The following is a 57,671-nucleotide window of genomic DNA, read 5'->3' on the forward strand; positions in this document are numbered from 1 at the left end:
CCGAACCGATAAGGCCTTCCTTCCCGGTCAGGCCGGATCAGCAAGCGGGGCTCCGGTGCTGCGGCACCTCCCGCACCCGAAGGCTCTGGGGCCCTCTCCCACCCCCAAGGCTGTAAGGCGGTGCTGGGGCGCGCATGCCCCGGCGAGCCCTCGGCCTCCGGCCTGCCGTCCGCGCGGGCTCGGGAAGGAGCACTGCCCGGCGATATGCCGCACGCGCCCCATACCGGAGACGGCCGGAGCGGCGCGGGAGCTGAGGACCGTCCGCGTCGCCTCGGCGCACGAGGCTGCGCGCGTACGCAGGGTGGCTGCCCTACCGGAGTCGTTACGGAAGGTGGTCAGTCCCGCCGTCATGCGCGGAGGCGGCGGTCCCGCGGACTTGTTCGCCGGCATCGCCGTCGAGCCGCTCGGCGAAGAGCATCGCCACGTCGTCGGCCAGGCAGCCATCGGTGTGCCGCATCAGCCCCTGATGCAGTTGTTCCAGGAACTCCTGCGGGGTGCGGGCCTGCGCCGCTTCCAACGCCTCGGGCAGGGCGAAGAAGTCGTTGTCACTGTTGCGGGCCTCGATCACACCGTCGGTGTGCAGCAGCAGGCGGTCACCGGGCACGAACGGGTAGCTCTCCACCTTGCCGGGCGGCCCGATGATGAAGTCCTCCAGGCCGAGGGGCGGCAGCGGGCAGGCGGGCATCAGGGCCGCGGCCCTGCCCTGGCGCAGCACCAGCGGGGGCGGGTGGCCGCGGTTGACCACCTCGACCACGGGCCGGTCCGGCACCTGGACCACGACCGCCGTGACGAACCCCTCCAGCAGAGCCTCGGGAGCGACCGCGCCCGGCACGGCGGTCTCCCTTCGTAGCGCAGCCCCGCAGTGGTTCATCACATCCACCAGGTCGTCCTCGTAGTGCACGGACTCCCGGAAGGCGCCCAGGACAGCCGCGGCGGCCCGCACGGCGGGCAACCCCTTCCCGCGCACGTCCCCCACGATCATCCGGATCCCGTACCGGGTCTGCACGGCTTCGTAGAGATCACCGCCGATCTGCGCACCCGCCTCGGCCGCGAGATACATGCTCGCCGCCCGAACGGGGCCCAGCCGGGCAGACACGGGCCGCAGCAGGACCTCCTGTGCCGCTACGGCGATCCGCCGGACCTGGTTGAGCTCGCTCTCCGTGCGCCTGCGCACTGCGCTGCTCGTCATCACACTGGCCACCGACACCAGGAGAAGAGCCAGGAGGTTGCTGTAGACCTGCTGGCTGCCCCACGCCTGGTTGTACGTGGCGGTGGTCACGCTGACGGCCAGAGCGACAAGCGCTGCGGCGAGGGTGCCCTTGGGGCCCATCGTCACCGCGGCCAGCGCCGGGGTCGCCATCAGGATGGGCCCGGTGTACACCACGTGCGCGGGCGTGAGCTCGATGACCACCACCAGCAGTGCGAGCACGAACGGCACACACTGCGCGAGTGTGAAGAGCACCCTGCTGTGGCCATTCGGAGCAGACGAGCGGAAGAGCGGCCGCATGGGTACAGGCTCCCTCCTTCACGCGCGGCGTTCCACCCGTCGCTCCCCGCCGCCGGGGCACGGGGTGACCGAACGGGACCCGGCGGACCGGTGCGCACCCTGACGCCACCCCGGCGGCGTCCTGATTGCGCGCTGATGGCATCGCGATGGTGGGCACGTAAAAAATCTTCGGCCCGCAGCGACGGACGGACCCGCCCTCCCCGTAGAGCAGATGTCGGACCGCTCCACGGCTGAAGGGTGAACCGTATGGGTGTCGAGATCTGCGTGGAAGGACTCACCAAGTCCTTCGGCCACCAGGTCATCTGGCAGGACGTCTCCCTGACGCTGCCCGCCGGCGAGGTCTCGGTGATGCTCGGACCTTCGGGCACGGGCAAGTCGGTGTTCCTCAAGACGCTCGTCGGGCTGCTGCGGCCCGACCGCGGGTCGATCCGGATCTCGGGCACCGACATCACGGCCCTGCGCGAGCACGATCTGTACGAGGTGCGGAAGCTGTTCGGTGTGCTGTTCCAGGACGGCGCGCTGTTCGGGTCGATGAATCTCTACGACAACATCGCCTTCCCGCTGCGCGAGCACACGCGCAAGTCCGAGAGCGAGATCCGCCGGATCGTGCTCGAGAAGATGGACATGGTCGGCCTGATCGGCGCCGAGGACAAACTGCCCGGTGAGATATCCGGCGGGATGCGCAAACGGGCCGGCCTCGCCCGGGCCCTGGTACTGGATCCGGAGATCATTCTCTTCGACGAGCCCGACTCGGGGCTCGACCCGGTCCGGGTGGCCTATCTCAACCAGCTGATCGTCGACCTCAACGCGCAGATCGACGCCACCTTCCTGATCGTCACCCACGACATCGCCTCCGCCCGCCAGGTCCCGGACAACATCGGGCTGTTGTTCCGGCGCGAACTGGTGATGTTCGGCCCCCGGGAGCAGTTGCTGACCAGCGATGAGCCGGTGGTGCGGCAGTTCCTGAACGGCCGGATGCAGGGCCCGATCGGGATGGCGGAGGAGAAGGACGCGGCCCAGGTCGAGCAGGAGCTGGCCGAGCTCGGCGAGGGCGCGCACTCCACACCGTCCGACGCACCCGAGCTGACACCGCGCCTGCTGCCCAGTGCGGGGATCACCCGTCCGCCGCGCTGGGAGGCGATCGCCGACCGGGAGTCGCTGCGGGCGGTGCGGGCCGCGATCCGCGGAAAGTCGGTGGGCGCATGAGCCTGTCCCCCACCGCGGCACTACGGCATACCGGCAGCCTGTTCGCCATGGGCCTGGACGTGCTGCGGACGATGCCCAAACGCCCCTTCCAGGCACGTGAGTTCATCCAGCAGGCCTGGTTCGTCGCCAGTGTCACGATCCTGCCGACCGCGCTGGTCTCCATCCCCTTCGGCGCAGTGATCGCCCTGCAGATCGGCAGTCTCACCCGGCAGCTCGGCGCCCAGTCGTTCTCCGGAGCGGCCTCGGTGCTCGCCGTACTGCGCGAGGCCTCGCCGATCGTCACCGCGCTGCTGATCGCGGGGGCGGGCGGCACCGCCATCTGCGCGGACCTCGGGGCGCGCAAGATCCGCGAGGAGATCGACGCGATGCAGGTGCTGGGCATCGACCCGATCCACCGGCTCGTCGTACCGCGGGTGCTGGCGACGATGCTGGTGGCGGTGCTGCTCAACGGTCTGGTGTCGGTGGTCGGCGTGGCCGGCGGCTACTTCTTCAACGTGGTGCTGCAGAACGGCACACCCGGCGCCTATCTCGCCTCCTTCACCACCCTCGCCCAGCTGTCCGACCTGTGGGCGGCCGAGGTGAAGGCCCTGGTGTTCGGTGCGATCGCCGCGATCGTCGCCTCCTACAAGGGGCTGACCGCCAAGGGAGGTCCCAAGGGCGTCGGCGACGCGGTGAACCAGTCCGTGGTGATCACCTTCATGTTGCTGTTCGTGACGAACTTCGTGATGACGGCCGTCTACTTCCAAGTCGTTCCGCAGAGGGGTTGACGGATGCCGCTCATGAATCGCCTGGTGCTGGACCGGCTCGAGGAGCTGGGCACCCAACTGTCCTTCTACGGGCGCTCGCTGGCATGGACCGGACGTACCCTGCGCCGCTACAAGAAAGAGGTCCTGCGGCTGCTGGCCGAGGTGAGCTTCGGGCGCGGGGCCCTGGCCGTCGTCGGCGGCACGGTCGGAGTCATCGCCTTCCTTTCCTTCTTCACCGGCACCGAAGTCGGCCTCCAGGGCTACGCGGCGCTGAACCAGCTGGGCACCTCGAACTTCGTGGCGTTCCTCTCGGCGTACTTCAACACCCGTGAGATCGCACCGCTGGTGGCCGGCCTCGCCCTCTCCGCGACCGTCGGCGCCGGATTCACCGCCCAGCTCGGCGCGATGCGGATCAGCGAGGAGACCGACGCGCTGGAAGTGATGGGCGTGCCCTCGCTGCCGTTCCTGGTGACCACCCGGATGATCGCCGGCTTTGTCGCGGTGATCCCGCTGTACGTGGTCGGGCTGCTCTCCTCGTACTTCGCGGCCCGCACGATCACCACCGGCTACTACGGACAGTCGACCGGCACCTACGACCACTACTTCCAGCAGTACCTGCCGCCGGTCGACGTGCTGTGGTCGTTCGGCAAGGTGATCGTCTTCGCCGTCGTGATCATCCTGGTGCACTGCTACTACGGCTACTACGCGAGCGGTGGCCCGGCCGGCGTCGGTGTCGCGGTCGGCCGCGCGGTGCGCACCTCGATCGTGGCGATCAACATCCTCGACTTCTTCCTCAGCCTGGCGATCTGGGGCGCCAACACGACCGTACGGATTGCGGGGTAGCGCCGATGCGTGTTCCAGGACCGTCCTCGGCGAGCGCCGCCCGGCTACGGCTGTACGGCATCGCCTTCCTCGTGGTGATGGCGCTGCTGCTGTCGCTGTCCGTGGCCGTGTACCAGCAGGTCTTCACCCCGGTCGTACGGATCACGCTGGAGGCCGACACTCTCGGCAACCAGCTCGATCCGCGTGCCGATGTCAAACTGCGCGGCCTGCTGGTCGGCGAGGTGCGGGAGGTGCGGGCCGACGGTGAGAAGGCGACGGTCGACCTCGCGCTCGATCCGCGGCATGTCTCGCGGATCCCGGCCGATGTGCACGCCCGGCTGCTGCCCAAGACGCTGTTCGGCGAGAAGTTCGTCGATCTGGTGCCGCCGCACGGGTCGTCCGGCCGCCCTGTCCGGGCCGGTGATGTGATCACCCAGGACCGCACCACGGTCGGCATCGAGCTGCAGCAGCTGCTGAACGACCTGCTGCCGCTGCTGCGCAGCGTGCGGCCCGCGGAGCTCAACGCCACCCTGTCCGCCTTCGCCACCGCGCTGGAAGGGCGCGGCGACCGTATCGGCGCCAACCTGACCCGTGTAGAGGGCTATCTGCGGCGGCTCAACCCCCATATGCCGTCGCTGAAGGAGGACATCGCGCGCTTCGCGGATGTGGCGGAGGTGTACGGGGACGCGGCGCCGGATCTGATGCGGATCCTGCGCAACTCGGTCACCACCAGCCGCACGCTCGTCGAGCAGCAGGACCGGCTGGCCGAGGCCCTGAGGTCGACCACGGCGGTCGCGGGCACGGCCGAGCGGTTCTTCGACGAGAACGGCGACCGCCTGATCACGCTCGGCCGGGTCTCCCGGCCCACGCTCGCTCTGTTCGCACGCTACGCGCCCGAGTACCCCTGCCTCCTCGACGGCCTGGTCAAGCAGGAGGCCGCGTCCGAGGAGGCGTTCAGAGGCGGCCGGATGCGCATCACTCTCGAATTCGTCCGCCCCAGGCCCGCGTACCGACCCGGTGAGGAACCGCGCTATGCAGAGCGCTCAGGACCCGACTGCAGAGGTCTGCCCGACCCGCATGTGCCGGCCCCGGACGTCCGTCTCGACGACGGTACGTCGAGGACGGCGGCGAGCGGTCCGCCCGGCGGGGCCGGGGTGTCGGCCACCGCTGCCGAACAGCGGGCCGTCGGCTCGCTGGTGGCCCCGGTTCTCGGCGTGCCGGCCGAGCGGGTGCCGGCGGTCGCGACGCTGCTGTTCGGCCCGATGGCCCGCGGAACGGCGGTGAGCGTCGCATGAGGACGACACGCGCCAACGACACGGCGGCACCGCTGGTCAAGTTCGGTCTGTTCACGGTGGTGACGGTGCTGGCCACCGCGCTCCTCGCGGCGACCATCGTCAATGTCTCGTTCACCCCCGAGGACACGTACCGGGCGGTGTTCAGCGATGTCACCAGCCTGGAGAAGGGTGACGACATCCGGGTGGCCGGGGTGCGGGTCGGCGAGGTGCAGAAGATCGCGATCAAGGACCGGACGCTGGCCGAGGTGACGTTCACCGTCCGCCGTGACCGGCCGCTGCTGACCAGCACGGGTGCGGTCATCCGCTACCGCAGCCTGGTGGGTTCGCGCTATGTCGCGCTGACCGAGGGCGCGGGTGACGGCACACGGCTGAGGCCGGACGGGGTGATCCCGCTGTCGCGTACCGAACCGGCACTGGATCTCAACGCGCTGCTGGGCGGGTTCAAGCCGCTGTTCGCCGCGCTCAGCCCCAAGGACGTCAACCAGCTCGCCACCGAGATCATCAGGACGCTTCAGGGCGAGGGCGGCACGGTGGGCAGCCTGCTCGCCCACACCGCGTCGCTCACCACCACACTCGCCGACCGTGACGAGCTGATCGGTTCGGTGATCGACAACCTCAACACGGTGCTGGGGACCCTGGACAAGCGGGACGCCCGCTTCTCGGGGCTGCTGAAGCAGCTCCAGCGGCTGATCTCCGGGCTGTCCGCCGACCGGAAGCCCATCGGCGCCTCGCTGGCCGGCATCGGCGGACTGACCGCGGCCACCTCCGGTCTGCTCGAGGACGCCCGGCCGGCGCTCCGCGGCGACATCGCAGAGCTGACCGAGCTCACCGGAACGCTCAACGACAACGAGAAGACCGTGGAGGGCGTGCTGAAACGGCTGCCGAACAAGCTCGACAAGCTGACGGGGACCGCGTCGTACGGCTCCTGGTTCAACTTCTACCTCTGCGACTTCGACGGCCGCATCGTGCTCCCGAAGACCGAAGAGGTCATCACCCCCGAGCTTCATGTCGCCCGGGCGAGGTGCTCATGATTCCGTTCCGCGACCGCAGTCCCGTGGCGATCGGAGCCGTCGGCGTCACCACGCTCGCGCTGCTCGCCGTGGCCGCGTTCAACGCCGACAGCCTGCCCCTGATCGGCGACGGCGAGACCTACAGCGCCGCGTTCTCCGAGGCGGGCGGGCTCAAGCCGGGCGACGAGGTACGGATCGCCGGCGTCAAGGTCGGCAAGGTCGACGAGGTCGATCTGGACGGCGATCATGTGAAGGTGACCTTCCGGGTCAAGGGGCAGCCGGAGTTCGGCGCCCGCACCGGAGCGGCCATCAGGGTCAAGACGATCCTGGGCGCGAAGTACCTGGCCCTGCAGCCGAAGGGGCCGGGGCAGCTGGCGCCCGGCAGTGAGATCCCGCTGAACCGCACGGTCGCGGCATACGACGTGGTGGCGGCGTTCAGCGATCTGACGACCACCACGGAGAAGGTCGACACGGCCCGGCTGGCAAAGGCCCTGGACACCATCTCCACCACGTTCGAGGACTCGCCCGAGGACGTGAAGGCGTCCATCAAGGGACTGTCGAAGATCTCCCGGACGGTGGCCTCCCGTGACGAGGCACTGCGCGAGCTCCTCGACCATGCCAACGGGGTGACCGCGGTCCTCTCCGAGCGCTCGGGCGAATTCGCCACGCTCGTCCGGGACGGAGACAAGCTGTTCAAGGAGATCACCAGGCGCCGGGCCGCGATTCACGCGCTGCTCAAGAGCTCGGCCGCGCTCGGCGTCCAGCTGTCCGGCCTGGTGCAGGACAACAAGAAGGAGATCGGCCCGGCGCTCACGGGCCTCGGCCAAGTGGTCGCCATGCTCGAGCGCAACCAGGCGAGTCTGGACCGCAGCGTGCAGCTGCTCGCGCCCTACGTGCGGGTCTTCACCAACACCCTGGGCAACGGCCGGTGGTTCGACAGCTACATCCAGAACATGGTCGCCGCCCCGGTGGTCCCACGGACAGGAGACTCCCGATGAGCCGCTTGCGGTCAAGGAGATTCAGCATGCCGAAGAGGCGCGCGCGCCTGGCGCTGGTCGTCGCGCTCGCGCTGGTCGCCGGCGCGACGGCGGTCGTCCTGTGGCCGCGTGCGAACCCGGTCCGGGTCACCGCGTACTTCCCGCGCACGGTCGGCATCCACCCCGGTTCGGACGTGCGCGTCCTCGGGGTCCGCGTCGGCGAGGTCAAGGAGATCACCCCGGAGGGCCGACGGGTGCGGGTGGAGCTGGAGTACGAATCCGGGCGGAAGGTCCCTGCGGACGCCCAGGCCGCGATCATCAACTCCTCGGTCGTCAGCGACCGTTACGTCCAGCTCCTGCCCGTCTACCGGGGCGGGCCCACGATGGCGGACGGGGCGGTCATCCCCGAGAGCCGTACCGCCGTGCCGGTCGAGCTCGACCGGGTCTTCGACTCGCTGCACACGACGGCCGAGGCGTTCGGGCCGCGCGGGGCCAACGGGGACGGATCGCTCTCCCGGCTGCTGGGGGTGAGCGCGGACAACCTCGAAGGACAGGGCGACCAGCTCCACCGGACGGTCGAGGACCTGTCGCTCGCGGTCACCACCCTGTCGGACGGCCGGAAGGACCTGTTCGGCACCGTGCGGAATCTGCAGGTGTTCACCGCGGCGCTCGCCGCCGACGACAGAGGCGTCCGGTCGTTCAACGACAGCCTCGCCAAGGTGGCCGACCAGCTCGCCGGGGAACGCAAGGACCTCGCGGCGGCGCTGCGGCATCTGGGCAAGGCGCTCGGCGACGTGTCCGCGTTCGTACGCGACAACAAGAAGTCTCTGACCGCCGACGTGAAGGGGCTCAGCAAGGTCACCAAGGTGCTGGTCACCCAGCGCGCGGCGCTTGCGGAGCTGTTGGAGGTGGCCCCGGCCGGGCTGTCCAATCTGCAGAACGCGTACAACCCGTCCTCCGGCACCCTCGACACCCGCAACAACCTCGAGGGGGCACAGGACCCGGCGGCGCTGCTGTGCTCGCTGCTGCGCACGACCGGGGACGCCGGGGGCCCGAACCCGGACTGCAGGGAGCTGGAGAAGCTCTTCGACACACTGCCCCGACTGCCGCACTCCGCACCGGTGTCGGGCACGGGTCCGGTCGACCGGACGCTCGGCGGAATCCTGGAGGCCGGGGCATGAGGGTCACACGTGTCAGCAGTGCGCTGCGCAGGGGCAGGGCGGCCGCCGTGTGGACGGCGATGGGCTCGGTGGTGCTCACCGGCTGCGAGTTCAACGGGCTCTACGACGTGGGGCTGCCGGGCGGCGCCGCCACCGGCGGCGACGCCTACCGGGTCACGGTCGAGTTCCGTGACGTACTGGATCTGGTGCCGCAGTCGGCCGTCAAGGTCAACAACGTCACGGTCGGGTCGGTCGAGAAGGTGGACCTGGCCGGCTGGCACGCCCGGGTGCGGCTGCGGGTCGACGGCTCGGTGAAGCTGCCGGGCAACGCGATCGCCGAACTGCGCCAGACCAGCATGCTCGGCGAGAAGTACGTGGCACTGTCCGCCCCGGTGGACGCCGCCCCGTCGGGCCGGCTCGCCGACGGCGACCGTATCCCGCTGTCCCGCAGCGGACGCAACCCCGAGATCGAGGAGGTGCTCTCGGCGCTGTCGGCCCTGCTCAACGGCGGTGGCGTCGCCCAGCTCAAGACGATCACCGTGGAGCTGAACAAGGCCCTCGAGGGCCGCGAGAACCGGGTGAAGTCGCTGCTCACCGAGCTCGACACGTTCCTGGCCGGACTCGACGGGCAGCGCAAGGAGATCGTCCGGGCGCTGGAGGGCATCGACCGGCTGTCGAAGCGGCTCGCCAAGGAGAAGAAGACCATCGCGACGGCGGTCGACACCCTGCCCGGCGCCCTGAAGGTGCTGGCCGACCAGCGCCGTGACCTGACCGCGATGCTCACCTCGCTGTCGGAGCTCGGCACGGCGGGCACCAAGGTGGTCAATGCCTCGCGGGCCGATGTGGTGGCCAATCTGCGCAGTCTGCGGCCGATCCTGGAGCAGTTGAACAAGGCGGGCAGTGATCTGCCCGACGCGCTCGAGCTCATGACCACGTATCCGTTCCCGCGCAATGCGACGGACGCCGTCAGGGGCGACTACGTGAATCTGTCGATCACCGCCGATCTCGACCTGGCGAGCGTCTACGGCAATCTCGCCGACGAACCGCCCAGGAAGCCGGGCAGGCCGGGTACGCCCGGGCCACCGGAGCTGCCGGACGTCCCGGAGCTGCCGGAGCTGCCCGAGGTCCCCGGTGTCCCCGTGCCCACCGCGTTGCCGCAGGCACCGGGCGCTCCCTCCGCCCCGTCGGGCGGTGAGGGCCCGCTGTGCCCGCCGGTGTGCACCAGCAGTTACGCCGCCCGTCACGCCGCCCATGGCCGCGCGGACGCCGACGGCTTCCCGCCGGGGGTCGATCCCGCTCTCGCCGAGCTGATGCTGAAGGGGATGCAACCGTGATCACTCGTACGGTCCGGGCCCAGTTGCTGGCATTCGCCGCGGTCACCGCGGTCGGTGTGTCGTACGTTGGCGCCCGCTACACGGGCCTGGCGGACCTGATCCTCGACCGCGGCTACACCGTGCGCGCCGAGTTCGCCGAGTCCGGGGGCGTCTTCCCGGGCGCCGAGGTCACCTATCGCGGGGTGCCCGTGGGCCGGGTCGGTGCCCTGCGGCTGGCCGACGCCGAGGGGGTGTCGGTGGCGCTCGACATCGAGGACGGGGCTCGGATTCCTGCCGACACCCTGGCGGTGGTGGCGAACCGTTCGGCGGTCGGCGAGCAGTACGTCGATCTTCAGCCGCGCGGCACCGGCGGCCCGTTCCTGCGCGAGGGCAGTGTGATCGGCCGCGGTGACACGCGGGTGCCGCTGCCCACCACGGATCTGGTGCTCAGCCTGGACCGGCTGGTCAACTCCGTCGGCAAGGAGGATCTGCGGACAACGGTCGACGAGCTCGGCAAGGCATTTGCCGGTACCGGCCCGCATCTGAGCCGGCTGGTGGACTCCGGCAACAGCCTCGTGGAGTCGGCGTCCGCCTCGCTGCCCGAGACGACATCGCTGATCGAGGACTCGCGCACGGTCCTTGCGACACAGGCGGACAAAGGGTCGGCGATCAAGTCGTTCTCGCGCGATCTGGCCACCCTGACCGCCGAGTTGAAGTCCAGTGACGGCGACCTGCGCAGGCTCATCGGCTCGGCCGCCCCGGCCGCGCAGGAGGTCAACTCGCTGCTGAAGGCGAACGAGACCCATCTGCCCGTCCTGCTCGGCAATCTGATCAGCGGCGGCCAGATCACGGTGGCGCGGCTGCCCGGCGTGGAACAGGCCCTGGTCACCTTCCCGGTGGTCGTCGCGGGCAGCTTCACCGTCATCCCCGGTGACGGCACCACCCACTTCGGCTTGGTCACCGGCGCCGGCGATCCGCCGCCGTGCCGCCAGGGATACGGGACCCAGCGGCGCGATCCCGCGGACACCTCCGAGCGCCCCGCGAACACGGACGCGCGCTGCACGGCACCGCGCGGAAGTGCCACCTCGGTCCGCGGCGCGCAGAACGCGCCCGGCGCCTCCACGGGCGCGGGGGCGGCCCGTGCCTCGTATGTCACCCCCTACGACCCGGAGACCGGCATCGCGACCGGCCCGGACGGAACGTTCGTCGAGATCGGCTCGACGGGCGGCGAACAGAGCCTGCTCGGAAAGGACTCGTGGCAATGGCTGCTCGTCGGACCCATGGCATGAACGGGAGCATTTTCACGCGCCTGACCCGGTCGCTGCGCCTGCTCGGCGCCAGGCAGGCGGCCGCTGCGCGGGGCGGCAGGACGGTGTCCGCGGCGCTCGCGGTGGCAACCGTCGTGACGACGGCGCTGAGCGGCTGGCTCTGCGTCCAGGTGTACGAGCAGCGTGTGGAGGCGCAGCGCCACCAGGACATCCTGGCCGCGGCCCGGCAGTCCGCGCTGAACTTCACCTCGCTCGACCACCGGCACTACGACCGGGACAGCGCAAATGTGCTGAAGGGCGCCACAGGTGACTTCAGGGCCCAGTTCGCCGCGCAGGCGGCCGAGTTGACCAAGCTGGTGGCGGCGAACAAGTCCGTGTCGCAGGGGCAGGTGCTGGAGGCCGGGATCACCCGCTCCGACGAGCGCACCGCCCGGGTGCTGGTGGTCGCCGACAGCAAGGTGACCAACACGGCCGCCCCCGGCGGGCAGGCCCGCACCTACCGGCTGCAGCTCGATCTCGTGCTCGAACGCGGCCGCTGGCTCACTTCCGATGTCGAGTTCGTCGGCTGACCGCGCGCCCGAGCGCACACGTGTACCCGAAGCAGTGAGGAGCAGGACCGTGGCGAACCCGACTGGACGAGGCTCCGGCATCGCATCCCCAGCCCGCCGATCGATGGCCGCGGCCGCCCGCGCGGCGGCCAAGCGCACGGACCGGGTCGGGCCCGGGACGGAGGTGCCCGTCAGGGTGGCGGAGCAAGGCACCGGGCCGGTCCCCGCCCCGGGTCAGGCGGCTCGGGACGGAGCGGACCCGGTGGAGCCGGACGGGATCCGGCTGGAGGCGCCGGACGACGCGGATCAGGGGCGGCGCGCGGACGATCAGTGCGCGGGTCCGGTCCTGCACGCGGACGAAGCGGCGGCCGAGGCGGCGCGGGGCCGGCGGCGGGGCCGGCTGAGTGCCGTACTGGCGGTGCTGGTGGCGGTGACACTGACGGCGGCCGGTGTGCTCGGCGCGCAGTACGCGGACGGCCGGCTCACGGACAGTGCGCGCGTCGAGGCGCCGGCCGCGGCGCGGAAGGTGGCGCCCGTGGTGCTGTCGTACGACTACCGACGGCTCGACCGGGACTTCGCAGCGGCGCGCGGGCATCTGACCGGGAAGTTCCGTGACGAGTACGGCAGGACCACCTCGAAGGTGGTCGCACCGACCGCGACCAAGTACCACGGGGTGGTCAAGGCCTCGGTGGTACGGCCGCCGGACGGCGGCGCACCGGCCGTCTCGGTGGTGTCGGCCTCGCCGGACCGGGCCGTGGTGCTGCTCTTCGTCAATCAGGTGACCACGAGTACGCAGGTCACAGGCCCACGTGTGGATCTGAACCGGGTGCGCATGACGATGGCCCGTACCTCCGACGGCTGGAAGGTGAGTGCGGTGGACGCGCTGTAGCCGCAGCGCGCGTATCCGCGCGGCGCCTCCGGTGCCGGGACGGCAGAAGCCTGTTGAGCAGGCCCTGCGTCCCGGCGCCGGAGGCGCCTTTTTGTCTGCCCTTTTGCCTGCTTCTTTCCCTGCCTTCTTGCCTCCCGGTTCGTCTGCCGCTCTTGACAGCTCGACCCAGCCCGAGGCAATCTTCCGTTAAGCAGAAACTAACTTCCGCAATACGGAAGGAGCGCAGAGCCCTCATGGCCCGCTTCCCAGAAGACGCAGTCACGGACCGGCGCTTCGATGTGAACCTCTCGATCCTCTTCACGGAACTCCCGCTCCTGGAGCGCCCCGCCGCAGCCGCGGCCGCGGGCTTCACGGCGGTCGAGCTGTGGTGGCCCTGGATCGGGACCCCCACCCCGCCGCGAAACGAGCTCGACGCCCTCAGGAAGGCACTCGAGGACGCCGGCACCCAGCTGGTGGGCCTGAACTTCTACGCGGGGCAGCTGCCGGGCCCCGACCGCGGCGCGCTCTCCGTACCCGGCGAGGAGTCCGACCGGTTCCGGGCCAACATCGAGGTGGCCGCCGACTTCGCGGCGTCGGTGGGCTGCAAGGCGCTGAACGCGCTGTACGGCAACCGCATCGACGGCGTCGACCCGCAGATCCAGGACGCCCTCGCGCTGGAGAATCTGGTGCTCGCGGCCCGTGCGGCCGACCGCATCGGGGCGATCCTGCTGGTCGAGACGCTCAACAAGCCTGAATCGCCGCTCTACCCGCTGGTCAGCGCCCCGGCCGCGATCGATGTCGTGGACAAGGTCAACGCCGCGACGGGGCTCGGCAACGCGAAGTTCCTGCTGGACATCTATCACCTGTCGATGAACGGCGAGGACGTCTCCCAGGTCATCGCCGCCTACGCCGACAGGACCGGCCACGTCCAGATCGCCGACAACCCGGGACGCGGCGCGCCGGGCACCGGCTCGCTCCCGCTGGAGCGGTTCATCGACGAGCTGGACAAGGCCGGTTACGACGGGTGGATCGGCCTGGAGTACAAGGCCGGCGACCGCCCGAGCGCCGAGTCGTTCGACTGGCTCCCGGCCGAGGCGCGCGCGGCCCGCTGAACTCGCTGACGTACCAGAGCTTTTAGGAAGGCACCCTCATGAGCACCCTCACAGACTCCTCCCGCCCGGCGATCGCTTGGATCGGACTCGGCATCATGGGCTCCCCCATGTCCGAGAACCTGCTGAAGGCGGGCTACTCCGTCACGGGCTTCACCCTGGAGCAGGACAAGCTGGACCGACTCGCCGCGGCAGGCGGCACCGTCGCGGGCTCGATCGCCGAGGCCGTCAAGGACGCCGACGTCGTCATCACGATGGTGCCCGCTTCCCCCCAGGTCGAGGCCGTCTCGTACGGCCCCGACGGCATCCTGGAGAACGCGAAGCAGGGCGCGCTGCTGATCGACATGTCGTCGATCACCCCGCAGACCTCCGTCGACCTCGCGAAGAACGCGGCGGAGAGGGGAATCCGCGTCCTGGACGCCCCGGTCTCCGGCGGCGAGGCCGGTGCCATCGAGGCCGTGCTCTCCATCATGGTCGGCGGCGAGCAGGCCGACTTCCAGCGTGCGCTGCCGATCCTCGAGGCACTGGGCAGGACCATCGTGCTGTGCGGCCCGCACGGCTCGGGCCAGACGGTGAAGGCCGCGAACCAGCTGATCGTGGCGGTCAACATCCAGGCGTGCGCCGAGGCCGTGGTGTTCCTGGAGAAGTCCGGCGTGAACCTTCAGGCCGCACTGGACGTCCTGGGCGGCGGTCTGGCCGGCTCGACCGTACTGGCCCGTAAGAAGGACAACTTCCTGAACCGGGACTTCAAGCCCGGCTTCCGGATCGACCTGCACCACAAGGACATGGGCATCGTCACCGACGCCGCCCGCAACGTGGGCGCCGCACTGCCGGTAGGCGCGGTCGTCGCCCAGCTCGTCGCCTCACTGCGCGCGCAGGGCGACGGCGGCCTGGACCACTCGGCCCTCCTGCGCTCCGTCGAACGCCTCTCCGGCTCCCCGGCCTGAGCCCTGGGGCCCCAACCCCCGCCCCGGCCCACCACGGCCCCGTGGCCGACCCCGTGCCTGCCCACCGGGAGCCACCACGACCGGGCTGCCCGGCCCCGTGGCCGGCCCCCTGCTTGCTCCCACCGGGAGCAACCACCAACGGCCCCCGCCCTGGCTCACCACGACCGGGCCGCACAAGGCCCCTGCCCTGGCCCACCACGACCGGGCTGCCCGCCGCAAGCTCCGGTCGGCGCCGGCGCTGACACCTGTCCTGTCGCGCCCAGGCGCCGGCGCCGGCCGGAACCCCCCTCCTCGATTTCAACAAACTGTTGACGTTTCCTTCGTCGCGTACCTACGCTCCTCGGACCGTCACCAGTGCAGCTCCCCGTACGGAAGGTCACGATGTCGAAGCGCGTGCTCACGACCGAGTCCGGCGCCCCTGTCGCCGACAACCAGAACTCCGCCACCGCCGGCGTCGGTGGCCCGCTCCTCCTGCAGGACCAGCACCTGCTGGAGAAGCTCGCGCGCTTCAACCGTGAGCGCATCCCGGAGCGCGTGGTCCACGCCCGCGGCAGCGGCGCGTACGGCTACTTCGAGGTGACCGACGACGTCACCGGCTACACCAAGGCCGGATTCCTGTCCGAGGTGGGCAAGCGCACCGAGACGTTCCTGCGCTTCTCCACCGTTGCCGACTCGCTCGGCGGGGCGGACGCGGTGCGCGACCCCCGCGGCTTCGCCCTGAAGTTCTACACCGCAGAGGGCAACTACGACCTGGTCGGCAACAACACGCCGGTGTTCTTCATCAAGGACCCCGTCAAGTTCCCCGACTTCATCCACTCGCAGAAGCGCGACCCGTTCACGGGCAAGCAGGAGCCGGACAACGTCTGGGACTTCTGGGCGCACGCCCCCGAGGCGACGCACCAGATCACCTGGCTGATGGGCGACCGCGGCATCCCCGCCTCGTACCGCCACATGAACGGCTACGGCTCCCACACCTACCAGTGGACGAACGAGGCGGGCGAGGCCTACTTCGTGAAGTACCACTTCAAGACCAACCAGGGCATCCGCTGCCTGTCCTCGGAGCAGGCCGCCGAGGTGGCCGGCAAGGACGCCACCTCGCACCAGACCGACCTGCTGCAGGCCATCGAGCGCGGCGTGAACCCGTCCTGGACCCTGTACGTCCAGGTCATGCCCGCGGCCGATGCGGCGGAGTACCGCTTCAACCCGTTCGACCTGACCAAGGTGTGGCCGCACAGCGACCACCCGCTGCAGCGGGTGGGCCGTCTGGTCCTCGACCGCAACCCCGACAATGTCTTCGCCGAGGTCGAGCAGGCCGCGTTCTCGCCGAACAACTTCGTTCCCGGCATCGGCCCGTCGCCCGACAAGATGCTCCAGGGCCGCCTTTTCGCGTACGCGGACGCCCACCGCTACCGCCTGGGGGTGAACCACACCCAGCTGCCGGTGAACGCGCCGAAGGCGACCGTGGCCGAGAACTACGGCCGCGACGGTTTCATGGCCACCCGCAACGGCTCGCGTCACGACAAGAACTACGAGCCCAACTCGTATGCGGGACCCACCCAGACGGGCGCGGCACTCTCCGCCCCCCTCTCGGTCCACGGATGGACCGGCACCCACGCCGCGCCCGAACACGTCAAGGACGACGACTTCTTCCAGGCCGGTGAGCTCTACCGCCTGATGTCCGAGGAGGAGAAGCAGCGCTTGGTCGCAAACATCGCCGGCGGGCTGTCCCAGGTCTCCCGCGACGACGTGATCGAGAAGAACCTCGCCCACTTCCACGCGGCCGACGCCGACTACGGCAAGCGTGTGGAGGAGGCGGTCCGCGCCCTGCGCGAGGACTGACACACAAGCTGCGCCCGGAGTCCGACGGGAGGTCGACTCCGGGCGCGGGCCCGCGCCTTGGACCCGGATGAGGGGTGGTCGTACGGCGCGGGCCGGGACGAGGGGCCGCGGCGGCGGGCGATGCCAGTGCGGTGGTCAAGGTCTGCGGTGCGCCCTCCGGCCTGAAGGTCGGCGCGCCGGGATCGATCGCGACCGCCGCGGCCCCCTTCCCGGCGCCGCCCGACGCGCGGCGCACCCTCCCCCATCAGACCCGCCCGGCGGAGCGAACGTCCTGTCGCGCCAGCCTCGCCCCGTCGGGCGGCAACAACGTCACCAGCCGGAGCACGACGGCGTCGCCTGGATCCTCAGGGGTCGGTGCAGCCGGCCAAGACGTCTGCTCAGAGCCCTGGCCCCAGGTGTCAGCCGGCCGAGCCGACAGAGCGGGCGACGAGGTCCACCAGCGTGTCCACCAGCGCGGCGTCGGGCAGCTCCTGCTCGACGATCAGCCGGAAGAGCAGCGGCGCGGCCACCAGGGTCGCCGCGGCCCGGACATCGGTGTCGGGCCGCACCTCACCACGGGCGATGGCGCGCTCGAGGATGCGCCTGGTCTCGCTCGTGATCCGCTCGGTGTACTCCGCGTACTGACCCCGCTTCGCACCCGTCTCGGCCGCCGCGCCGATCAGACCGGCGATCAGCCGGTCCGATCCCGGCAGCCGATACGCCTCCATACGAGAGGCGAGCACGAAACGGATCTCCGCACGGAAGTCGCCCAGATCCGGCACCGACAGGGGACCGATCCGGGTCTCGGCAGCAGCGATGATCAGATCCTGCTTGGTGGGCCATCGCCGGTAGATGGCGGGCTTGCTCACCCCGGCCCGTGCGGCGACGGCATCCATCGTGACGGCCCCGATCCCCTGTTCGGTGACCATGTCGACGACCGCGTTCAGCACCGCCCCGGTGACCCGCTCCTCCCGCGGCCGCCCCGGCCCCCGCTCCGCCCCGCGCGACTGTGTACCCACCATGCGGCAGAGCCTACGGTCTGTCGCCGGACCGCATCCGAACGGGGGCGCGCGGCGACACCGCCGCCGATCTCCTGCAGATGGCGCACGATCCGGTGGTTGCGGGGACCGGTTCTCAGGCAAGGACGTTGACGGCTCGGGCGATCACGAGTCCGAGGATGAGCAGGGAGACGAGGGACTGGACCGCCATGGCGATCTTGGCCCAAGGGGCCAGCGGCATGACGTCGGTGGGGCTGAAGGCAGTGGAGTTGGTGAGCCCGAGGTACAGGTAGTCGATGAAGCGGGGGCGCCACTGCTCGGCGTTCAGGTCGGGGTTGAGCTGCTGGGGGAAGGCGAGTTCGGGGGTGGTGGGCATGTGGTGGGCCCGGGCGGCAGCTCCACCGCTGTCGAGTTCGAAGTACAGCAGAGAGAAGGCAAGGACGGTGGACACCCAGACGACGCCGCCGGCCTGCAGCAGGCTGGCGGCGGAATTGGTCTCGGCCCCGCCGTGGACGAGGTCGTCGAGCAACCGGACGGTCGACCAGATGGCGCTGAGTGCCAGCACGCCGACCAGGGCGATGGATACTGCGCGCAGGGCGGCCGAACGGCGGCTGATCCGGCCCGGGTCGCCCGCGATCAGCGTCACCAGGAGCAGTCCTTCGCCGAGTGGGAGCAGCCAGCGGGGTCCCAGTCGCAGGTCGTCGGGCATCAGCAGGGTCAGCAGCATGGCGGCGACGACGGCTCCGGCCATGGGCCAGCGGGCCTCGCCGTGCGCCGCCGGGTGCGGCTCCGGCTCGTGTGGGCTGCTCGGATCCGCGGGGTGTTGTCCGGTCATGCTCGACTGCCGCGCGTGGTGCCTTCACGCCACCTGGTCAGAGGGCCGTTCGGCATTCCCTCACCCCAGTCTCCTCGGGGGGCCGGGCGGTGTCGCCGCCCGCTTCGTCACTGAACGTATCTCGAAGCCAGGTGGGGACACCTCCTGCCGGACCCGTGTCCCGTATTCGACCGACGCGGGCCTGTCCGCCCTCGATCGGCGTCGGTGAAGCCGTGGGCGCTCGTGCGACGGAAGCCGCTCCGTGGCCGCGGCGATGGCACGGCGGATGGCGTCGATCGCGGGTGTTTACTTCGCTCATCCGGGTGAGTGGGGGCGGCCGCCTCAACGATGCTCCCCATCGGGGGGCCGGGTGGCCTGCACGACAGGTTCGGGAGAGCCTGTAGTCCGACCGCGTGACGTCTCCAGCCGATTACGGTCGCGTGGCGCGCCGGTCTGTGCCGCCCGCGGCGCGCGGTGCTTGGGTCTGGGGGGCGGGTATGCGAAGGCTCCGGTTGTCCTTCCTTGCGGCGGGTCGGCTCCCGGGCTTCCTTGTGCGCGTCGCCCGCCTTCGGTGTCGCGTGCCGTCCGAAAGCCGAAGGGGAAATCATGGTGGCAGGAAGTGCCGACGAAAGCCGTGGGACGGTGTCCGCGCAGCTTCTCAGAGGGCAGAAGGCTCTGGTGACCGGTGCCAACTCGGGTATCGGCCTGGCGACCGCCATTGCCTTGGGCCGGGCCGGAGCGGACGTCGTGGTGAACTACGTCGCCGGGGCGGATCAGGCCGAGAAGGTCGTCGCGGAGATCAAGGACTTCGGGGTTCGCGCCTATGCCCATGAGGCCGATGTGTCCGACGAGGACCAGGTGGTCGCCATGGTCGCGCAGATGGTCGAGGAGTTCGGCACCATCGACATCATGGTGGCCAACGCGGGTTTGCAGCGGGACGCGCCCGTGTTGGACATGACGCTCGCCCAGTGGCAGAAGGTCATCGACGTCAACCTGACCGGCCAGTTCCTGTGCGCGCGCGAGGCGGCCAAAGAGTTCGTGCGGCGCGGCGTGGTGGCGGAAGTGTCCCGATCGGCCGGGAAGATCATCTGCATGAGCTCGGTCCACCAGATCGTCCCGTGGTCGGGGCACGTGAACTACGCCTCCTCCAAGGGTGGCGTGAGCATGCTGATGCAGACCCTTGCCCAGGAGCTCGCCCCCCAGCGGATCAGAGTCAACGCTGTCGCACCCGGCGCGATCCGCACCCCGATCAACCGCGATGCCTGGTCCACCCCCGAAGCCGAGGCCGACCTGCTGCGCCTCATCCCCTACCGCCGTGTCGGCGACCCGGACGACATCGCCAACGCCGTCGTCGCCGTGGCGTCCGACCTGCTCGACTATGTCGTGGGCACCACGCTCTACGTCGACGGCGGAATGACGCTTTTCCCCGGCTTCGCCACCGGAGGCTGATCTCCGATGCAGGACCATGTCACGCCTCGCCGGGTGGTGATCCTCGGCGGGGGTTTCGCCGGACTGTTCGCCGCCCGCGCCCTACGCCGGTCGCCGGTCGCGGTGACCGTGGTCGACCGCCGCGCCCACCACCTCTTCCAACCGCTGCTCTACCAGTGCGCTTCCGGAATCCTGTCCGAGGGCCAGATCGCGCAACCGCTCCGCGCGGTGCTACGACGCCACCACAACGTGAGCTGCCTGCTCGCCGAAGCCACCGACGTGGATGTCGAAGCCCGCCTCGTCCACGCCCGACGACCCGACGGCGGTGCCGTCGAGCTGCCCTATGACGATCTGATCGTCGCGGTCGGCATGCGCCAGTCCTACTTCGGGCATGACGAGTTTGCCACGCACGCCCCCGGCATGAAGACGCTGAACGACGCGCTGGACATCCGCCGACGGATCTACCGGGCGTTCGAGATGGCCGAAACGGCCACAAACGCCAGGGAGCGGCGGCAGTGGCTCACGTTCGCGCTGGTCGGCGGCGGGCCGACCGGTGTCGAACTCGCAGGACAGATCAGGGAGATCGCCGGTCACACGCTCGATCGGGAGTTCCGGACTATCGACTCCGCCCAGGCCCGGGTGCTGCTCTTCGAGGGGTCCGACGAGGTGCTGGGCGCGTTCGGCCGCCCACTGGCCCATCGCGCTGCCCGGACCCTTCAGAGCCTCGGGGTGGAGCTCCACCTGGGCACGAGGGTCACCGATGTCGACGCCCGCGGCCTGACGGTGCAAGACGCGGACGGTGCGACCGCCCGGTTCGAGGCTCGGACTGTGCTGTGGACGGCGGGGGTCGAGGCGCCGCCCATCGCCGCCGCGGTGGCCCGGGCAACCGGCGCCACCCAGGACCGCGCCGGACGTATCGCCGTCGAACCCGACCTCACGCTCCCCGGCCATCCGGAGATCCGCGTCACGGGCGATGTGATGAGCCTGAACCGGCTGCCGGGGCTGGCCGAGGTCGCCATGCAGTCGGGCGCATACGCGGGCCGGGTCGTGCGCCACGCGGTGGAGTGCAGGACGAAGCAGCCGAAGCCCTTCAAGTACTGGGACCTCGGCAGCGCCGCGTACATCTCCCGTGGCCGGGCTGTCGTCAAGGTGGGCCCGCTGCACCTTTCAGGGGTGCCCGGCTGGCTGGCCTGGCTCTTCATCCATCTGGCCTTCCTCACCGGATTCCGCAGCAGGCTGGGCGCGGTGCTCAGCTGGTCCGTCGCCTTCGCCAGCAGCTCGCGACGCGAGCGCGCCTTCACCTCGCCCGACGTCGACGCGTCGGGCGCCTTCACCTCGCCCGACGTCGACGCGTCGGCTGCCCGGGCCCCCGGGCCGAAGGCACGGCGCCGTTGGCCCAGGCGCCTTTGGCCCAGGCGGGCGCCCGGGCAGAAGGCCCCACCGCCTCTCTGACCACGGCACCCGGCCGACACGTCCCGGCTGCCGCCCCTTCGCACCCTGTCGTTCCTCAGCCCCCGCGCCCCGCGGGGCAGACCATCGAGGCGCACATGCTCAGCACAGCGGCCATTCTGGCGGAGACCCCGCCCCAACTCCTGCCGGCTCGCGAACTGATGGCCTTCACCCTGGCCTCGCACATCCTGCTGGTCCCGTTCGGAGTGGCACTGCCCTTCATCACGGTGCTCATGCATTACCGGGCGCTGCGCCGCAACGACGCCGTCGCCCTTAAGCTCGCGCGGCGCTGGTCGGCGGTGATGGCCGTCCAGTTCGCCATCGGCGTCGTCACCGGCACTGTCCTGTCCTTCGAGCTCGGCCTGCTGTGGCCCGGCATGCTGGGCCGCTGGGGCGACGTCTTCGGGCTGGGATTCGGCGTTGAGGCCTGGGCGTTCTTCCTGGAGGCGGTCCTGATCGCGATCTACCTCTACGGCTGGCGCCGGCTCAAGCCCTGGACACACTTCTGGCTGGCCGTGCCGTTGCCGCTGGCCGCACTGATGGGTGCGTTCGGCATCATCGCGGCCAACTCCTGGATGAATACCCCTCAGGGGTTCCGCCTCGATGCCCGGGGCAATCCCGTCGACGTCAATGTGCGGCAGGCGATCTTCACGCCGATGTTCGGCCCCGAGTACTGGCACTTCGTGGTCGCGATGTTCCTGACCGCCGGCTATGTGGTGGCCGGCGTGTACGCGGTTGGCTGGCTGCGGGGGCGGCGCGACCGGTACCACCGGCTCGGCTTCACGCTGCCCTTCACGGTGGCCGCAATCCTCACACCGGTGCAGTTCATGCTCGGCGACTCGGCCGCCCGTTCCGTTTTCCACAAGCAGCCGATCAAGTTCGCCGCCATGGAGATCGTCTGGAAGACGGACACTCACGTGCCCGAGTACATTTTCGGACGGCTGAACAGCGACGGGACGATCTCAGGCGGAATCAAGATCCCTCAGCTGGACTCCATTCTCGCCGGCTTCAAGCCCAGCACCCAGGTGACCGGGCTGACATCGGTGCCGGCCGCCGACCGCCCCACCACCGTCCAGGCCAACATCGTCCACTGGGCGTTCGACATCATGGCCACCGTCGGCAGCCTGCTGATCCTGCTCGCGCTCTGGTACGCCTGGTCCTGGCTGCGACACCGGGACCTCCCTCGCAGCCGCTGGTTCTTCCGCTGCGCGGCAGTCGCGGGAGCCGCGTGCCTGATCACCGTGGAGTGCGGCTGGATCACCACGGAGGTCGGCCGCCAACCCTGGATCGTCTACAACCACATGAGGGTCTCGGAGGCGGTGACCGACACCCGCGCCGGAACGCTGTGGGCGATGCTCGGCATCGTGATCATTGTGTACGTCGCCGTCTTCGGCTCGTTCCTCGCGATCGTCCTGAAGATGCGAACTCGCTGGCGCATCGCCGACGAGGGCTCAGCCGCCGCGCGCGCCGTGCTGCACCCTGAGACCGACACCCCCTACGGGCCCAGAAGCAAGCCCGAGCCCACAGCCGCAGGGGCCGCGCCTGGTGGCGGCGCCGACCGCACCTCTGACGGTGCGTCATGATGGCCGAGCTCATCGCATGGGTCCTGGTGGCCGCGATCGCCGCCTACGCCTGTGCCGGGGGTACTGACTACGGTGCGGGCTTCTGGGACCTCATGGCCGGCGGGGCGGATCGCGGCAAGCGGCCGCGCTGGCTCATCGATCACGCGATGGCGCCGGTCTGGGAGGTCAACAACGTCTGGTTGATCTTCGTCTTCGTCGTCATGTGGACCGGCTTCCCGACGATGTTCCAGGCCGTCTTCGAGGCAATGTGGCTGCCGCTGGCGCTGGCGGCTGTAGGCCTGGTGCTCCGCGGTGCCGGATTCGCGCTGCGCAAGCCGTCCCGCCGCCTGGCCAAACGGCGGGTCTACGGTGCGATGTTCGCCATCTCATCGCTGCTCACGCCCTTCTTCCTCGGGGCGGTGCTCGGCGGCATCGCCTCCGGTCGGGTCGCGGTCGGGACGACGGCCTCCGCGGACGCCTGGGCCAATTCGACCTCCGTCCTCACTGGGCTGCTGGCCATCGCAGCCACCGCGTTCCTCGGGGCGGTGTTCCTCTGCTCCGACGCCCGGCGGTTCGGCGCCGACGACCTCGTCGAATACTTCCGACTGCGGGCGCTGCTCGCCTTCGCCGCCGTCGTCGTCCTCGCACTCATCGCCCTGCCGGTCACCCATAGCGACGCCCAGTACGTCTGGGAGGGCCTCACCGGGGGCTGGGGCCTGCTGCTGGTCGTCCTGGCCGCGGTCGGCGGGCTTGCGACGGTGCTGCTTCTGCTGCGCAGGTCCTACGGCTGGTCCCGCTACACCTCGGTGGCGAGCGTCGCCCTGACCGTTGGCGCCTGGGGCTTCGCACAGAGCCCCTACCTGTTGCCCACTTCGCTGACGGTGGCCGAAGCGGCCGGCGCTGCTCACACCCTTCGCTGGCTGGCCATTGTCACGCTCATCGCGATCGTGCTGGTCGGCCCGGCGCTGGTACTGCTGTACCGGCTCGACACGCTGGGGGAGCTCGAGCCCCTCACCGACGCCGACACTCGGGCCGCCCGTGCCCCCGGGGACAACGTGTAGCGACGCCGCGCCGCAGCACTGCGGCACCCCGTCAGCACAGCCGGGCGGCGATGTGGTCGCCGACCCGCAGAGCGTTGGCGATGGCCGTCAGTGACGGGGCGACCGCGCCGATGCTCGGGAAGAAGCTGGTGTCGACGACGTAGAGGTTGTCGAGCTCGTGGGCCTTGCAGTCCGTGTCCAGTGCGGAGCTGTCCGGGTCGTCACCGAACCGGATGGTGCCGGCCTGGTGCGCGGTGGCCCCGATGGGCATGCCCTTGTGCAGATAGATGCTGTGCGACAGCAGATGGTGCTCGTGCATGCCCAAGTGGCCGAGCATTCCCTGCAGCTTGTGCTGGAGGCGCTTCAGACCGGCGATGTTGTTCTTCTCGTCGAGAGCCAGGTGGATGGCGTCGTCCTTGTCGAGCGTGACGCGGCTCTCGGGCAGCGGGAGATCCTCACCGCACAGCCAGAAGTCGACGGCGTGGTGCGCCGGCATCTCGAACGGCATGTCGGGCGAGACCGCGCCGGCCCAGCGCGGCGCCTCGCCGTGGATCTGGTCGGCGTCCGACTTGCCGAGCATCTGGATGCCGCCGAGCGGGAAGTCCCAGTCGTCCGCCCCCAGATACCGGTCGTGCAGTGCCAGGGTCTTCTGAAGCTGTCGGTCGGTCTCGGGGGCGGCGGTCCGACGGGAGCCGAACAGGTGCACATTCGCCGGGTCGCCCGCACGGCGTTCGCCGCGTCGGCGATGGCCTACTTGGTGACTTGAGTCGATCACTCGGGAGGTACGCCGTTCGCGTGCATGCAAAGCCCGATCCACAGGTCCTGAGCCTGGCTCCCGCTCCGGACGTGGTTGAGTCGTCGGCATGACCAAGAGCGACGCCGCGGCCCTGTTCGGCAACCGTTTCCTGACCGCGCCCGCTCCCTCGGAGAAATTCCCCGAGGAGGGCATGACCGCGACGGACGCCATGAGGCTGCTGGATGAGGACCTCGTCATGGAGGGCGACCCGCAGCGCAACCTCGCCACGTTCGTCACCACCTGGATGGAGCCGGAGGCGCAACGGATCATCGCCGAAAACCTCCACCGCAACTTCATCGACCACGCGGAGTACCCCATCTCCGCCGAGATCGAGCGGCGCTGCGTGCGCATGCTCGCCGACCTCTTCCACGCGCCGGGCAAGACCACCGGATGTCGGACCCAGGGCTCGTCCGAGGCGATCATGCTCGGCGCGCTGTCGCTGAAGTGGAAATGGCGGGAGCGCCGCCAGGCGGCCACCCTGTCGGTCGACCGGCCCAACCTGGTCTTCGGCGGCGACGTCCACGTCGTGTGGGAGAAGTTCTGCCGCTACTTCGACGTCGAGCCGCGGATCGTGCCGCTTGCCGAGGACAAGTACACGATCGGCCCGGAGGACGTGGAGCCCCACCTCGACGAGAACACGATCGGCGTCGTCGCCGTCCTCGGCACCACGTTCACCGGCCACAAGGACGACGTCGTGGGGATCGACAAGCTCCTGCGGGACGTACGCAAAGAGCGGGACCTCGACATCCCGATCCACGTTGACGGCGCCAGCGGCGGCTTCGTGTGGCCCTTCCTCTACCCGGATTCGAAATGGGACTTCCGGCTCGAGCAGGTCCGCTCGATCAACGTCTCGGGACACAAGTACGGCCTGGTCTACCCCGGCATCGGCTGGCTGGTCTTCCGCGAGGAGTCCGACCTGGCCGAGAACCTCGTGTTCTACGAGAACTACTTGGGCAAGACCGACGCGACGTTCACGCTGAACTTCTCTACCGGCGCGGCGATGGTGCTCGCGCAGTACTACAACTTCGTGCGGCTCGGTCGCCAGGGCTACACCTACGTCATGGAGACGATGCAGAAGAACGCCCGCGCATTGGCGGACAACCTGCGCAGCAGCGGCCGCTTCGAAGTGATCGGCAGCGACCTCGAGCAGCTGCCGCTGGTCGCTTTCCGCCTCGCCGGCAAGCACGCCTACGACGAGTCCGACATCGCCTGGCAGCTCTCGGCCGAGCGGGGCTGGATGGTGCCGGCGTACACGCTCCCGCCCAACGCCGAGCGGGTGAAGATCCTGCGTGCCCTGGTCAAGGAGACCCTGAGCCGCGAGCAGATCGAGCGCCTGACCCAGGACATCGCCGACGCGTGTGACACCTTGGACCGCAAGGGTGCGACCCACGAGGTCGAGCGGGCCCAGGTCCACCGCGGCACCGGCTACTGACTCCCGCCGGCACCCCAAGGGACGGGCGATCAAGCCGCTCCCTGCCGGCGAGGAGCAACGTCGCCGGGCCCCGTCGGTTTCGGTCGTCCGATCCGGCGACCGGGGGCCACATGGTCGTCGATGAAGACGTACCGTGCCGCAAGGCGGGCGTCCAGGCGGGTAGTCACACACGAGCCAACGGGCGCCCTTCGCATGGTTGCGACCAGCCCAAACATCGGACCCTTCATCGCAGAGCTGTCCGTCGCGAAGTGGAGCCCCCGCAAGGCGTCTTCCTCCGGCTGTCCGCTCAGCCGGTGCCTCGCGGGCTCCGGTTGTCCGGACCAGGCGGCGACTCCACCGGCGCGGCGAGCGTGATGTCCGGCCGGTACGCACCTCGCGGGTGGCGGCCGGCACCTGGGTGGGAGTGCGTGCGTCCGGCACCCTGGTCGCCCCTGACGGACGGGAATGCGTGACCATGGGTCAGCGCCCGTCCTCCGCGTCGAGCGCCTTGTCGAGGGTGTTGGCGGCCATGATCAGGGACAGGTGGGTGAACGCCCGGGGGAAGTCGCCCAGTTGTTCCGCGCTCGGACCCACCTCCTCGGCGAACAGCCCGACGTGGTTGGCGTAGGTCTGCATCTTCTCGGAGGTGTAGCGGTCCTGGGCCAGCCGCCCCGCCCGGGCCAGTGCGTCGACGTAGAGGAAGGTGCACAGACTGAAGGTGCCCTCCGAGCGGTCGGGCGCAAGCGGCTCCGGCCGTGGCGTACGGGCACTGCGCCACCTCCTTCGGCCGTCGGTCGAGCGACGGAGGCTGAGGATGGAGACCATCCCTGCGGCTGCCGACATCGGTGCTCAGGTTCCAGCGGCCTGTCCGGCACTACATCAGTCGGCGCAGCGGGCGCTTCGGAGGCAGATGAAAGCGCCGTGGCGTCCGGGAGGGGCAGATCATTCGTGCGCCGACCTGCGGCCCACTTGCCACCTGGAAAGGCGCGCGCTCCGCTTCCCGGGCAGGCCATAGCAGCGCCGCCGTCGTCCTCGACGGCGACGTGCCTTCGGTGTCGGCCCGGCTGCGTCGCCGGGACGGTCCGTCGTGACTCGTGGCCTGCGGCGGTTCAGGCCGCGGGACGCACGATGCAGCGGAATCCCAGATGGCAGGTCGAGGTGTCGATCGGCTGCGGCAGGCGTGCGGCAGGACGGTAGCGGCGGCAGTAGTTCGGCGCGCACAGGTGCGAGCCGCCCTTCATGACCTTGCGGGGGATGCGCTCGTGCAGTTGACCGGGTTCGAAGCTGCCCGCTTCCTCTCCGCCTGCCGGGTTGACGCGCGGCGGTGGTGTGCCACAGCAGGTCGGGGCGGTGGTTGCGAGGCGCCGGTGGTCGGCGTACCAGTCGGACGTCCATTCCCACACGTTGCCGATCATGTCGTACAGGCCATAGCCGTTGGCCGGGAACGCCCCGACCGGCGAGGTGCCGCTGTAGCCGTCCAGCATCAGGTTCTCGTGGGGGAATGCGCCCTGCCAGGTGTTGGCCATGTGCCGGCCACCCGGGTTGAGCTTGTCTCCCCAGGCGAACTCGCTGTGGGGCAGGGCGCCGCGCGCGGCGTACTCCCATTCGGCCTCGGTGGGGATCTGCTTGCCGGCCCACTGCGCGTAGGCGAGCGCATCCGGCCAGGCCACGTGTGTCACGGGGTGATCAAGAAGCCCGCGCAGGGATGTGCCTGGACCGCCAGGGTGGCGCCAGTTCGCGCCGGGCACGTACGACCACCACTGGTACGGGTCACTCAGGTCCACCGGATGCGATGGGGGCGTGAAGACCACCGAGGCCGGCGCCAGCATGGCCGGGTCCGCACCGGGATAGACGGACGGGTCCGCGGGCCGCTCTGCGAGCGTCCGGTACCCGGTGGCCTCGACGAAGGCCTGGAACTGGGCACTGGACACCGGACGCGGGTCGATCCAGAACCCGTCGACCTCGACCGGGTGGGCCGGAGCCTCCTCCTCGTAGTGGCGGTCCGACCCCATGGTGAACCGGCCACCGGGAATCCACACCATGCCGTCGGGTTGCTGATGTGAGGTGTGGTCCGGGTGCGGCGTGGTCACGGTCGGCACTTCACTCATCGGCGTCACCCAGGCCTTGCGGAGTACGAGGATCAGGCCGCCGTCTGCCTTTCCTGCCCGGGCAGAGGCGGCGGTGTGCAGGTGGTGCGGGAGTCAGCCGATGATCCCCGAGCGTTGCTGCGGTCACCGGCGACCCCCTAGATACGTTACTGCCAGTTCCGTTAAGGTCCCATCCATGCCAGGAGCCGTCAACCCGCCGCAGCCGCCCGCCAGGCCGGAACGGCGCTCACCGCTGACCTGACGACCGCGTTGCGGCCGTGACCGCCGCCGCCCGGCCTCCCCGGGCGGCCTGCGCCGTCGCATCACCGACCCCCGGACAGGAGGGGCCCCGTGCCCTCGCAAGACGATCTCCCCCGCACCGCCCTCCCCATGCCCGACCGCCCCCGGCCCGGGCTGACCACGTACGACGCCCGGGACCCGGAGGCGTCGTTCACTCCGATCACGCCCCTGCGACCGCCTGCGGGCGCGCCGAATGTCCTGGTGATCCTGCTCGACGACGTGGGCTTCGGCGCCTCCAGTGTGTTCGGCGGCCCGATCGACACCCCGGTGGCACAGCGGCTGGCCGACGGCGGACTGCGTTACAACCGGTTCCACACCACCGCGTTGTGCTCGCCGACCCGTCAGGCGCTGCTGACCGGCCGCAACCACCACTCGGTCGGTATGGGCGCCATCACCGAGCTGGCCACTTCCGCGCCCGGATACAACACGATCCGGCCCAACTCCAAGGCGCCGCTGGCCGAGACGCTGCGGCTCAACGGCTACGCCACCGCGCAGTTCGGCAAGTGTCACGAGGTGCCGGTGTGGGAGACCAGCCCGGCCGGCCCGTTCGACCGGTGGCCGACCGGCAGCGGATTCGAGTACTTCTACGGCTTCGTCGGCGGGGAGACCAATCAGTACTACCCCGCGTTGTACGAGGGCACCACTCCGGTGGAGCCCGAGCGCACCCCGGAGGAGGGCTACCACCTGACCGAGGACCTCGCCGACCGCAGTGTGGACTGGATCCGCCGCCAGCACGCGCTGCAGCCCGACCGCCCGTTCTTCCTGTACCTCGCTCCTGGCGCGACCCACGCCCCGCACCATGCCCCCAAGGAGTGGTGCGACCGGTACGTGGGCCGTTTCGACGCCGGCTGGGACGCGCTGCGCGAGGAGATCTTCGAACGGCAGAAGCAGCTCGGCGTGATCCCGGCCGACGCCGAGCTGACCGCGTTCAACCCGGAGATCCCGCACTGGGACGAGATGCCCGACGACCTCAAGCCGGTGCTGACCCGTCAGATGGAGGTCTACGCCGGCTTCCTGGCCCACACCGACGCCCAGATCGGCCGAGTCGTGCAGTCCCTGGACGACCTGGAACTGCTCGACAACACACTGATCTACTACATCATCGGCGACAACGGCGCCTCGGCCGAGGGCACCCATCACGGGAGCTTCAACGAGACGATCAACTTCAACGGCCTGAGCGCGCTGGAGTCGACGGACTTCCTGCGGGCCAAGGTGGACGAGTTCGGCACTCCCAGCGCCTACAACCACTACGCGGTCGGATGGGCGCACGCGATGTGCACGCCGTACCAGTGGACCAAGCAGGCGGCCTCGCACTGGGGCGGCACCCGCAACGGCACCATCGTGCACTGGCCCGCCCGCATCACCGGCAGGGGCGAACTCCGCGAGCAGTTCGCGCATGTCATCGACGTCGCGCCGACCATCCTGGAGGCGGCCGGCCTGCCCGAGCCCACCACGGTGCACGGGGTCACCCAGGCCCCCATCGAAGGCGTGAGCATGGGCTACTCCTTCGACGACACAACCGCGCCCGAACGGCACCAGACGCAGTACTTCGAGATCGGCGGCAACCGCGGCATCTACCACCGCGGCTGGACCGCGGTTACCAAGCACCGCACGCCCTGGGAGCTGATGGGAGCGCAGTTGGTGACTTTCGACGACGACGTGTGGGAGCTGTACGGGCCCGACGACTGGACCCAGTCCCGCGACCTCGCCGCCGAGCAGCCCGAGATGCTCCACCGACTGCAGCGGCTGTGGCTGATCGAGGCGGCCAAGCACGGAGTGCTGCCGCTGGACGACCGGGCGGCCGAGCGTTTCAACCCCGACCTGGCCGGCCGGCCCCAGCTCATCCGCGGGAACACCCAGGTGCTCTTCCCGGGCATGGGCCACCTCAACGAGAGCTCGGTCATCAACATCAAGAACAAGAGCCACGCCGTCACCGCTCAGGTAGTGGTCCCGCAGGACGGTGCCGAGGGCGTCATCCTGTCCCAGGGCGGCCTGGCCGGCGGCTGGAGCCTCTACACACGCGACGGCCGACTGCGCTACTGCTACAACCTGGTGGGCCTGCGGCACTTCTACGTCGGCTCCGAACAGAAGCTCCCGGCGGGCGAGTACCAGGTGCGGATGGAGTTCGACTACGACGGCCCCGGCCTGGCCAAGGGCGGCACCGTCACGCTCTACGTCGACGGTGACGAGGTCGGCCGCGGGCAGCTGCCGGTGACCCAACCCCTCGTGTTCTCCATGGACGAGACGACCCACGTGGGCCGCGAATCGGGCTCGCCCGTCACGCCGGACTACCCGGCCCGCGGCAACGACTTCACCGGCGAGATCCGGTGGGTGCAGATCGACGTGGACGCTGCCGCAGCCAACCAGGAGCACCTGATACCGATCGAGGAACGCTGGCGCATCGCCATGTCCCGGCAGTGAAGGGTCGGACATGCGGTGCCGGTGGGCAGGGCAACCGCGGAAAGCTCACCGGAATCGCACGGCGCGTCGCCTCGGGTTTCTCGGCGACCCTGGTCACCCCACTCCCTCCGCGGGACGCGGAGGGAGTGGGGTGTGATGGCATTGGGCCTCGCGTGACGTCACGGCTTTCGCTGCTGCGCCGGTGTCCAGGACGACGGACGTGATGAACGCCGGGTCGTCACTCAAGGGCATGCGCCTGCAGCCGGGCAATGTCACGGGTTCGGCCCGGGGAATCCGCTCGCGTGCCGCGTCAGCCGTGCGCAGGGGCCGGACGGGGTCGCGCTCGCGCCGGCCGATAACGACCGGACCGGTTGGATGGGCGCGGCATTTGTCACCGCGTCCGAGGCCGGTGACAGCCCTGAATCCGGAATCGTCGCGCGCAGGGCCGTGACGTCGCCCTGCCGGAATTCGGTTCGGTGAAGCTGCGGTGGCGCTCGCGGCCCGGCCCGCTGCGAAGAGTGCGATCGTGCCGCCGAAGCTGCTGCCCGGCCAGGTGCGGCCGCTGCCGTCCCTGTTCGGCCGTCCGGTCGGCAAGCAGGTTGACCGGCAGCGCCGCCATGCCGGGCATGGCGCGCACTTTGGGCTCGTCGGTTCAGCCCGGGCCGTGAGCTGGACCTCTGGTGCTCTTGAAAATTCCGTCCGCAACCCCTCGCTGGGGCGCCTCGAGATATCGATACTTCTGGTAACGAATCGATGGTCGCCCCTGGCGGGACAGCAACTACCGCAGCGGCGCGTCAGGGAGAGCGTCGCCGTCGCGGGAGTTCCTCTCTCCTGAGCCCCCGTGTTCCGCGCCCCGCTCTGCTGCCGTACCGGCGGGGCGGCACGTGCCAGCCCCTGCCCGGCTGGCCTCACCCTGCCCAGCGTCCCCTCGGAGGACTCCCCGTGACCGCCGCCGAAACCCCCGCCACACAGCTCGCCAAGGCCTCACCAGCGGCTCAGGACCCCGGCATCAGGGCCTGGATCGTCACGGGCATGCTCGTGGTCTTCATGATGGTCAACTTCGCGGACAAGTCCGTACTCGGCCTCGCGGCCGACGAGATCCGCCAGGACATGGGCCTGTCCGCCACCGAATTCGGGCTCGCAAACAGCGCGTTCTTCCTCCTGTTCTCGGTATCCGCCGGCGCCGTGGGGCTGCTCGCCGACCGGGTGCGGCCGAAGTGGCTGCTCCTGACCATGGCGGTGCTCTGGTCGGTGGCGCAGACGCCGTCAGCACTGGGCGGCGGCCTGGCCGTACTGATCGGCACACGGATCCTGCTGGGCGCCGCGGAGGGCCCCGCCTTCCCCGTGGCCCAGCAGACCGCGATGTCCTGGTTCCCCAATCATCGGCGCAACCTCCCCGGTGCACTCGTCACGCTCGGCGTGACGCTGGGCGTCATCACCGCCGCCCCCGGGCTGGGCTGGGTCATCGACCACCACGGCTGGCGCGCCGCACTCTGGGTGGTCGCGGCCGCCGGTGTGCTGTGGGCCCTGCTGTGGGTCCTGCTGGGCGCCGACGGCCGACACCCGACCGACGAGACAGACTCTCCGCCTCCCCGCTCCGCAGACGTGCCCGCCACATCCGCGGCCAAGCCTGCCTACCGCCGGATCTTCGGCACCCGCACCTGGATCGGCACCACCGCCGCGTACTTCACCACCTACTGGGCCGTGGCACTGACGCTGGTCTGGCTGCCCTCCTACCTCCACAACGGCCTCGGCCACTCCTCCGCCGCCTCCACCAAGCTGGTGGCTCTCCCCTGGGTGCTCGGCGCCCTCGTGCTGCTCGGCCAGGCGGCGCTCACCGGGTGGCTCATGCGGCGCGGGGTCAGCAGCCGTTGGGCGCGCGGCCGGGTCGGCGGCATCCTGCTGTTCCTCGGCGCGGTCGCCTGCCTCACCGTTCCCCTCGTGGACGGCACCGGTTCGAAGACGGCGCTGCTGGTCGTCGGATTCGGCCTGGGCGGATCCTTCGCCACCGTGGCGGTGACCACCGTCTCCGAACTCGCCCCGCCCGCACGGCGCGGCGGCGCCCTCGGCACGATGAACGCCACGGTGACCACCGCCGGCCTGCTCGCCCCCGCCCTCGTCGGACGCCTGGTCGACACCCAGGGCGCGACGGGTTACCAGAGCGCTGTCGTGCTGACGGGCGTCCTTCTGCTTCTGGGCGCTCTCGCCGCCTTCACCTTGATCGACCCCGACCGCGACGCTGTCACCTGAGCACCTGCCCCGCCGGCAACGCCCGATCACCCCTGCTGCTCGAGGGGCACCCTGGGCGCAACCCTGATCGTCCACTCCAGGGCCGAGAAGGACCACCGCGCCGCGGTGGAGGCGGCCTTGGACGGGCTGCGTTACGGAACACCCTCGGCGTCTACTGCTCGTCCGCGGTGGGCTTCCTGCTCGGTTACACCCCTGGGGTGCCTACCCGGGCATCACCCGGCAGGACATCGGCAGCGGGCGGGCCCTGGTCCGTTGCACGCGGCTGACGGCGGGCTCAGCGCACCTTTTCGCCGGCCGCCAGCGCCGCGATCGTCCGTTCCAGGCGGGCCTTGCGGGTGCGGTCCGTTCCGGCCTTCAGCAGGCCGAGGACGACCAGGTACCGCTCCGTCTTGTTGAGCCCCTCGAAGGTCTCCCGCGCCCGCGAGTTCGCCTCGAGCGCCGCTTCCAGGTCCGGCGGCACCGTGGCGTCCCGCTGGGAGACGTACGCGGCCTCCCAGCGTCCGTCCGCCTTGGCCACGGCAACCTCCGCGAGCCCCGCCTCCCGCATCCGCCCCTGTGCCGTCAGCTCCTCGACCCGCTTGACGTTCACCTGCGACCAGGTGCTCCGCGGCCGGCGGGGCGTGATCTTCTGCAGGTAGTGCACATCGTCGCGCGAGCGCCGCAGGCCGGTGATCCAGCCGAAGCAGAGCGCCGCGTCGTTGACGTCGCCGGCGGTCGGCGAGGGCACCCCGGAGCCCTTCTTGGCGAGCTCGACCCACAGGCCGGGCACCGTACCGTTGTGCTCCTCCAGCCAGGCCTCCAGCTCTGTCAGACCGGCGAAGCCGAGCAGCGGCAGTCCGTCCAGCGTTTCCATCGGCACCTCCTCCTTTCGGCTCACGCTAGAGCACCGGGCGGCCGGGCCCTGCCCTGATTCGGGTGCGCCGAGAATCCCGTGGCCGACGCACGACAAGCGGAAGGGGCCGTGCACCCCTCTGCGGGTGAACGGCCCCTTCGTGAACGGCTCCTTGGTGAACGGCCCCTCGGGCCGCCGCTGTGGCCGGCCCCGGCAGATCAGACCTTCAGCGGCTTGATCGCCGTCGGCGCGTGGCCGGGTTCCGTGGCGAGCTCCTCGAACTCGACGACGTTGCTGATGTCCGCCGTGGTGCTCATGGAGATGTTGGTGACCCGCTCCAGGATCGCCTCGACGACGACCGGCACCCGGTACTCGGCCGCGAGCTTCTTCGCCTCCTCGAAGGCGGGCAGCAACTGGTCCGGCTCGGTGACCCGGATGGCCTTGCAGCCCAGGCCCTCCACGACCTTGACGTGGTCCACACCGTAGACGCCGAGTTCGGGGGCGTTGATGTTCTCGAACTCCAGGTTGACCTGGAAGTTGATGTCCAGGCCGAGCTGTGCCTGGCGGATCAGGCCCAGGTACGAGTTGTTCACCAGCACGTGGACGTACGGGATCCGGTGCTGCGCGCCGACCGCCAGCTCCTCGATCATGAACTGGAAGTCGTAGTCGCCGGACAGGGCGACCACCGGGGACTCCGGGTCGGCGGTGGCGACTCCGAGGGCGGCCGGGATGGTCCACCCGAGCGGGCCGGCCTGGCCGCAGTTGATCCAGTGGCGCGGCCTGTAGACGTGCAGCATCTGCGCGCCGGCGATCTGGGAGAGGCCGATGGTGGTGACGTAACGCGTCTCCGGGCCGAAGGCCTTGTTCATCTCCTCGTAGACGCGCTGCGGCTTGAGCGGCACGTTGTCGAAGTGCGTACGGCGCTGCAGCGTGGCCTTGCGCTCGTTGGTGGCGGCCACCCACGTGGCGCGGTCGGGCAGCCTGCCGGCCGCCTTGAGTTCCTTGGCGACCTCGACGAAGAGCTCCAGCGCGGCCTTGGCGTCGGAGGCGATGCCGTAGTCCGGCGCGAAGATCTTGCCGATCTGGGTGGGCTCGACGTCGACATGGACGAACGTGCGGCCCTCGGTGTAGACGTCCAGCTTGTAGCCGGTGTGGCGGTTGGCCCAGCGGTTGCCGATGCCGAGGACGAAGTCGGAGTCCAGGAAGTTCGCGTTGCCGTAGCGGTGCGAGGTCTGCAGGCCGACCATGCCGGCGTTCAGTTCGTGGTCGTCCGGGATGGTGCCCCAGCCCATCAGGGTCGGGACGACGGGGGTGCAGGTGATCTCCGCGAACTCGACCAGCAGGTCCGAGGCGTCGGCGTTGATGATGCCGCCACCCGCGACGATGAGCGGTCGCTCGGATTCCAGCAGGAACGAGATCGCCTTCTCGATCTGGGCCCGGGTCGCGGACGGCTTGTAGACCGGCAGCGGCTCGTACGTCTCGGGGTCGAACTCGATCTCGGTCAGCTGGACGTCGATCGGCAGGTCGACGAGGACCGGACCGGGACGGCCGGAGCGCATCAGGTGGAACGCCTGCTGGAAGACGCCGGGCACCTGGGCCGCCTCCAGGACGGTCGTCGCCGCCTTGGTGACGGGCTTGGCGATCGAGGCGATGTCGACGGCCTGGAAGTCCTCTTTGTGGATCACGTGTGTCGGGGCCTGGCCGGTGATGCACAGGATCGGGATCGAGTCACCGATCGCCGAGTACAGGCCGGTGATCATGTCGGTGCCCGCCGGGCCGGAGGTGCCGATGCACACCCCGATGTTGCCGGGGTTGGCCCGGGTGTACCCCTCGGCCATGTGGGACGCCCCCTCGACATGACGGGCGAGCGTGTGGTCGATGCCGCCGCCGGCCTGGAGGGCCTTGTAGAAGGGGTTGATCGCCGCGCCCGGCACACCGAACGCGTGGGTGACGCCTTCACGCTTGAGGATCTCAACTGCCGCGCGGGCGGCGGTCATACGAGGCATGGGGTGCTCCTGCTCCGGCCTGGCGGATCGGGCTCTGTCGCGCCACCTGAGAGCTTCGATTCCGAGTGCTTCCGAGTTCTTCCATGATGCGGAAGTTAAGTTCTGCTATACGGAAGCAATGTAGGACGCCCCCGTGACGACGTCAAGACAGGGGCGGCGCCGGGCGGGCCGGTCCGGTCCGGGCCGACAGGGGGAACCGGCCGAGTCCTCGAAGTGCCTCGCGAAGTGCGCACAGTTGGTGGACGATGGACCACAGCCCTGGGGAAGCGGCCGGAAGGGGGCCAGTGATGATCGAGAGCGTGCCGGTGCGCTGTCCGGCCTGCCGCCGGGACCACCTGTACGCACCGCCGGTCTATCCGTGCGCCTGCGGCGCCCCGCTCGTGCCCCCGCTGGTACGCCCCGCCACTCCGGAGCCGATCACCCACCGCACATGGACGGACGACTGGGTGGCTGTGCGCTGCCCCGAGTGCGACCGCCGGGACGAGTGGCCGCAGCCCGAGCTCGGCTGCCCCTGCGGGACGGTCCTGCGCATCGCCGTCCACCCGGACCGCGTATCCGCGCCGGAGCCCGCGTCCATGACGGAGATCGCGTCCGGCACGATGCCCGCATCCGGCCCGGAGCCCACGGAAGCCTCCGGGCGGCACGACCCGGCCGACGGGCCCGTACACGTACCGCTGCCGCGTACCGCCGTCGCGGCGCGGCGCCCCACCTTCCGGCCGGTCACCATCCGCACCGCCCGCGACGCGGTCACCGCCGCAGCTCTCTATCTCAAGTGGCTGGGCTTCCGCGACGTGGTCCAGCCGGACGTCAGGCCGCTCTCCGGGATCGATCTGCACGGCCCCGGCCTGGTCGCCCAGGTCGACCCGTCCACCCGGCCCGCCACGCTGCGCGACATCGAGTGTCTATGGCTGAACGGGCTGAGCGCGTCGGCCGAGAGCGTCTTCTTCTCCCTCGCGGGCTATGCGGACGACGCACGGGCCCGCGCGGACACCCTCGGCGTCCCGCTCTTCGTTCTGGACCTCACGGGCTGCCCCCAGCCGGTGAACGGCCCCGCGGACGACCTGATCTCCGCCGGCGGGTGACACGGCCAGGTGACGCACGAATCGGCCTGAACCCCAAGCAAAACGCCGAACCTCAAATAAAGCTCTGAACCAGGACTTTCGTGCTTCACCACCGCCCGCGACCGGGCACAACACCAGCACGGTCGCGGCTCGGGGGAGGTGGGCGCGATGCCCTTGGACATGTGGTGGTTCATCGGTGCTGCGGGAGCGTGCCTGGCGGCTGCCGCCGCGCTGCTGCTGCTGCCGGGTGCGCCGGTCGTCGTCGAGACGCCGGGCCCGCAGTCGGTGGCCCTGCTGCGCGGCGGACGCCGGGCGGCGGTCGTCGTGGCGCTCGTCGCGCTGCACCAACGCGGCGTGGTGACCACCGGGCGGCACGGCACGGTCCGGACGGACGGCTGGACGCACGTCGCCGTACGCGACCGGCTCCAGCTCGCCGTGCACACCTCGTTGCGGCGCCCCGTCGGCGTGCGGGTCGTCGTCACCGTCCCCCGCGTGCAGAAGGCGCTCGACGCACTGCGCGACGAGTGCGCCGCCGCCGGACTGCTGCGGGCCAACGCACGGTGGCGCGCCGCCCGCGTGCTGCTCTGCGCCGTACCGCTCACGATCGTCGCCGGACTGCTGGTCAGGCCGATGACCGCCCCCAACACCCCGCTCCAGCTGGCGATCTCGACCGTGCCGTTGGCCGTGGCCGCCGCCCTGTGGGCGATCCCCCGCCGAACCCGCGCGGCCCGCCGGCTGCTCGAGTCCCTGCGCGAACGCCGGCCGATTCAGCGGCGACCGCCGCGCGGCGCCGCGGCCGAGCAGCACGCCCTGATGTCCGTGGCCCTGTACGGGGACCGCGCGCTGCAGCGGTACGTCCCCCACTTCGCCCGGGACGGCGGGCTGCTCGGCCACGGCAGCCGGAACACCGGCATCGCGGTGTTCAACACCGCAGCGGACCCGAGGCCCACGGGCGCCGAATCCTTCGGCTGCGGGGCGGGCTCGGGTGACTGAGGGCTGGTCGAGCATGCCGCACCCGCGCGGTGCACCAGCACGTGCGGCCCGCCCCGCTGCCCCGAGCTCTTGGGCGGCGGCAGCGCCCCGCGCCCCCGGGCACGTGCGTGGACCCTCCCGGCCCGAAGGAGACGCCGTCACGGGATCCGCGCTCGAGAAGGCCGGTGCCGCCCGCTCGAACACACCGGAGGCGACAAGGCCGATGCCGAGAACTGACCCCGCCGTAGCCGGCCCCCGTCGGGCCGGCTACGGCGCGTTCGTCCCGGAGCGGACCGGCGCCCGTCCGCTCCGCGGTGCGCAGCCCGCCGTTCGGACCGGGGCGGACCACCGGCTCGGCCCGAGGGCATTTGTCAGCCGCGCTCGTCAGCGTGCTCGGAGCCGTACTGCCTGCGCAGTTCGACCTTTCTGATCTTGCCGCTGACCGTCATCGGGAAGCCGGTCAGGATCTCCAGACGGCGCGGGATCTTGTAGTGGGCGAGCTGCTCGCGGCAGTACGCGGTGATGTCCTCCAGCGTGGGCGGGTCCGCCGGGTCGCGCGGGATCACACAGGCCAGGATCTCCTCTCCGTACCGCTCGTCGGGCACCCCGACCACCTGGACGTCCGCGATCTTCGGGTGGGAGTACAGGAACTCCTCGATCTCGCGCGGGTAGACGTTCTCACCACCTCTGATGATCATGTCCTTGATCCGGCCGACGATCTGCACATAGCCGTCCTCGCGCATCACGGCCAGATCGCCGGTGTGCATCCACCGGCCCGCATCCACCGCCTCCGCGGTCTTCTGCGGCTCCTCCCAGTAGCCGAGCATCACGCTGTAGCCGCGCGTGCACAGTTCGCCCGCCTCGCCTCGCGGCAGGGTCACGCCTGTCACCGGGTCGATCACCTTGACCTCGACATGCGGCAGCACCCGGCCGACCGTGCCGGTGCGGCGCTCCAGGTCGTCGTCGCGCCGGGTCTGGGTGGAGACCGGCGAGGTCTCGGTCATGCCGTAGCAGATCGACACCTCCGCCATGTTCATCTCGGCGACGACCCGCTTCATCACCTCCACCGGGCACGGCGAGCCCGCCATGATGCCGGTGCGCAGCGAACTGAGGTCGTACGTGGCGAAGTCGGGGAGGTTCAGCTCGGCGATGAACATCGTCGGCACGCCGTACAGAGAGGTGCAGCGCTCCTGCTCGACGGCGCGCAGCGTCGCTGCGGCGTCGAACGAAGGGGCCGGGATGACCATGCAGGCGCCGTGCGACGTGGCGGCGAGATTGCCCATCACCATGCCGAAGCAGTGGTAGAACGGCACCGGGATGCAGATCCGGTCCTGCTCCGAGTAGGCGATCAACTCCCCCACGAAGTAACCGTTGTTGAGAATGTTGTGATGGGAGAGCGTGGCCCCCTTCGGGAAGCCGGTGGTACCTGAGGTGTACTGGATGTTGACCGGATCGTCGCAGGACAACTCTGCCTCGCGGGCGGCCAGTTGTTCGTCCGGGACCCGCTGGGCGGCGTCCAGCAGCATGTCCCAGGAGCCGTCCTCGATGTAGTGCACGGACCGCAGCCCCGGACAGGCGGGGCGCACCGCGTCCACCATGGCCCTGTAGTCGCTGCTCCTGTGGGTCTGCGAGGCGATCAGCACCGAGATGCCGGCCTGGTTGAGGACGTACTCGAGCTCATGGGCCCGGTACGCCGGGTTGATGTTCACCATGATCGCGCCGATACGGGCCGTGGCGTACTGCACCAGCACCCACTCCGCGCAGTTGACCGCCCAGATCCCGACCCGGTCGCCCTTGGCGACCCCGCTGCCGAGCAGGCCGCGCGCCAGCTGGGCCACGGCGGAGCCGAACTCCGCGTACGTCCAGCAGGTGCCCTGCGCCACGTCGACAAGCGCCTCACGCTCCGGCCACGCGGCGATCGCCCGGTCCAGACTGCGCCCGATCGTGTCGCCGATGAGCGGCACCGTGCCGGTCCCGTGCGCGTAGGACAGCTCCGTCATCGCATGTCTCCCTCGTCGTACTCGGCGGCCGATCCCTCGGCCGTGGCCTCGCGCAGCTCGATCCGGCGGATCTTCCCCGACACGGTCTTCGGCAGCTCGCCGAACTCCAGCCTGCGGATGCGCTTGTAGGGCGCCAGCACGGCACGCGAGTGTTCGAAGATCAGCTTCGCGGTCGCGGGTCCTGGCTCCCATCCCTCGGCGAGCACGACGTACGCCTTCGGTACGGCGAGGCGCACCGGGTCCGGTGCGGGAACCACCGCGGCCTCGGCGACCGCCTCGTGCTCCAGCAGCGCGCTCTCCAGCTCGAACGGCGAGATCTTGTAGTCGGACGCCTTGAACACGTCGTCGGAGCGCCCGACGTACGTGATGTATCCGTCGGAGTCGCGCGCCCCGACGTCGCCGGTGCGGTAGTAGCCGCCGGCCATGGCCTCGGCGGTGCGCTCCGGGTCCCCGTGGTAGCCGGTCATCAGGCCGACCGGAGCGGTGGACAGGTCCAGCGAGATCTCGCCCTCCTGGGCACCCGGCTTCCCGGTGACCGGATCGAGCAGCTCCACAATGTAGCCGGGGCTCGGCCGGCCCATCGAGCCCGCCTTGAGCAGCTGACCGGGGCTGTTGGAGACCTGCACGGCCGTCTCGGTCTGCCCGAAACCGTCACGGACGGTCACGCCCCACTCGCGGCGCACGGTCTCGATGACCTCGGGGTTGAGCGGCTCACCGGCCGCCACCACCTCGCGCGGGGGCGTGGTGAGCGAGCTGAGGTCCGCCTGGATCAGCATCCGCCACACGGTCGGCGGGGCGCAGAAGCTGGTGACCGACGCACGGTCCATCTCCGCCATCAGCCGACCCGCGTCGAACCGCGTGTAGTTGTGGATGAAGACGCACGCCTCGGCGTTCCAGGGGGCGAAGAGATTGGACCAGGCGTGCTTGGCCCAGCCCGGCGAGGAGATGTTCAGATGCACGTCGTCGGGCTTCAGGCCGATCCAGTACATCGTGGCCAAGTGGCCGACCGGGTAGGAGACATGAGTGTGTTCGACGAGTTTGGGCTTGGCGGTGGTGCCGGAGGTGAAGTAGAGCATCAGCGGGTCGTCGGCGCGGGTGGGCCCGTCGGGTTCGAAGCTGTCGGGGCACGCGTACGCCTCCTCGTACGGCAGCCACCCCTCGGTCCCGCCGCCGCCGCCGACGACGGTCCGGGTGTACTCGCCCGGCACCTCGGCGAACTTCGCGGCATCCTCGGCGCGCACGATCACATGGCGCACCCGGCCCCGCTCGATCCGGTCGCGCAGGTCGGCCGGTCCCAGCAGCGGCGTGGCCGGGATCATGACGGCGCGCAGCTTCATCGCGGCGAGCGCGGCCTCCCACAGCTCGACCTGGTTACCGAGCATCACGAGGATCCGGTCGCCGGCACCCACTCCCTGCGCGCGCAGCCAGTTCGCGGCCCGGTTGGAGCGTGCGGACATCTCGGCGAAGGAGAACCGGGAGCGGGGACCGTCCTCCTCGACGATCTGAAGTGCCGGTGCGTCGTTGTGTTCGGCGATGACGTCGAACCAGTCGAGGGCCCAGTTGAAGTGCTCGAACCGGGGCCACTCGAAGCCGTCGTACGCGCCTGCGTAGTCCTCCCGGTGCTGCAGCAGGAAGTCCCGTGCGGCCCGGAACCTCTCGGTCGCGCTGCCAGACGTCATGTGTCCTCCTCATTGCGGGACCGTCGATCGACATCGTGTAATCGGTGCCGCACATCTCACTACCCCCGTACGGGGGTGCTCTGTCGCCCGAGTGAGTACCGGTGGGTGCCGGCAGGAGGATCAACGCGTGAGCGGACCCGACGAAGCGGTCGAGATGCGGTCGGCGCTGCTGCGGCTGCGGCGCACCACTGGGCTGCCCGTCGCGTTCGGCGGGCTGCTGCACGACGCCCGCCGGCTGCGCATCGCCGAGTTGAACGGAACTGCGACGAGCGCGCTGCGCGGTCTCGCCATCTGCGCGGGCAACGGTCTCGGCGGCAAGTCGATGGCCCTGGCGAGGCCGTGCGCGGTGACCGACTACCCGTCGGCGCGGCACATCAGCCACGAGTACGACGCGGCGGTCGCGGCCGAGGGGCTGCGCTCGGTGGTCGCGGTGCCTGTCGTCGTGCGGCGCCGGGTGCGGGGCCTGCTGTACGGGGCGCTGCGTACGCCGGTGCCGCTGGGCGAGCGCACCCTGGGCGCCGCGCTGGCGGTCGCGCGGGACGTGGAGCAGACCCTGGTGGTGCGGGACGAGGTACAGCGGCTGCTGGTCGTGGCGCGGGAGCCGGTGGCGCGCGGCACGGGGGCGCTGGAGGTCGTCCGGGAGGTGCACGGCGAGCTGCGCGCGCTGGCGCCGCGCATCGCCGACGAGGAGCTGCGCGCGGAGCTGTTGGCCGTGTGCGGGCGGCTGGCGGCCGCCGCGTCCCCGGGGGCGGCCGACCGCGCGCACAGGGTCACGCTCGCGCCGCGGGAGCTGGATGTGCTGGCGTGCCTTGCCGAGGGTGCGACGAACGCGACGGCGGCGGACCGGCTGGGCCTGAAGCCGGAGACGGTCAAGGGCTATCTGCGGTCGGCGATGCGCAAGCTGGGCGCGCACACGCGCATGGAGGCGGTGGTGGCGGCACAGCGGGCGGGGCTCCTGCCGTGACGGCGGCGGCGCGGTGTCCCGGTCCGCGCTGCGGGTCAGGAATCCGGGCGCGGGACCCTGGCGACCGGTGGTGATCCCCGCGGTGCGGCACGGGCCCGTACTGGCCGGGAGCACGCCGTCGGGGTCCGTACGGGGCCGGGAGCACGCCACCCGGGCAGAGGCACACCATCCGGCACGGGCCGCCCGCCCGGGAGCAAGCCACCCGGGCCGGGAGCACACCATCAGCCAGGGAGCGCGCCGCCCGCGCCGGCCGGCCGGTCGCCGGGCCCCGGACGCTAGGACCGCGTCAAGACGCGACCTGTGCAGGTCAGCGGCGCGTCATGGTTCCGCCGCTCCCGGCAGGTACCGGCGGACAGCGGGTCATGCTTCCAGGTGCCGGTACGTACGTCCGGCACACGGAACTCGCCCGGAGGGCACCATGGACAACCTTGTGGCAGGGGACGCGGACCCCGATGAACATCGCCCGGCAGGGCCGCTGTTCGCACCAGTTCGGCTCGGTTCTGCCGGGGGACATCAACTCCGTTTCATGCACACACCGCTCGGTGCACGCACCGCCGTCGGCTTCACCAGCGAGGAGCGGCTGACCGCCGTACTGGGCGAGGGCCAGGCGTGGATCAGGCTCGCGGCACCCGCGCTGCGGGCGCTGGCCGAACCGCTCGGCATCACCGTGCTGACGGTCGACCCGCAGTTCACCGCCCCCTCGCCGGCGACCACCCCGTCCGTTGCGCACACCGCCCCGGCAGGCCCGTGCGGCCGCCGTCCCGAACGGGACCCGGCCCGGAGGCGCAGCAGGTGATGGTGCGGGTGCTGCCGGGTATCGAGGCGGGCCCGGCCGGGCCGCTCGACGAGCTCGCCTCGCTCTTCCGGAGTTGCTGGAGCGCCCCGGGCTGCCTGGACGGCGTACGCGCACGGCTCGCCGACCCCGACGAGCCGTGTCACCCCTCCGGGCGGTGGACGGCGCGGCAGCTCTGCCTGCCGGAGCCGTGAGGCTAAGCGGCGAACTCCCCGAACCGCACGTCGCGCGTCGCGGCCGAGGTCATCGTGGCGAGCACCGCCTCGCCCTCATCGGCCACGGCCGCACGCTGGGCACGGGTGAGCTCCAGGAACGGCTGGACGGTCATGACGGCGGTGTCCTTGGACTCCTCGAGCCGCCACAGCCCGCCGAGGAAGCCGTCGGAGAGGAAGACACGGTAGGGCTGGTTGCCCTTCCATGTACGGCCCCTGACGTCGTCTGGGACCACCCGGCTGCGGTCGGAATGCGAGAGCAGCAGATTGTCGAACTCGGGCAGGAAGCGCGGCGGGGCGGGGGTGTCGGCGTCGGGACGGGGCGCGTCGGGGAGGTCGAACAGCTCCACCCCCTTCTCGTCCTGGAAAATGACCAGTTCGGGGCGCAGCCGCTCGAAAGGCTCCCGCAGCCGCGTCAGTCCGGACCACGTCTGCATGTCCTTCACCGAGGCGGGCCCGAAGGCGGCGAGATAGCGCCGGACCATCGTCTCGGGCTCCGGGGAAGGCTCCAGCGGACGCCCGATCCACTGCTCAGCAGTGGTCAGCATGACCTGGCCGCTGCTGCCCCACAGTCCGCGCGGGGTGACCTGTACCAGCGGCAACAGGCAGCGTGCGGCGACGGTGAGCGCCAGAGGCTCGGCGCCGGGCCACTCCTTCAGCAGGGCCTCCCGGAGCTCCTTCATCGGGCGGGGGCGCTCCTCGACGAGCTCGCGGCTGAGGGCGGTGAGCCGGTCGAGGTCGACGCCGCTCAGCCCGTTGCGGAACCACTTCAACTCGCGTTCGGGGCCGCCGGATTGAGCGAAAGGACGCACGGCGAGGCAGTCCTCGGCGGTGTGCGTGTGCAGGGTGGAACGGATGGTCACCATCCGGGCGACCTCGCGCGAGGCCATGAGCGCGGAGAGTTCCCGGGGGTCGAAGGCGTCCAGCCGGGCGGCGAGCGCGAAGTAGGGCGGCTTGACGTTCTGCGCCTGGAGTCCGACCAGATGCCGGACGGCGCCCGCGACGGACATCTCGGCCCGGGGAGCGCGGCGCAGCAGCAACTGTCGCTCCAGTGTGGCGCGGTTGAGTGCGCGGTTGCTCAGGACGGGGTGGGTCGTCTTCGTCGCCATACGCCATACGCTACTTAGCGTTGCGGACAGCTTCTGTCCTTTAACCCCGCAGACGTGCCCCCAGACGTGAACCCCGCAAAGAGGAGTGGTCCGGGAACCGGAGGGGTTCCCGGACCACTGTGGGCCGATCACCTGGAGGTTCGTCAGCGGCTCGACGCCGTTGTTCGTCACGGTGAAGGTGTGGTGGATCGTCTGGCCCTCGGCGAACGAGCTCTCCGCCGCCGTCTTGGTGACGGTCGGAGCCGGAACCGCGCCCCCGCACTCGACGTGGCCGATGACGACCTCGGCTCCACCGGGGGCGGGCAGCAGCTCCAGGTGCAGGGCGTCGACGGTGATGACCCCGTTCGCGTCCGTCGACTGCGCTGGGCGCCGCGTTGGCCTGGAGTGCGCCCGGGGGCAGTGCGTCGACGGTGACGCTGCCCGCGGCGATCACACGCGCGTTCCGGGCAGGACGCGAAATTCGATCGACATGACGATCCCAGCGGCCGTATCTTCGGCCGGTCCCAGCGTTCGTTGCGTCCGAACAGGTGCATTTGATGACGGTCCAGGCAATCGCGGCCAACTTCCACCGGCCGCCCTCCCCAACCGTTCTGACCTCTTCGGACCAAAGGAATCCCAGAAGTGGATCTGCCACGTAGTTTCACCATCCGCGAGAGCAGCCATCGCCTCTGCAATCCGTTCACGAGCGAGAAACTGGCCATCCTGGGCCAGGCCATCAACCCGTCGCCGGGCACGCGCATGCTCGACCTCGCTTGCGGCAAGGGCGAGTTGCTGTGCACCTGGGCGCGCGACCACGGTGTGACCGGCACCGGGGTGGACATCAGCACCGTCTTCATCGGCGCCGCCCGCGCGCGGGCCGTCGAGCTGGGCGTGGCCGACCGGGTCGGCTTCGTGCACGCGGACGCGTCGGGCCATGTCGCCGACGATCCGGTCGGCATCGCCGCATGTGTGGGCGCCACCTGGATCGGCTCCGGAGTGCCGGGCACCGTCGAACTTCTTCGGCGCAGCCTGGCCCCCGGCGGAATGATGCTGATCGGCGAACCGTACTGGCGGCGCGAGCCCCTGGACCAGGCGACCGTCAATGCCTGCCATGTCGCCCGCAAGGACGACCTTCTCCCGCTGCCGGAACTGCTCGAGCAGTTCGGCGACCTGGGCTGTGACGTCGTGGAAATGGTCCTGGCCGACCAGGACAGCTGGGACCGGTACGTCGCGGCGCAGTGGCTCAACATCCGCCGCTGGCTCGACGCCAACCCCGACGACGAGCCGGCCGACGAGTTGCGCGCGGAACTCGCCGCGGCTCCCGCCCAGCACGCCAGGTACCAGCGTGAATACCTCGGGTGGGGAGTGTTCGTACTGATGAACCGCTGACACACCACTCCAAGTGAGCCCCGGCGCAACCTGCCGGGGCTCACTCCCTGGGCGCCGCACGTCGAACGCCCCGGAACCCCGTGGGCTGAACGCGCTCTACGCCACCCACAGTTGCCACGACCGACGAACGAAGCCAGGCGGAGGTCGTGGGAGAGTGCACCGGGCCGTAGTGCGGACACCTGGGCGCGGTGGACACCGGCCATCAGTTGCTTACCGGGACCCACCGCACGCTAGGAACTGCACAGCCTGCCGGTGTACCAGGCGTTGCGGTACTCGAAGGCCCAGCCCAGGCGGGTCTCGCCGGGGTCGACGCACCTGTTCGTGTCGAAACCTCCGACAGCGTCGAGCCGAATCTGGATACGCGATCCGTCTGTGGTGCAGTGGTTGTACCAGGCGAAGGCTCCGGACTCGGAGTACCCGCACGGTTTGGCCAGGGCCTGCTCACTGGCCTGCGTCGCCGCTCCGGCAGGGCCGGTCGTCGTCATCAAGGCCAGAATCGTTGTGCCGGCCAGCGCCGCCCATCGCCTCCTGAGCCGTGTCGTGCCGATGCCGGGTTCCGATTCATTCCTCACACTCTCACCCCGTTCGTGGCGTTAGGCCCATCCGATGGGGGCCTCAGTCGGGCTCGAGGGCGGCGAACAGAGTGTCGACCGCCCTCAGGGGCGGGCGAGGGGTGCCGTCGCTGGATCAGGTCGTCGTGGCCGGCATGCACCGCGATGTCACCGAGGCGCTCGGCAAACCTGTGCATCGCCGCCACCGCGGCCTCGTACCGGGCCGTGGCTGTGCGTGGTGATCGCGGCGATTGCCTTGATCTCCGTCAGGACGGCGGCCAAGCTGTGCACGACCGTGCTCGAGGACCGACATCGGGTGAGATCCACGACTGGCCGACCGTTCGCAACTGGCCCTGGACCACCTGCTCTACGCCCTGCTCGTGAATCTCAGAGCATGATGAGCAGACGTGTCTTCGGCTTGAGCTTCCTGTTCACCGAACGGCTCTGCACGTATACCTCCAACTTGGGATTACGCCCCGCCTTCACGGAGACGGTGCCCTGGATACCCGTGCCGAACAGAAGACTGCGTGCCGCATCGCCCGTGTATGCGCGGTCGGTGTCCTTCTCGACCACGATGACTTCCTTGTCGGGCTGAACCTGAACCCGGGTGCCCAGCTGGTAGTAACACGACCCGCGTTCGTACGTCACGCCCGGATGCGAATCAACGAAGGATCGAATCTCGACCTCCGTGTCGACCTTCAGGAGTCGATACTTGTCGGCCGGGATCGGTTCGAGGTTCGCCCGCACGTCGTCGACCGATATGTCCTGGCCGACCGCGAACAGGTTCTTCGTGCCGCGCACGCCCTGCTCGCGGCCACGGAGGAAGCTGGTGGCGGCAGCGCGCACCGTACCGATTGCCTCCTCGACACCCTCCTTGGAATCCGCATCCCAGATGGCGATGTTTCCGGCCGGGAAGCCGTAGTTCTGGGCGGTTCGCTTCGCCAGGGAGTTCGGAACGAGGATCGCGGAAGTCCAGTGGCCCGGAAGCGCACCCATCTTCGCCGCGATCCTGTCGAGCCAGGGGCCGAGGATGGCCATGTCGCCGTCGTGCCGTCTGTCGCCGCCGGAGGCGTTCTCCTCGCCGTCCGTCACCACGATCTGGAGGAAGCTGTGCTCGCCGTACGCCTCCCAGATGTGGCCCAGGTCGTCCAGAGACTTCAGAGAGGCTTCGATGAGGGCCGTAGCGCCGTTCTTGACCTTGTACAGACCCCGCATGGACGGCAGATGCTTCACGTCCATGTCCCAGACCAGGTTCTCCACCTTGTGGTCGAAGGAGTAGAGGCTGATCCGGGTCTCATGACCGAGGCTGTCCGACTCGGCCTTCAAGCCCGCCACGAACTCGTCCACGACGCGGACGAGTTGACTCTGGTGCTGATGCATGGAACCCGAACAGTCCACTACCAGCGCGACGTGATTCACCTTGTGCTGGATCTTGTTGGCGGACACGTTTCTGCTCCTTCGCCGAGGCTCCCCGAGTGATGTCTCCACACTATGGGGAGCCACTGACAACGGGCTTGACGGATGATCACCTGCCGGACCCACGGCAGACCCCCAGGCGGGAGGCAGCGGTGAGAGCCAGACGCCCGTGTTCCGATCACACGGCAATACGGTGCTCCATCACGCCGTGCTGGGATGCGCGTCAGGAGCCGGCCGTCCCTGCGCGACCGTCGGCGCTCGCCGACGCGATCGCTCCGTCCTCGTTCGGCCAGCGGGGCTAGAACCTCTTCGCACCCGCCGCGATGGCCTCGCGAATGCGGTTGTAGGTGCCGCAGCGGCAGATGTTGCGGATCTCGTCGAGGTCGGCCTCGCCGATCTCCCGGCCCGCCTCGCGTGCCTGCCGGACCTTGGCGACGGCGGCCATGATCTGGCCGGGCTGGCAGTAGCCGCACTGGGCGACGTCGTACTCCAGCCATGCCTCCTGCATCGGGTGCAGCTCCTTGCCGACCGTGGCGGGCAGTCCCTCGATGGTGGTGACCTCGTCGGTCGGCCCGATGTCCTTGACCGGGACGGCGCAGGGGTTGAACGCCTTGCCGTTGATGTGGCTCGTGCAGGACTGGCAGACGCCGACCCCGCAGCCGTACTTCGGCCCGGTGACTCCCAGGACGTCCCGGAGCACCCACAGCAGCCGGACGTCGTCCTCGATGTCCACGGTCACCGGCTTGCCGTTGAGGATGAAGGTGTGTTGCGGCACGGGTGGCTCCTAGAAGGCGCGGTCGAGGCCGTCGGTGGGCGAGGCGGGGATCGGCGGGGAGGTGGGCAGCGGCGTGAAGCCCAGCGGTTCGCCGTGGTTGATCGGGAAGGTCGTCGGCATGCTGCCGGTGGCCCGGCCGTAGGCACAGGCCACGGCGGCCATCGCGCCGGCGACCGCCAGCTCCCCCGCGCCGCCCGGCTTTCCGGTGGTCGGCGGCATCACGACGATCTCGAGCTCGGGCGGGGTGTTCCACTGCCGTGTGTAGAAGTAGTTGTCCCAGCTGCCCTCGAGGAAATGCCCGTCCTTCAGATGGAGGCCGGAGCTCAGGGTGATGGCGATGCCGTCGATGATTCCGCCCATCATCTGTGCTTCCAGCCCACGCGGGTTGACGGCGAGGCCGGCGTCGACGGCGCAGACGATCTTCGTGACCCGCGGTCCTGTGTACGCGTTGCGGATCTTCCGCCCGGTCGTCTCCGGCCGGCAGTCGATCTCGGCGAGGACGGCCACGAAGGCGTGGTATTCGGGGTGGACCGCGATGCCCTGCGCCATGCCGGCGGGCATCGTACGCCCCCACCTGCCCACCTCGGCGACCTTGTCGAGCACCGCCCTGGCCCGCTCGTCCTTCAGGAACTGGCGGCGGAAGGCGTAGGCGTCCTTGCCCATCCGCTTCGCCAGCTCGTCCACGACGAGCTCCTGCGCGCAGCGGACGTTGGGCGAGTAGATGTTACGCATGGAGCCGGTGTTGAAGCCCTTGTCGGTCTCGCTGAGCAACTGCGTGGTCGCGCCGAAGTGGTACGGGCTCTGCTGGGTGAGCTGGAAGATCGTCTCGGAGAACGTCAGGTCTCCGACGGGCAGTTGGGCCGCCCCCGCGGTGATGATCTCGCCCACCCCGTGGCCGAAGTCGGTGGCGACGGAGGTGTGGCGCTGCTCGTACGTGAGTACCTGACCGAGCGTGTACGTGGCCCGGACCCGCGAGGTGGACATCGGATGCGTGCGGCCCTGACGGAAGTCGTCGGTCCGGTGCCACATGAGCTTCACCGGCTTGCCCATGGCCCGTGAGATCTCGGCGGCCTCCCCGGCCGCGTCGTGGAAGAGTTTCCGCCCGAACGAGCCGCCGCCCTCGGTGACATGGACCTTCACGGCGGTGACCGGCAGGCCGAGCCGGAGCGCGATCTGCTCCTGGGCGTTGATCGGCGACTTCAGACTCGCCCAGATCTCGGCCGAGTCGGGCCGCACATCGGCGACGGCGCAGTTGGTCTCCAGGGCGCCGTTGCTGGCGAAGTGAAAGGTGAAGCGGGCGTCGACGGCCTTGGTGAGCAGCGGCAGCGGCGGTACGACGAGAGGCAGTTCGGCGCGTCGCAGTTCTTGGAGGACGGTGGCGTCCGAGGCGCCCTCGGCGGTGCCCGGCCCCCAGACGACCTCCAGGGCGCGGACCGCGTCGATGCACTGCCCGAAGGTACGGCCCCGGACGGCGACACCGGTGGAGATCCGTACGACATCGGTGATGCCGGGCATGGCCCGCACCTCGGCCAGGTTCTGCACCGAGCGGACCGTGCCGTTGATCGTCGGCGGCCGGCACACCATCGTCGGCAGCGCGTCCGGCACCCGCACGTCCATCGCGAACGTCTTGCGGCCCGTCACCGCGGCCGGCGCGTCGATCCGCCGGTGCCCGGTACCGATGACCTTGAATTCGGACGATTCCTTGAGCGTGACGGACACCTGGCCGGTGGCCACGGCAGCGGCCTTCGCGGCCAGCTCGCCGTACGTGAGGCTCTGCCCGGTCGCCGAGGTGATGACCCCGGCCTTGGCCGTGAGGGTACCGATCGCCTCCCCGAGTTGCAGGGCAGCGGCCTCCAGCAGCCGCCCACGAGCGACGGCCGCCGCCACCCGGATCGGGGTGAAGGTCGAGATGGTGGTGTTGGAGCCACCGGTGAGCTGGTTGAACAGCAGCTCGGGCCGTGCGTCGGCGAGTGTGACCCGCACCTTGTCCAGCGGCAGGTCCAGCTCCTCGGCGATCAGCATCGCGCTGGAGGTGGTGATGCCCTGCCCCACCTCGGCTCTGGGGAGCGCCAGATGCGCCGTGCCGTCGGACTCGATCCTGATGCTGATCAGATTGGCGGTGGGCAGGGCGGCATGGGTCAGCATGTCGTTGAGATCGTAGATCTCGGAGGGACCGGGAACCGAAGGGACCAATGCGGAGGCCTTTGCGGGGGCCGCGACGTCCGCGAGTTGCGCGGCCACGGTCAGCGTCGACGCCGCCACCACATATCCGAGGAACCGCCGCCTGCTGACCCCGCCCGAGTCGGCGCCGGTCTCCTGGTTCTGCGGGCTGCTCTGCACTCCCCTCACCCTCCCTCTCGACGACCACGAACTCGAACGCGCTCAGGTGCGCACGGAGTGGAACACACCGCGCCGGTGGAGCACCATGGTCCGGACGGCGGACCGGTGTCACGTGTCACCGGCGCGACGCGAGACGCCCACGCCGACACCGCCGGTCCTCACCGGCCGCCGCAGACCAGGACCGGACCGGCCCGAACCGTACCGGGGGTTACACCCGGCGGTACAGATGTTCATCCGATCTCCCCCGACCTGGCGCGGACTGTGCACACGCCGCGGAGGTTCACCGGGCCGATGCGTCTCGAGCCACGAGCAAGGGACCGGCATGGATGCCGACGGCGGGAGCGGCGGGTTCAGCCCCGGTCGGCCGCGGACGCGCCGGACCCGGCCGGGTCCGGTCCGTCGGAGGGGAAGCTCTGTTCCGTCCAGATCGTCTTCCCGGACCGGGTGTAGCGCGTTCCCCACCGGTCGACGAGCTGAGCGACGATGAACAGCCCGCGCCCGCCCTCGTCGTCCGCTTCGCTGTGCCGCAGATGCGGTGAGGTGTGGCCGGTGTCCGCAACCTCGCAGATGAGGGTGCGGTCGCGGATGAGGCGCAGGTGCAACGGTCCGCCGGCGTGCCTGACCGCGTTGGTGACCAGTTCGCTGACGACGAGTTCGGTCGAGAACGACAGCTCTTCCAGCCCCCATTCGTGGAGCCGCCGGGTGGCGAGCTCCCTCGCGCGGCCCACGGCGACCGGTTCGGCCGGCAGGTCCCAGCCGACGACCTGCCCGGCGTCCAGTTCACGGGTACGGACGAGCAGCAGGGCCCTGTCGTCGGCCGTCGTGCCGTCCGGCCGCAGTTCCGCCAGAACGCGGTCGCAGAGATCTTCCAGGGAGCCGCGGCGCTCGCCCAGTACCCGCCCCAGGGTGGCGAGCCCCTCGTCGATGTCGAGGTCACGGCCTTCGACCAGGCCGTCGGTGAACAGGGCCACCAGACTGCCCACAGGAAGCTCGATCTCCATAGATTCGAACGGCAGGCCCCCGAGCCCGAGCGGCGGCCCGGCCGGCAGGTCCGGGTACGACACCCGGCCCTCGGGGTCCACGACGGCTGGCGGCAGGTGGCCCGCCCGGGCCATGACGCAGTGGCGCGAGACCGGGTCGTAGACCGCGTAGAGGCAGGTCACCCCGGTGGCGTCATCGGTGTGCGAGTCCGCCAGCGGGCCGAGGACGTCCGAGCTCTCCTGCGTCGACTGGCCCACCAGGTCGTCGAGGCGCTTGAGCAGTTCGTCGGGGGACAGATCAAGGCGGGCCAGTGCGCGTACGGTCGTCCGCAGCCGTCCCATCGTGGCCGCCGCCTGGAGGCCGTGGCCGACCACATCCCCCACGACGAGGCCGACCCGGGTTCCGGACAGCGCGATGACGTCGAACCAGTCGCCGCCGACGCCTGTCCGGGAGTCCGTGGGCAGATAGCGATAGGCCAGGTCGACGGCGGTCGGCTGCGGCACGTGCTGCGGAAGGAGCTGGCGCTGCAGAACGTGTGATGCCGTGCGTTCCCGGGTGAAGCGCCGGGCGTTGTCGATGCACACTGCCGTACGGGCCGCCAGTTCGTCGGCGAGTTCCACCTCGCCGCTGTCGAAGGTGGCTGCCGGGTCGCGGTGGAAGGCGATGAGTCCGAGTGTGCTGCCGCCTGCCCTCAGGGGCACGACCAGGGTGTGGTCCACGCGTACGAGCCCGCCCGAGGAGAGGCTGCGGCGCTGGGGCGAGTCCGGCGGGTAGTCGACGGGTGAGGGCTCGGGCGATCCGCCCGTACCGTCCGGACCGTAGTCCAGAGCCGTTCGCGAGGCGACGCGTACGAGGGCGGAGAGCGCCTCGTCCCCGCTGGACAGAACGCCGCCCTCCAGCACCTCCCTGGCAAGATCGACCGTGACGGTGCGGGCGAAGTCCGGGACAGCCACGTCGGCCGCTTCCTCGGCCGTGGCGACCACGTCCAGTGCCGTGCCGATGCGGCGGCCGGCCTCCACGAGCAGGGCCAGTCGGCGCTGGGCCTCGTAGCGATCGGTGATGTCGAACGCGTCCTCGCACACGCCGAGCACGCGCCCGTCCGCGTCATGCAGCCGGTAGTAGGAGCAGGACCAGAGGTGGTCCGTTCCGGGATCGCTGGGCGGCCGGCCGAGGAAGTGCAGGTCGAGGATCGGCTCGCCCGTGTCGAGCACGCGGTGCATGACCCCGTCGAGTGTGCGCTCGTAGCCCTTGGTCACGAACCTGCCCTCGGAGTACAGCTCGTCCGCCCGCATTCCGCGGAACTCGGAGAACGGCAGGCCGATCTCCTCCTCGTACGCCGCGTTGCACCACGTCAGGCGAAGGTCGGTGCCGTAGATGGCCAGACCGACGGGCGACTGGGTGGCCAGCCCCTGCAGGAGCGCCAGCTGCGATTCCCATTGCCGCAGGCGATCCAGGTCGGCCGCGATCAGGACCTGGGCCGCCGCTCCCGTGCCGGACAGCGAGCACATGACGGTCCCGATCATCAGCGTGCTGCCGTTGCGATGCCTGGCGACGCGGATCTCGCTGCCGCTCAACCCGGTCTCCAGGGCCGGGCCGCCCGCCTGAGCCGCGGTGGCCTCGGACGTCCCGCGGGGAAGCAGGAACGTGTCCAGGGGCTTTCCGACGATCTCGTCCTGCGAGTAGCCGAGCAGATCCTCGGCGGCGGGACTCCACCCCACGACGATGTCCTGGGCGTCGAGCACCACCGTGGCGGCCCTCGTGACATCGAGCGGGCTACTGAAGTCGGCGTCCTCCGCCATGCTCCATGGGGTCATACGGCGACACCGGCCCGCATCGGTTCCGGATTCGGCAGCGACCACGACCGCCGTGACCACGACCGCAGGCACCTCACCCTCTGCCGGGCCCGGAGCACGGAGCGCGGGCCGGGCGCGGGAGCCGCCGGCCCGGTGGGCCCCGGTAGCTCCCTTGCGCCCTGCTCCCGCGTTACGGTCCGCCCAGCACCGCCGGCCACCCAGGCCTCGGGAGGCTCACCCCGCCGGCCTCCGGCGTTCCGCACGGCACCCCTGCCGCCGCTCACGCTCTCGCCCGCAGCACGCTCGCTCATCACCGACATCCGCCTGACCTGGTACGCCCCCTGGTTTCAGGACCTGGCACGCCCCCTGTTTTCAGTATGAGCGCCCACCCGGACAGGTGCCGCGTCCGGCAGGTCGGCCGGTGATCACGTGCGGCGGCCCGACGGCCGGCGGGCGTGGGGCCGGCCCTCGGGCCGCCGCCGGCGTCACCCGGTCACCCCCACGTGCTCACGACCGCGTTCACCGGGGCGGCGGCTCCTTCGCCGCCGCTGTCGGCGTGCTCGCGCCGGCCCCGTTCTCCGCGAGGAATTCCACCACCGCCATCGCGAAGAGCAGGACGAGCGTGATGACGACGACGACCCAGCCGGTGGGATAGCTCCACAGAACGAACGTCAGGACGGCCAGTACGACCAGGACCCAGGTGATCCACTTCCGGTGTTGCCGGACGAACGGTCCGACGGGGCCGGTGCGCATGCCCGCACGGTCCGCGGTGGAGCGGACGGCGCCGATACCGGAGTGCCACGACTGGCGTACGAACATCGCCCACCGGCCGGGACCGCTCAGCCACGCGGCCAGGGCGATCACCACGCCCAGCACCACGGTCATCCGGACCGTGGTGCGCAGGTAGCGCGTCAGTGTGTCGTAGACGGACTCGGCCGCGGGCTGCGACACGGTGTCCGGCAACGCGTTCAGATACACCACACGGAAGACGGTCAGGCCGACACCGAGCATCACCATGGCAAAGGCGAAGGCGAGTGCGGCGATCACAAGAACGCGCCGGCGGTGGGCGGACAGCAGAACCCCGGCGGCGATCAGTACCACCGAGAGCACCGGCAGCCAGAACCCGGCAATCTGAAGAATCTTGAAATAGGTCTTGACCTTGCCGATGTTGTCGGCCCGCAGCACCGTGAAGTCGGTGTGCACTTCGGGGATCTTCGCGGCGACCGACATTCCTTCGTCGACGAGGCGCTGTTTGACCTGGTCGACCACCGGGCCGAGGTCGACGGACACCGAATCGTTGTTGATCTTCACGGCACCGCCGCCGCTGCCCGTGAGTGCCTTGTCGACGGCTGAGTGGATCCGGCGGTTGGCGTCGATCCAGATCTTGTCGAAGGTCTCGGAGGCGATGATCTCCTCGGACTTGTCGTGGACGAAGCTGCGGACGGCGTTCTCCAGTGAATTGCCGAGTTTGCCGAGTGCCTTCTCCAGGAGCGGCCGGTCCGCGGGGGCCGCGCCCTCCAGCAAGGTGGGCAGGTCGATGTGTTCCATCACCGCGTCGGTGACCCGGTTCGCCGCGGCGTTCTGGATGTCGGGGTCGGAGGCGAGCGGAGCGACCGTGTCCACGTAGCGGTCGGTGTCGCCCACCTCGTCCGCCGTCCAGGCGGCCACGCCGGCCAGCGGCGCGAGGATGCAGCCGATGACGATGAGCAGCGCCGCAAAGAAGGACCTCCACCGGTGCCGGGGTGCGCGGGCCACCTTGTCGGCCTCCAGCGCGGCGACGCGAGAGCGCAACTGCTCCAGTTCGGAGCCTGCGTCGTCGGGGCCCGGAGCGTCGGACCGCTCCCCGGTGGGGCCCGCTGTTCCGTCGTCCGGCATGGCGCGTCCTCCCCTGTGGAGTGGGTTCGATCCAGCAGAACCCGGGGCGAGGCCGCCCGCGAGCGTTCCGCAGCTGCACGGGTGAAGGAACTGTCGGGGTGCTCAGCCGGGGTGCTCAGCCGGGCCGGGCCGCCGGCCGGCGGCGCCCGCCGATGCCCTGCGGGTCCGGCGTCTGCGCCATGGCACGGCGGACGGGGTCGGTGAACTGCCGCTCGACCGCCTCGTCGAGAAGACCGAGTTCCACGCGAACCGCCGGCAGGCGCTCGGCGGGCAGGGTGTCGAGCAGCCCCTGGAGCAGCGCGCGAAGCCGCCGGCAGATCTGCAGGGACGTCGCCCCGTACTCACGGATCTCGGTGACGGCGAGCTGGAGATAGTCCTCCCAGGACCGGCCCGGCACCACCAGTCGCGGCCGGCCGTGGTCGTCGGCGAGCACATAGTGCCCGCGGAGGTGGGCCCTGCCGACCGTGTAAAGGAACGCTTCGATGTGGTTGAGCACCTGGACGCCGGTGGTGGGGTCGTTCACTGCCGGGGACAGTGCACGGATGGCGATGTCGACGAGCACGCGCAGGGCGAAGGCGGGGTCCTGTTCGATGGTCCGCTCGGGGCCGAGGGCGACGAGGCCGGCCACCGTCGCCGGATCGGGCGCCGAGGCTCCGCCGTGGACCTCGATGAGGACGGTGCCGGGCGGTACGAAGTCCCCTACCGGGTGAGCCACCACGAAGACGCAGTCGTGGCGCACCGCCGCGGCCTTCAGCCCGGCCGCGTTGAGTGCCTGGATGGCCCCGCCTCGCACGGATCGGATGTGCGTCACCGGGCCGTCCGGCAGTACCGGTGCCGCGCTGACGGCGGCCTCGGAGCTGCGGACCCGGGCCGCCGCTCGGGTGAGGACCTTCTCGCCCATGCGCCCGACCAGGTCGGCGATGGCGACGGGCCGGAGGTTGTGGGTGAACCGGTTGAGGTAGACCAGCAGAAGCAGCAGGCTGACGGCGACGGCTATCCCGGCCAGGGTGACTCCGAGGTCGGGAACGGAATCCGACTCAATGGTGCGCAGCAGTGAGAAGGCGAACGCGAACGTCCCGGTGAAGGTGGCCAGCACGGCCTTCTGCAAGCGGTCCCGGTACCACAGACGCATATAGCGGGGTGACAGTGAGCCCGTGGCCTGCTGGACAACAAGTACGCCGATGGTGACGACGAATCCGAGCAGGGCGACCATGGACCCGACGATGGAGCTGAGCACGCCGCTGGCGGTGGTCGCGGAATAGTGCCAGCCCCAGGGCACCCAGTCCGCGCTGTCCGTGGCCAGAGCAGCCTCGGCGAGAAGCACCCCGAGGACGAGCCCGAACAGCGGGACGATCCACAGACTCGCCTTGGCGTACTGCCGCAGCCGGAAGGCGTCCGCCCAGGACATCATCGGCGGGACCCGGTGAGCGCACCGCTTCCGGGCAGCGGCGCGGGGATCGACAGCACGGCAGCCTCCGGGCGTGTGTCCACACTCCTTCGTTTCCAACGTAATGCCGTTCCCCGGCGCACGCAGATCCAGGACCGGCGCACCGGAATCGGCGGCAGGAACCCGCCAGGCAGGTCGGGAATTCCTTGCTTAAGCTGACCGGGTGGCACCGAAAGGGGCTCCCCATGGACGAATACCCGCTGATCGAGAATCACGGACTCATCGGTGATCTGCAGACTGCGGCGCTGGTGACAACGGACGGAACGATCGACTGGTTCTGCTGCCCCCGCTTCGACTCCGCGAGTGTGTTCGGCGCGTTGCTCGACCGGGAAAGGGGCGGGCATTTCACGGTCCGGCCGGCTCACACG

The 57,671-nt window shown here is 70.2% G+C and carries 45 protein-coding genes and 2 pseudogenes (2 of these 47 cut by a window edge); 29 read left to right on the top strand and 18 right to left on the bottom strand.

The genetic code is table 11. The features are described 5' to 3' along the window. On the top strand, nucleotides 1-12 hold the 3' portion of the coding sequence (locus tag ABZ208_RS17590; protein WP_356910356.1) for a sigma-70 family RNA polymerase sigma factor. 1,089 nt of this gene lie to the left of the window's left edge; only the last 12 of its 1,101 coding nucleotides appear in the window; its start codon lies off the left edge, out of view; the stop codon is at nucleotides 10-12. A gap of 310 nt (nucleotides 13-322) precedes the next feature. Here the strand turns inward: ABZ208_RS17590 and ABZ208_RS17595 are convergent, their stop codons facing one another. Continuing rightward, on the bottom strand, nucleotides 323-1,438 hold the full coding sequence (locus ABZ208_RS17595; protein ID WP_356910357.1) for a PP2C family protein-serine/threonine phosphatase: 1,116 nt from the start codon (nucleotides 1,436-1,438) through the stop codon (nucleotides 323-325). A gap of 315 nt (nucleotides 1,439-1,753) precedes the next feature. On the opposite strand from ABZ208_RS17595, the gene ABZ208_RS17600 reads away from it, so the two are divergent. The 14 genes from ABZ208_RS17600 (at nucleotide 1,754) to ABZ208_RS17665 (ending at nucleotide 16,615) form a co-directional block, all read left to right on the top strand. Further along, the gene (locus tag ABZ208_RS17600) at nucleotides 1,754-2,713 is read left to right on the top strand and encodes an ABC transporter ATP-binding protein (RefSeq protein WP_356910358.1); all 960 of its coding nucleotides are present in this window, start codon (nucleotides 1,754-1,756) and stop codon (nucleotides 2,711-2,713) included. Continuing rightward, nucleotides 2,710-3,480 (top strand): ABC transporter permease, encoded by a 771-nt coding sequence (locus ABZ208_RS17605; RefSeq protein WP_328394639.1) that lies wholly within the window; start codon nucleotides 2,710-2,712, stop codon nucleotides 3,478-3,480. The genes ABZ208_RS17600 and ABZ208_RS17605 overlap by 4 nt, the downstream gene beginning before the upstream one ends. A gap of 3 nt (nucleotides 3,481-3,483) precedes the next feature. Next, nucleotides 3,484-4,302, top strand: a complete 819-nt coding sequence (locus ABZ208_RS17610; RefSeq protein ID WP_328394641.1) for an ABC transporter permease — start codon at nucleotides 3,484-3,486, stop codon at nucleotides 4,300-4,302. Between the two features lie 5 nt (nucleotides 4,303-4,307). Next, nucleotides 4,308-5,576, top strand: a complete 1,269-nt coding sequence (locus ABZ208_RS17615) for an MCE family protein (protein ID WP_356910359.1) — start codon at nucleotides 4,308-4,310, stop codon at nucleotides 5,574-5,576. After that, complete coding sequence (locus ABZ208_RS17620; RefSeq protein WP_356910360.1) at nucleotides 5,573-6,607, top strand: MCE family protein; 1,035 nt, start codon at nucleotides 5,573-5,575, stop codon at nucleotides 6,605-6,607. Before ABZ208_RS17615 ends, ABZ208_RS17620 begins: the two co-directional genes overlap by 4 nt. Beyond that, complete coding sequence (locus tag ABZ208_RS17625) at nucleotides 6,604-7,584, top strand: MCE family protein (protein WP_356910361.1); 981 nt, start codon at nucleotides 6,604-6,606, stop codon at nucleotides 7,582-7,584. Before ABZ208_RS17620 ends, ABZ208_RS17625 begins: the two co-directional genes overlap by 4 nt. A 26-nt stretch (nucleotides 7,585-7,610) precedes the next feature. Next, nucleotides 7,611-8,744 carry an MCE family protein gene (locus ABZ208_RS17630; RefSeq protein ID WP_356910362.1) on the top strand — a complete coding sequence of 378 codons (1,134 nt, stop codon included), beginning with the start codon at nucleotides 7,611-7,613 and terminating at the stop codon, nucleotides 8,742-8,744. A gap of 59 nt (nucleotides 8,745-8,803) precedes the next feature. Beyond that, nucleotides 8,804-10,057: an MCE family protein gene (locus ABZ208_RS17635; protein ID WP_356910421.1), complete on the top strand. Its 1,254-nt coding sequence runs from the start codon at nucleotides 8,804-8,806 to the stop codon at nucleotides 10,055-10,057. Continuing rightward, nucleotides 10,054-11,325 (top strand): MlaD family protein, encoded by a 1,272-nt coding sequence (locus tag ABZ208_RS17640; RefSeq protein ID WP_356910363.1) that lies wholly within the window; start codon nucleotides 10,054-10,056, stop codon nucleotides 11,323-11,325. The genes ABZ208_RS17635 and ABZ208_RS17640 overlap by 4 nt, the downstream gene beginning before the upstream one ends. Continuing rightward, entirely contained in the window at nucleotides 11,322-11,873 is a 552-nt protein-coding gene (locus ABZ208_RS17645) for a hypothetical protein (RefSeq protein ID WP_356910364.1), read from the top strand. Before ABZ208_RS17640 ends, ABZ208_RS17645 begins: the two co-directional genes overlap by 4 nt. Before the next feature lie 49 nt (nucleotides 11,874-11,922). Further along, nucleotides 11,923-12,741, top strand: coding sequence for a hypothetical protein (locus ABZ208_RS17650; protein ID WP_356910365.1), 819 nt, complete (start codon nucleotides 11,923-11,925; stop codon nucleotides 12,739-12,741). A gap of 233 nt (nucleotides 12,742-12,974) precedes the next feature. Continuing rightward, entirely contained in the window at nucleotides 12,975-13,832 is an 858-nt protein-coding gene (locus ABZ208_RS17655) for a TIM barrel protein (protein ID WP_356910366.1), read from the top strand. Nucleotides 13,833-13,870: 38 nt separating this feature from the next. After that, entirely contained in the window at nucleotides 13,871-14,776 is a 906-nt protein-coding gene (locus ABZ208_RS17660) for a 2-hydroxy-3-oxopropionate reductase (RefSeq protein WP_356910367.1), read from the top strand. Between the two features lie 381 nt (nucleotides 14,777-15,157). Continuing rightward, on the top strand, nucleotides 15,158-16,615 hold the full coding sequence (locus ABZ208_RS17665) for a catalase (RefSeq protein WP_356910368.1): 1,458 nt from the start codon (nucleotides 15,158-15,160) through the stop codon (nucleotides 16,613-16,615). Nucleotides 16,616-17,013: 398 nt separating this feature from the next. Here the strand turns inward: ABZ208_RS17665 and ABZ208_RS17670 are convergent, their stop codons facing one another. Further along, nucleotides 17,014-17,616 carry a TetR/AcrR family transcriptional regulator gene (locus tag ABZ208_RS17670; RefSeq protein ID WP_356910369.1) on the bottom strand — a complete coding sequence of 201 codons (603 nt, stop codon included), beginning with the start codon at nucleotides 17,614-17,616 and terminating at the stop codon, nucleotides 17,014-17,016. Between the two features lie 112 nt (nucleotides 17,617-17,728). Next, nucleotides 17,729-18,427, bottom strand: a complete 699-nt coding sequence (locus ABZ208_RS17675) for a hypothetical protein (RefSeq protein ID WP_356910370.1) — start codon at nucleotides 18,425-18,427, stop codon at nucleotides 17,729-17,731. 585 nt (nucleotides 18,428-19,012) lie between these two features. On the opposite strand from ABZ208_RS17675, the gene ABZ208_RS17680 reads away from it, so the two are divergent. The 4 genes from ABZ208_RS17680 (at nucleotide 19,013) to ABZ208_RS17695 (ending at nucleotide 23,906) form a co-directional block, all read left to right on the top strand. Then, nucleotides 19,013-19,855: an SDR family oxidoreductase gene (locus ABZ208_RS17680; RefSeq protein WP_356910371.1), complete on the top strand. Its 843-nt coding sequence runs from the start codon at nucleotides 19,013-19,015 to the stop codon at nucleotides 19,853-19,855. 6 nt (nucleotides 19,856-19,861) lie between these two features. Continuing rightward, on the top strand, nucleotides 19,862-21,286 hold the full coding sequence (locus ABZ208_RS17685; RefSeq protein ID WP_356910372.1) for an NAD(P)/FAD-dependent oxidoreductase: 1,425 nt from the start codon (nucleotides 19,862-19,864) through the stop codon (nucleotides 21,284-21,286). 95 nt (nucleotides 21,287-21,381) lie between these two features. Further along, nucleotides 21,382-22,866, top strand: a complete 1,485-nt coding sequence (locus ABZ208_RS17690; RefSeq protein ID WP_356910373.1) for a cytochrome ubiquinol oxidase subunit I — start codon at nucleotides 21,382-21,384, stop codon at nucleotides 22,864-22,866. Then, entirely contained in the window at nucleotides 22,863-23,906 is a 1,044-nt protein-coding gene (locus ABZ208_RS17695; protein ID WP_356910374.1) for a cytochrome d ubiquinol oxidase subunit II, read from the top strand. The genes ABZ208_RS17690 and ABZ208_RS17695 overlap by 4 nt, the downstream gene beginning before the upstream one ends. A 31-nt stretch (nucleotides 23,907-23,937) precedes the next feature. On the opposite strand, the pseudogene ABZ208_RS17700 reads toward ABZ208_RS17695, so the two are convergent. After that, a pseudogene (locus ABZ208_RS17700) lies at nucleotides 23,938-24,537 on the bottom strand (GMC oxidoreductase); the annotation flags it as partial. Nucleotides 24,538-24,748: 211 nt separating this feature from the next. Here ABZ208_RS17700 and ABZ208_RS17705 point away from each other — a divergent pair. Beyond that, the gene (locus ABZ208_RS17705; protein WP_356910375.1) at nucleotides 24,749-26,113 is read left to right on the top strand and encodes a glutamate decarboxylase; all 1,365 of its coding nucleotides are present in this window, start codon (nucleotides 24,749-24,751) and stop codon (nucleotides 26,111-26,113) included. 459 nt (nucleotides 26,114-26,572) lie between these two features. Here the strand turns inward: ABZ208_RS17705 and ABZ208_RS17710 are convergent. Together ABZ208_RS17710 and ABZ208_RS17715 are read right to left on the bottom strand one after the other, a co-directional pair. Continuing rightward, nucleotides 26,573-26,821: pseudogene (locus ABZ208_RS17710) on the bottom strand (glycoside hydrolase family 15 protein); the annotation flags it as partial. Between the two features lie 380 nt (nucleotides 26,822-27,201). Next, nucleotides 27,202-28,200: a formylglycine-generating enzyme family protein gene (locus tag ABZ208_RS17715; protein WP_356910376.1), complete on the bottom strand. Its 999-nt coding sequence runs from the start codon at nucleotides 28,198-28,200 to the stop codon at nucleotides 27,202-27,204. Between the two features lie 330 nt (nucleotides 28,201-28,530). Here ABZ208_RS17715 and ABZ208_RS17720 point away from each other — a divergent pair, with 330 nt between their 5' ends. Both ABZ208_RS17720 and ABZ208_RS17725 read left to right on the top strand, forming a co-directional pair. Next, on the top strand, nucleotides 28,531-30,900 hold the full coding sequence (locus tag ABZ208_RS17720; protein WP_356910377.1) for an arylsulfatase: 2,370 nt from the start codon (nucleotides 28,531-28,533) through the stop codon (nucleotides 30,898-30,900). Nucleotides 30,901-31,821: 921 nt separating this feature from the next. Further along, on the top strand, nucleotides 31,822-33,129 hold the full coding sequence (locus ABZ208_RS17725; protein WP_356910378.1) for an MFS transporter: 1,308 nt from the start codon (nucleotides 31,822-31,824) through the stop codon (nucleotides 33,127-33,129). A 274-nt stretch (nucleotides 33,130-33,403) separates the two neighbouring features. On the opposite strand, the gene ABZ208_RS17730 is transcribed toward ABZ208_RS17725, so the two are convergent. Both ABZ208_RS17730 and gcl read right to left on the bottom strand, forming a co-directional pair. Then, the gene (locus tag ABZ208_RS17730) at nucleotides 33,404-33,982 is read right to left on the bottom strand and encodes a YdeI/OmpD-associated family protein (protein WP_356910379.1); all 579 of its coding nucleotides are present in this window, start codon (nucleotides 33,980-33,982) and stop codon (nucleotides 33,404-33,406) included. 197 nt (nucleotides 33,983-34,179) lie between these two features. Next, on the bottom strand, nucleotides 34,180-35,958 hold the full coding sequence (gene gcl, locus ABZ208_RS17735) for a glyoxylate carboligase (RefSeq protein ID WP_356910422.1): 1,779 nt from the start codon (nucleotides 35,956-35,958) through the stop codon (nucleotides 34,180-34,182). 296 nt (nucleotides 35,959-36,254) lie between these two features. On the opposite strand from gcl, the gene ABZ208_RS17740 reads away from it, so the two are divergent. Further along, entirely contained in the window at nucleotides 36,255-37,049 is a 795-nt protein-coding gene (locus ABZ208_RS17740) for a hypothetical protein (RefSeq protein WP_356910381.1), read from the top strand. Between the two features lie 147 nt (nucleotides 37,050-37,196). Next, on the top strand, nucleotides 37,197-38,021 hold the full coding sequence (locus ABZ208_RS17745; RefSeq protein ID WP_356910382.1) for a TIGR04222 domain-containing membrane protein: 825 nt from the start codon (nucleotides 37,197-37,199) through the stop codon (nucleotides 38,019-38,021). A gap of 350 nt (nucleotides 38,022-38,371) precedes the next feature. Here the strand turns inward: ABZ208_RS17745 and ABZ208_RS17750 are convergent, their stop codons facing one another. Together ABZ208_RS17750 and ABZ208_RS17755 are read right to left on the bottom strand one after the other, a co-directional pair. Then, on the bottom strand, nucleotides 38,372-40,000 hold the full coding sequence (locus tag ABZ208_RS17750; protein ID WP_356910383.1) for an AMP-binding protein: 1,629 nt from the start codon (nucleotides 39,998-40,000) through the stop codon (nucleotides 38,372-38,374). Then, nucleotides 39,997-41,679: an AMP-binding protein gene (locus tag ABZ208_RS17755; RefSeq protein ID WP_356910384.1), complete on the bottom strand. Its 1,683-nt coding sequence runs from the start codon at nucleotides 41,677-41,679 to the stop codon at nucleotides 39,997-39,999. Before ABZ208_RS17755 ends, ABZ208_RS17750 begins: the two co-directional genes overlap by 4 nt. A gap of 127 nt (nucleotides 41,680-41,806) precedes the next feature. On the opposite strand from ABZ208_RS17755, the gene ABZ208_RS17760 reads away from it, so the two are divergent. The 3 genes from ABZ208_RS17760 (at nucleotide 41,807) to ABZ208_RS17770 (ending at nucleotide 43,630) form a co-directional block, all read left to right on the top strand. Then, nucleotides 41,807-42,643: a LuxR C-terminal-related transcriptional regulator gene (locus ABZ208_RS17760; protein ID WP_356910385.1), complete on the top strand. Its 837-nt coding sequence runs from the start codon at nucleotides 41,807-41,809 to the stop codon at nucleotides 42,641-42,643. A 418-nt stretch (nucleotides 42,644-43,061) separates the two neighbouring features. After that, nucleotides 43,062-43,439 carry an SAV_915 family protein gene (locus ABZ208_RS17765; RefSeq protein WP_356910386.1) on the top strand — a complete coding sequence of 126 codons (378 nt, stop codon included), beginning with the start codon at nucleotides 43,062-43,064 and terminating at the stop codon, nucleotides 43,437-43,439. Then, on the top strand, nucleotides 43,439-43,630 hold the full coding sequence (locus ABZ208_RS17770) for a hypothetical protein (RefSeq protein WP_356910387.1): 192 nt from the start codon (nucleotides 43,439-43,441) through the stop codon (nucleotides 43,628-43,630). The genes ABZ208_RS17765 and ABZ208_RS17770 overlap by 1 nt, the downstream gene beginning before the upstream one ends. Before the next feature lie 2 nt (nucleotides 43,631-43,632). On the opposite strand, the gene ABZ208_RS17775 is transcribed toward ABZ208_RS17770, so the two are convergent. Further along, nucleotides 43,633-44,757 (bottom strand): winged helix DNA-binding domain-containing protein, encoded by a 1,125-nt coding sequence (locus tag ABZ208_RS17775; RefSeq protein WP_356910388.1) that lies wholly within the window; start codon nucleotides 44,755-44,757, stop codon nucleotides 43,633-43,635. Between the two features lie 621 nt (nucleotides 44,758-45,378). Between ABZ208_RS17775 and ABZ208_RS17780 the strand changes: the two genes are divergently transcribed. Then, nucleotides 45,379-46,125, top strand: a complete 747-nt coding sequence (locus ABZ208_RS17780; protein ID WP_356910389.1) for a methyltransferase domain-containing protein — start codon at nucleotides 45,379-45,381, stop codon at nucleotides 46,123-46,125. 230 nt (nucleotides 46,126-46,355) lie between these two features. Here the strand turns inward: ABZ208_RS17780 and ABZ208_RS17785 are convergent, their stop codons facing one another. The 7 genes from ABZ208_RS17785 to ABZ208_RS17815 form a co-directional block, all read right to left on the bottom strand. Beyond that, nucleotides 46,356-46,610: a DUF6355 family natural product biosynthesis protein gene (locus tag ABZ208_RS17785; RefSeq protein ID WP_356910390.1), complete on the bottom strand. Its 255-nt coding sequence runs from the start codon at nucleotides 46,608-46,610 to the stop codon at nucleotides 46,356-46,358. A 453-nt stretch (nucleotides 46,611-47,063) separates the two neighbouring features. Beyond that, nucleotides 47,064-48,122, bottom strand: a complete 1,059-nt coding sequence (locus ABZ208_RS17790; protein WP_356910391.1) for a vWA domain-containing protein — start codon at nucleotides 48,120-48,122, stop codon at nucleotides 47,064-47,066. Nucleotides 48,123-48,390: 268 nt separating this feature from the next. Further along, entirely contained in the window at nucleotides 48,391-48,867 is a 477-nt protein-coding gene (locus ABZ208_RS17795; RefSeq protein WP_356910392.1) for a (2Fe-2S)-binding protein, read from the bottom strand. Nucleotides 48,868-48,876: 9 nt separating this feature from the next. Continuing rightward, the gene (locus tag ABZ208_RS17800; protein WP_356910393.1) at nucleotides 48,877-51,207 is read right to left on the bottom strand and encodes a molybdopterin cofactor-binding domain-containing protein; all 2,331 of its coding nucleotides are present in this window, start codon (nucleotides 51,205-51,207) and stop codon (nucleotides 48,877-48,879) included. Between the two features lie 350 nt (nucleotides 51,208-51,557). Further along, complete coding sequence (locus ABZ208_RS17805; RefSeq protein ID WP_356910394.1) at nucleotides 51,558-54,002, bottom strand: SpoIIE family protein phosphatase; 2,445 nt, start codon at nucleotides 54,000-54,002, stop codon at nucleotides 51,558-51,560. A gap of 498 nt (nucleotides 54,003-54,500) precedes the next feature. Continuing rightward, nucleotides 54,501-55,856: a hypothetical protein gene (locus ABZ208_RS17810; RefSeq protein ID WP_356910395.1), complete on the bottom strand. Its 1,356-nt coding sequence runs from the start codon at nucleotides 55,854-55,856 to the stop codon at nucleotides 54,501-54,503. 115 nt (nucleotides 55,857-55,971) lie between these two features. Beyond that, nucleotides 55,972-57,267, bottom strand: a complete 1,296-nt coding sequence (locus ABZ208_RS17815) for a DUF2254 domain-containing protein (protein WP_356910396.1) — start codon at nucleotides 57,265-57,267, stop codon at nucleotides 55,972-55,974. A gap of 221 nt (nucleotides 57,268-57,488) precedes the next feature. Between ABZ208_RS17815 and ABZ208_RS17820 the strand changes: the two genes are divergently transcribed. Further along, nucleotides 57,489-57,671, top strand: partial view of a glycoside hydrolase family 15 protein gene (locus tag ABZ208_RS17820; RefSeq protein WP_356910397.1) — the beginning only. 1,665 nt of this gene lie beyond the right edge of the window; only the first 183 of its 1,848 coding nucleotides appear in the window; the start codon lies at nucleotides 57,489-57,491; its stop codon lies beyond the right edge, outside the window.

It is taken from the genome of Streptomyces sp. NPDC006208, assembly GCF_040613775.1.
Taxonomy (GTDB): domain Bacteria; phylum Actinomycetota; class Actinomycetes; order Streptomycetales; family Streptomycetaceae; genus Streptomyces.

Excerpts from the sequence above, each read along its gene's own strand:
- ABZ208_RS17695 (WP_356910374.1), top strand. The coding sequence starts at position 22,863 with ATGATGGCCGAGCTCATCGCATGGGTCCTGGTGGCCGCGATCGCCGCC.
- ABZ208_RS17765 (WP_356910386.1), top strand. The coding sequence starts at position 43,062 with ATGGACAACCTTGTGGCAGGGGACGCGGACCCCGATGAACATCGCCCG.
- ABZ208_RS17630 (WP_356910362.1), top strand. The coding sequence starts at position 7,611 with ATGCCGAAGAGGCGCGCGCGCCTGGCGCTGGTCGTCGCGCTCGCGCTG.
- ABZ208_RS17715 (WP_356910376.1), bottom strand. The coding sequence starts at position 28,200 with ATGAGTGAAGTGCCGACCGTGACCACGCCGCACCCGGACCACACCTCA.
- ABZ208_RS17740 (WP_356910381.1), top strand. The coding sequence starts at position 36,255 with ATGATCGAGAGCGTGCCGGTGCGCTGTCCGGCCTGCCGCCGGGACCAC.
- gcl (WP_356910422.1), bottom strand. The coding sequence starts at position 35,958 with ATGACCGCCGCCCGCGCGGCAGTTGAGATCCTCAAGCGTGAAGGCGTC.
- ABZ208_RS17810 (WP_356910395.1), bottom strand. The coding sequence starts at position 55,856 with ATGCCGGACGACGGAACAGCGGGCCCCACCGGGGAGCGGTCCGACGCT.
- ABZ208_RS17750 (WP_356910383.1), bottom strand. The coding sequence starts at position 40,000 with ATGACGGAGCTGTCCTACGCGCACGGGACCGGCACGGTGCCGCTCATC.
- ABZ208_RS17615 (WP_356910359.1), top strand. The coding sequence starts at position 4,308 with ATGCGTGTTCCAGGACCGTCCTCGGCGAGCGCCGCCCGGCTACGGCTG.
- ABZ208_RS17680 (WP_356910371.1), top strand. The coding sequence starts at position 19,013 with ATGGTGGCAGGAAGTGCCGACGAAAGCCGTGGGACGGTGTCCGCGCAG.
- ABZ208_RS17635 (WP_356910421.1), top strand. The coding sequence starts at position 8,804 with ATGGGCTCGGTGGTGCTCACCGGCTGCGAGTTCAACGGGCTCTACGAC.
- ABZ208_RS17655 (WP_356910366.1), top strand. The coding sequence starts at position 12,975 with ATGGCCCGCTTCCCAGAAGACGCAGTCACGGACCGGCGCTTCGATGTG.
- ABZ208_RS17755 (WP_356910384.1), bottom strand. The coding sequence starts at position 41,679 with ATGACGTCTGGCAGCGCGACCGAGAGGTTCCGGGCCGCACGGGACTTC.
- ABZ208_RS17745 (WP_356910382.1), top strand. The coding sequence starts at position 37,197 with ATGCCCTTGGACATGTGGTGGTTCATCGGTGCTGCGGGAGCGTGCCTG.
- ABZ208_RS17600 (WP_356910358.1), top strand. The coding sequence starts at position 1,754 with ATGGGTGTCGAGATCTGCGTGGAAGGACTCACCAAGTCCTTCGGCCAC.
- ABZ208_RS17785 (WP_356910390.1), bottom strand. The coding sequence starts at position 46,610 with ATGACGACGACCGGCCCTGCCGGAGCGGCGACGCAGGCCAGTGAGCAG.
- ABZ208_RS17665 (WP_356910368.1), top strand. The coding sequence starts at position 15,158 with ATGTCGAAGCGCGTGCTCACGACCGAGTCCGGCGCCCCTGTCGCCGAC.
- ABZ208_RS17730 (WP_356910379.1), bottom strand. The coding sequence starts at position 33,982 with ATGGAAACGCTGGACGGACTGCCGCTGCTCGGCTTCGCCGGTCTGACA.
- ABZ208_RS17805 (WP_356910394.1), bottom strand. The coding sequence starts at position 54,002 with ATGACCCCATGGAGCATGGCGGAGGACGCCGACTTCAGTAGCCCGCTC.
- ABZ208_RS17690 (WP_356910373.1), top strand. The coding sequence starts at position 21,382 with ATGCTCAGCACAGCGGCCATTCTGGCGGAGACCCCGCCCCAACTCCTG.
- ABZ208_RS17670 (WP_356910369.1), bottom strand. The coding sequence starts at position 17,616 with ATGGTGGGTACACAGTCGCGCGGGGCGGAGCGGGGGCCGGGGCGGCCG.
- ABZ208_RS17605 (WP_328394639.1), top strand. The coding sequence starts at position 2,710 with ATGAGCCTGTCCCCCACCGCGGCACTACGGCATACCGGCAGCCTGTTC.
- ABZ208_RS17610 (WP_328394641.1), top strand. The coding sequence starts at position 3,484 with ATGCCGCTCATGAATCGCCTGGTGCTGGACCGGCTCGAGGAGCTGGGC.
- ABZ208_RS17770 (WP_356910387.1), top strand. The coding sequence starts at position 43,439 with ATGGTGCGGGTGCTGCCGGGTATCGAGGCGGGCCCGGCCGGGCCGCTC.
- ABZ208_RS17660 (WP_356910367.1), top strand. The coding sequence starts at position 13,871 with ATGAGCACCCTCACAGACTCCTCCCGCCCGGCGATCGCTTGGATCGGA.
- ABZ208_RS17705 (WP_356910375.1), top strand. The coding sequence starts at position 24,749 with ATGACCAAGAGCGACGCCGCGGCCCTGTTCGGCAACCGTTTCCTGACC.
- ABZ208_RS17775 (WP_356910388.1), bottom strand. The coding sequence starts at position 44,757 with ATGGCGACGAAGACGACCCACCCCGTCCTGAGCAACCGCGCACTCAAC.
- ABZ208_RS17620 (WP_356910360.1), top strand. The coding sequence starts at position 5,573 with ATGAGGACGACACGCGCCAACGACACGGCGGCACCGCTGGTCAAGTTC.
- ABZ208_RS17645 (WP_356910364.1), top strand. The coding sequence starts at position 11,322 with ATGAACGGGAGCATTTTCACGCGCCTGACCCGGTCGCTGCGCCTGCTC.
- ABZ208_RS17675 (WP_356910370.1), bottom strand. The coding sequence starts at position 18,427 with ATGACCGGACAACACCCCGCGGATCCGAGCAGCCCACACGAGCCGGAG.
- ABZ208_RS17625 (WP_356910361.1), top strand. The coding sequence starts at position 6,604 with ATGATTCCGTTCCGCGACCGCAGTCCCGTGGCGATCGGAGCCGTCGGC.
- ABZ208_RS17815 (WP_356910396.1), bottom strand. The coding sequence starts at position 57,267 with ATGATGTCCTGGGCGGACGCCTTCCGGCTGCGGCAGTACGCCAAGGCG.
- ABZ208_RS17685 (WP_356910372.1), top strand. The coding sequence starts at position 19,862 with ATGCAGGACCATGTCACGCCTCGCCGGGTGGTGATCCTCGGCGGGGGT.